General features: G+C 42.8%; 49 protein-coding genes, 1 pseudogene and 1 riboswitch (1 of these 51 running past the window's edge). Of the genes and pseudogenes, 31 read left to right on the top strand and 19 right to left on the bottom strand.

Annotated features, from left to right (window positions below; all coding sequences use genetic code 11):
* Positions 1-836: the end of an EAL domain-containing protein gene (locus tag V7K35_RS07430; protein WP_335077626.1), read on the top strand. The gene continues 2545 nt to the left of window position 1, outside the view; the window shows 836 of its 3381 coding nt (coding positions 2546-3381); the start codon falls outside the window, past its left edge; it ends in the stop codon at positions 834-836.
* Between the two features lie 412 nt (positions 837-1248).
* Here the strand turns inward: V7K35_RS07430 and V7K35_RS07425 are convergent, their stop codons facing one another.
* The 5 genes from V7K35_RS07425 to V7K35_RS07405 form a co-directional block, all read right to left on the bottom strand.
* A complete protein-coding gene (locus tag V7K35_RS07425; protein ID WP_335077625.1) occupies positions 1249-2400 on the bottom strand; it encodes a histidine decarboxylase in 1152 nt (383 codons plus the stop codon).
* Positions 2401-3198: 798 nt separating this feature from the next.
* Complete coding sequence (gene ileS / locus V7K35_RS07420; RefSeq protein ID WP_335077638.1) at positions 3199-6081, bottom strand: isoleucine--tRNA ligase; 2883 nt, start codon at positions 6079-6081, stop codon at positions 3199-3201.
* 291 nt (positions 6082-6372) lie between these two features.
* Positions 6373-6846 (bottom strand): hypothetical protein, encoded by a 474-nt coding sequence (locus V7K35_RS07415; RefSeq protein WP_335077624.1) that lies wholly within the window; start codon positions 6844-6846, stop codon positions 6373-6375.
* 89 nt (positions 6847-6935) lie between these two features.
* Positions 6936-7217 carry a hypothetical protein gene (locus V7K35_RS07410; RefSeq protein WP_335077622.1) on the bottom strand — a complete coding sequence of 94 codons (282 nt, stop codon included), beginning with the start codon at positions 7215-7217 and terminating at the stop codon, positions 6936-6938.
* Positions 7218-7357: 140 nt separating this feature from the next.
* Positions 7358-7738, bottom strand: a complete 381-nt coding sequence (locus V7K35_RS07405; protein WP_335077620.1) for an endonuclease domain-containing protein — start codon at positions 7736-7738, stop codon at positions 7358-7360.
* A 459-nt stretch (positions 7739-8197) separates the two neighbouring features.
* Between V7K35_RS07405 and V7K35_RS07400 the strand changes: the two genes are divergently transcribed.
* The 8 genes from V7K35_RS07400 to V7K35_RS07365 all read left to right on the top strand — a co-directional run bounded on the left by V7K35_RS07400 (position 8198) and on the right by V7K35_RS07365 (position 17143).
* Entirely contained in the window at positions 8198-8566 is a 369-nt protein-coding gene (locus tag V7K35_RS07400; protein ID WP_335077618.1) for a cyclic nucleotide-binding domain-containing protein, read from the top strand.
* Between the two features lie 73 nt (positions 8567-8639).
* The gene (locus tag V7K35_RS07395) at positions 8640-9005 is read left to right on the top strand and encodes a Lin0512 family protein (RefSeq protein WP_193945293.1); all 366 of its coding nucleotides are present in this window, start codon (positions 8640-8642) and stop codon (positions 9003-9005) included.
* A gap of 167 nt (positions 9006-9172) precedes the next feature.
* Positions 9173-11101, top strand: a complete 1929-nt coding sequence (locus V7K35_RS07390; protein WP_335077616.1) for a S9 family peptidase — start codon at positions 9173-9175, stop codon at positions 11099-11101.
* Positions 11102-11538: 437 nt separating this feature from the next.
* Positions 11539-12411 carry an aldo/keto reductase family oxidoreductase gene (locus V7K35_RS07385; protein ID WP_335077614.1) on the top strand — a complete coding sequence of 291 codons (873 nt, stop codon included), beginning with the start codon at positions 11539-11541 and terminating at the stop codon, positions 12409-12411.
* Positions 12412-12509: 98 nt separating this feature from the next.
* On the top strand, positions 12510-13865 hold the full coding sequence (locus V7K35_RS07380; RefSeq protein WP_335077612.1) for an aromatic ring-hydroxylating dioxygenase subunit alpha: 1356 nt from the start codon (positions 12510-12512) through the stop codon (positions 13863-13865).
* Positions 13866-14042: 177 nt separating this feature from the next.
* Complete coding sequence (locus V7K35_RS07375; protein WP_335077610.1) at positions 14043-14381, top strand: hypothetical protein; 339 nt, start codon at positions 14043-14045, stop codon at positions 14379-14381.
* 267 nt (positions 14382-14648) lie between these two features.
* Positions 14649-15833 (top strand): AbrB family transcriptional regulator, encoded by a 1185-nt coding sequence (locus V7K35_RS07370; protein WP_335077608.1) that lies wholly within the window; start codon positions 14649-14651, stop codon positions 15831-15833.
* A 494-nt stretch (positions 15834-16327) separates the two neighbouring features.
* Entirely contained in the window at positions 16328-17143 is an 816-nt protein-coding gene (locus tag V7K35_RS07365) for a DUF1838 domain-containing protein (RefSeq protein WP_335077606.1), read from the top strand.
* Positions 17144-17222: 79 nt separating this feature from the next.
* Here the strand turns inward: V7K35_RS07365 and V7K35_RS07360 are convergent, their stop codons facing one another.
* The 3 genes from V7K35_RS07360 to glsA form a co-directional block, all read right to left on the bottom strand.
* On the bottom strand, positions 17223-17387 hold the full coding sequence (locus V7K35_RS07360) for a hypothetical protein (protein ID WP_335077604.1): 165 nt from the start codon (positions 17385-17387) through the stop codon (positions 17223-17225).
* 75 nt (positions 17388-17462) lie between these two features.
* Entirely contained in the window at positions 17463-17780 is a 318-nt protein-coding gene (locus tag V7K35_RS07355; protein ID WP_335077602.1) for a hypothetical protein, read from the bottom strand.
* A 474-nt stretch (positions 17781-18254) separates the two neighbouring features.
* Entirely contained in the window at positions 18255-19235 is a 981-nt protein-coding gene (glsA, locus tag V7K35_RS07350) for a glutaminase A (protein ID WP_335077600.1), read from the bottom strand.
* Between the two features lie 1223 nt (positions 19236-20458).
* Here glsA and V7K35_RS07345 point away from each other — a divergent pair.
* The 8 genes and pseudogenes from V7K35_RS07345 (at position 20459) to V7K35_RS07310 (ending at position 27927) form a co-directional block, all read left to right on the top strand.
* The gene (locus V7K35_RS07345) at positions 20459-21562 is read left to right on the top strand and encodes a septal ring lytic transglycosylase RlpA family protein (RefSeq protein WP_335077598.1); all 1104 of its coding nucleotides are present in this window, start codon (positions 20459-20461) and stop codon (positions 21560-21562) included.
* Between the two features lie 210 nt (positions 21563-21772).
* The gene (locus V7K35_RS07340; RefSeq protein ID WP_335077596.1) at positions 21773-23380 is read left to right on the top strand and encodes a bifunctional pantoate--beta-alanine ligase/(d)CMP kinase; all 1608 of its coding nucleotides are present in this window, start codon (positions 21773-21775) and stop codon (positions 23378-23380) included.
* A gap of 496 nt (positions 23381-23876) precedes the next feature.
* Positions 23877-24479: a superoxide dismutase gene (locus V7K35_RS07335; RefSeq protein ID WP_334797339.1), complete on the top strand. Its 603-nt coding sequence runs from the start codon at positions 23877-23879 to the stop codon at positions 24477-24479.
* Between the two features lie 369 nt (positions 24480-24848).
* Entirely contained in the window at positions 24849-25184 is a 336-nt protein-coding gene (locus V7K35_RS07330) for a hypothetical protein (protein ID WP_273765021.1), read from the top strand.
* Between the two features lie 165 nt (positions 25185-25349).
* Positions 25350-25577: pseudogene (locus tag V7K35_RS07325) on the top strand (hypothetical protein).
* A 62-nt stretch (positions 25578-25639) separates the two neighbouring features.
* Entirely contained in the window at positions 25640-26776 is a 1137-nt protein-coding gene (locus tag V7K35_RS07320; RefSeq protein ID WP_335077594.1) for an AIR synthase related protein, read from the top strand.
* A complete protein-coding gene (locus tag V7K35_RS07315) occupies positions 26754-26885 on the top strand; it encodes a hypothetical protein (protein ID WP_334797341.1) in 132 nt (43 codons plus the stop codon). The genes V7K35_RS07320 and V7K35_RS07315 overlap by 23 nt, the downstream gene beginning before the upstream one ends.
* A gap of 355 nt (positions 26886-27240) precedes the next feature.
* On the top strand, positions 27241-27927 hold the full coding sequence (locus V7K35_RS07310) for a PHP domain-containing protein (RefSeq protein ID WP_335077592.1): 687 nt from the start codon (positions 27241-27243) through the stop codon (positions 27925-27927).
* Positions 27928-28023: 96 nt separating this feature from the next.
* Here V7K35_RS07310 and V7K35_RS07305 read toward each other — a convergent pair whose 3' ends face one another.
* The 5 genes from V7K35_RS07305 to V7K35_RS07285 form a co-directional block, all read right to left on the bottom strand.
* Positions 28024-28728 carry a precorrin-2 C(20)-methyltransferase gene (locus tag V7K35_RS07305; protein ID WP_335077590.1) on the bottom strand — a complete coding sequence of 235 codons (705 nt, stop codon included), beginning with the start codon at positions 28726-28728 and terminating at the stop codon, positions 28024-28026.
* A 2-nt stretch (positions 28729-28730) separates the two neighbouring features.
* Positions 28731-29357, bottom strand: a complete 627-nt coding sequence (locus V7K35_RS07300; protein ID WP_335077588.1) for a precorrin-8X methylmutase — start codon at positions 29355-29357, stop codon at positions 28731-28733.
* Positions 29358-29412: 55 nt separating this feature from the next.
* Positions 29413-31041 carry a precorrin-3B synthase gene (cobG, locus tag V7K35_RS07295; RefSeq protein ID WP_442939699.1) on the bottom strand — a complete coding sequence of 543 codons (1629 nt, stop codon included), beginning with the start codon at positions 31039-31041 and terminating at the stop codon, positions 29413-29415.
* Position 31042: 1 nt separating this feature from the next.
* A riboswitch (adenosylcobalamin-variant (AdoCbl-variant) riboswitch) is annotated at positions 31043-31135 on the bottom strand.
* A gap of 119 nt (positions 31136-31254) precedes the next feature.
* Positions 31255-31671 carry a hypothetical protein gene (locus V7K35_RS07290; RefSeq protein WP_334792918.1) on the bottom strand — a complete coding sequence of 139 codons (417 nt, stop codon included), beginning with the start codon at positions 31669-31671 and terminating at the stop codon, positions 31255-31257.
* Positions 31672-32004: 333 nt separating this feature from the next.
* Positions 32005-32856: an FAD-binding domain-containing protein gene (locus V7K35_RS07285; RefSeq protein ID WP_335077585.1), complete on the bottom strand. Its 852-nt coding sequence runs from the start codon at positions 32854-32856 to the stop codon at positions 32005-32007.
* Between the two features lie 319 nt (positions 32857-33175).
* Between V7K35_RS07285 and bcp the strand changes: the two genes are divergently transcribed.
* The 4 genes from bcp (at position 33176) to V7K35_RS07265 (ending at position 36401) form a co-directional block, all read left to right on the top strand.
* On the top strand, positions 33176-33655 hold the full coding sequence (gene bcp / locus V7K35_RS07280) for a thioredoxin-dependent thiol peroxidase (protein WP_335077583.1): 480 nt from the start codon (positions 33176-33178) through the stop codon (positions 33653-33655).
* A gap of 173 nt (positions 33656-33828) precedes the next feature.
* Entirely contained in the window at positions 33829-34485 is a 657-nt protein-coding gene (locus V7K35_RS07275; RefSeq protein ID WP_335077581.1) for a type I restriction endonuclease, read from the top strand.
* Between the two features lie 75 nt (positions 34486-34560).
* Positions 34561-35187 (top strand): type I restriction endonuclease, encoded by a 627-nt coding sequence (locus V7K35_RS07270; RefSeq protein ID WP_335077579.1) that lies wholly within the window; start codon positions 34561-34563, stop codon positions 35185-35187.
* A gap of 5 nt (positions 35188-35192) precedes the next feature.
* Entirely contained in the window at positions 35193-36401 is a 1209-nt protein-coding gene (locus tag V7K35_RS07265) for a cysteine desulfurase family protein (protein WP_335077577.1), read from the top strand.
* Here the strand turns inward: V7K35_RS07265 and V7K35_RS07260 are convergent.
* On the bottom strand, positions 36349-37305 hold the full coding sequence (locus V7K35_RS07260; RefSeq protein ID WP_335077575.1) for an aldo/keto reductase: 957 nt from the start codon (positions 37303-37305) through the stop codon (positions 36349-36351). The two genes, V7K35_RS07265 and V7K35_RS07260, sit on opposite strands and share 53 nt — an antisense overlap.
* 309 nt (positions 37306-37614) lie before the next feature.
* On the opposite strand from V7K35_RS07260, the gene V7K35_RS07255 reads away from it, so the two are divergent.
* Together V7K35_RS07255 and V7K35_RS07250 are read left to right on the top strand one after the other, a co-directional pair.
* Entirely contained in the window at positions 37615-38355 is a 741-nt protein-coding gene (locus V7K35_RS07255; RefSeq protein ID WP_335077573.1) for an SDR family oxidoreductase, read from the top strand.
* A 191-nt stretch (positions 38356-38546) separates the two neighbouring features.
* On the top strand, positions 38547-39026 hold the full coding sequence (locus V7K35_RS07250) for a hypothetical protein (protein ID WP_335077571.1): 480 nt from the start codon (positions 38547-38549) through the stop codon (positions 39024-39026).
* Here the strand turns inward: V7K35_RS07250 and V7K35_RS07245 are convergent.
* The 3 genes from V7K35_RS07245 to lepA form a co-directional block, all read right to left on the bottom strand.
* A complete protein-coding gene (locus tag V7K35_RS07245; protein WP_335077569.1) occupies positions 38992-40041 on the bottom strand; it encodes a cyanophycinase in 1050 nt (349 codons plus the stop codon). The two genes, V7K35_RS07250 and V7K35_RS07245, sit on opposite strands and share 35 nt — an antisense overlap.
* A gap of 406 nt (positions 40042-40447) precedes the next feature.
* Positions 40448-41635 (bottom strand): glycosyltransferase family 4 protein, encoded by a 1188-nt coding sequence (locus V7K35_RS07240; protein ID WP_335077567.1) that lies wholly within the window; start codon positions 41633-41635, stop codon positions 40448-40450.
* Positions 41636-42285: 650 nt separating this feature from the next.
* Entirely contained in the window at positions 42286-44097 is a 1812-nt protein-coding gene (gene lepA / locus V7K35_RS07235) for a translation elongation factor 4 (RefSeq protein ID WP_334795531.1), read from the bottom strand.
* Between the two features lie 559 nt (positions 44098-44656).
* On the opposite strand from lepA, the gene V7K35_RS07230 reads away from it, so the two are divergent.
* The 7 genes from V7K35_RS07230 (at position 44657) to V7K35_RS07200 (ending at position 54748) form a co-directional block, all read left to right on the top strand.
* Positions 44657-44893: a hypothetical protein gene (locus tag V7K35_RS07230; RefSeq protein ID WP_334795530.1), complete on the top strand. Its 237-nt coding sequence runs from the start codon at positions 44657-44659 to the stop codon at positions 44891-44893.
* A gap of 167 nt (positions 44894-45060) precedes the next feature.
* Positions 45061-46833, top strand: a complete 1773-nt coding sequence (locus tag V7K35_RS07225) for an ATP-binding protein (RefSeq protein ID WP_335077565.1) — start codon at positions 45061-45063, stop codon at positions 46831-46833.
* A 548-nt stretch (positions 46834-47381) separates the two neighbouring features.
* The gene (locus tag V7K35_RS07220; protein WP_012408256.1) at positions 47382-47612 is read left to right on the top strand and encodes a NifU family protein; all 231 of its coding nucleotides are present in this window, start codon (positions 47382-47384) and stop codon (positions 47610-47612) included.
* A gap of 78 nt (positions 47613-47690) precedes the next feature.
* Positions 47691-49925, top strand: coding sequence for a glycoside hydrolase (locus V7K35_RS07215; RefSeq protein ID WP_335077563.1), 2235 nt, complete (start codon positions 47691-47693; stop codon positions 49923-49925).
* A 433-nt stretch (positions 49926-50358) separates the two neighbouring features.
* Positions 50359-51417 carry a serine/threonine-protein kinase gene (locus V7K35_RS07210; RefSeq protein WP_335077561.1) on the top strand — a complete coding sequence of 353 codons (1059 nt, stop codon included), beginning with the start codon at positions 50359-50361 and terminating at the stop codon, positions 51415-51417.
* A 445-nt stretch (positions 51418-51862) separates the two neighbouring features.
* Positions 51863-53917 (top strand): serine/threonine-protein kinase, encoded by a 2055-nt coding sequence (locus V7K35_RS07205; protein WP_335077559.1) that lies wholly within the window; start codon positions 51863-51865, stop codon positions 53915-53917.
* Positions 53918-54454: 537 nt separating this feature from the next.
* Positions 54455-54748, top strand: coding sequence for a WGxxGxxG family protein (locus tag V7K35_RS07200; RefSeq protein WP_335077557.1), 294 nt, complete (start codon positions 54455-54457; stop codon positions 54746-54748).
* A 131-nt stretch (positions 54749-54879) separates the two neighbouring features.
* On the opposite strand, the gene V7K35_RS07195 is transcribed toward V7K35_RS07200, so the two are convergent.
* Together V7K35_RS07195 and V7K35_RS07190 are read right to left on the bottom strand one after the other, a co-directional pair.
* Positions 54880-56193, bottom strand: a complete 1314-nt coding sequence (locus tag V7K35_RS07195) for a TldD/PmbA family protein (protein ID WP_335077555.1) — start codon at positions 56191-56193, stop codon at positions 54880-54882.
* A 276-nt stretch (positions 56194-56469) separates the two neighbouring features.
* Positions 56470-57330, bottom strand: a complete 861-nt coding sequence (locus V7K35_RS07190; protein ID WP_335077553.1) for a Tab2/Atab2 family RNA-binding protein — start codon at positions 57328-57330, stop codon at positions 56470-56472.
* 144 nt (positions 57331-57474) lie between these two features.
* Here V7K35_RS07190 and V7K35_RS07185 point away from each other — a divergent pair.
* A partial coding sequence (locus V7K35_RS07185; RefSeq protein WP_335077552.1) for a hypothetical protein occupies positions 57475-57671 on the top strand: 197 nt, incomplete at its 3' end.

Below are 57671 nucleotides of genomic sequence, written 5' to 3'. Positions count from 1 at the left end.
TATTTGACCAAAAAATGCACGAGGGTGCATCTTCGCTGTTGAAGTTAGAAACTGCTCTGCGAAGTGCGCTGCTCAAGCCAAAAGAATTTAGCCTTAATTACCAGCCAATTATTTCACTGACAACTGGCAAAATTATTGGATTTGAGGCACTGATACGTTGGCATCATCCAGAACGAGGACTTATTTCCCCTGAAGATTTTATTCCCCTGGCCGAAGAAACTGGAATGATTATTAGTATCGGGCAATGGGTGCTTTATGAAGCGTGCCACCAAATGCACATATGGCATAAACAATTTCCTACCTCACTACCCCTGACAATTAGTGTAAATTTTTCTGCTAAACAAATCACGCAACCTGATGTGTTTAAAGAAGTTAAACATATTTTGCAGGAAACTGGACTAAAGCCATCCAGTTTGAAATTGGAGATTACTGAAACCTTGTTGGTGGATAATTTTGAATTAGCTACCACTGTGTTTTCCCAGTTAACAGCGCTGAATGTCGAGTTGCACATGGATGATTTTGGTACTGGCTTTTCATCCTTGAGTTATCTGCACCGTCTACCAATCAAAACCCTTAAAATTGACCGTTCTTTCATCACTAATATAGGTAGTCGAGGAGAAAATTTAGAAATTGTTCGAGCTATTGTGACATTAGCTCATAATTTAAATATGTCTGTAACAGCAGAAGGGATAGAAACTGTAGAGCAATTAGCACAGTTAAAGGCTTTACAATGTGATTATGGGCAAGGGTATTTTTTCTTACCACCTGTAGAATGTGCAGAAGTAGAAATATTACTTGCTACCAATTTGTGCTACAAAAACTTTTTAAAGACCTGAAATTCTTGGGTTCAAATTCTGTTTAAAGGATGTTTGAAAAGTATTGTTGTTAATCACCTCCTAAACCTAACCCCCCTAGCAAGCCTTCCCTATGTTAGCGTTTACGAACGCAAAAGCATTTCTAAGAGTTACAGCACGAAGTGCAGGAATCGAGGTTTCAAAGCCTTTCAGGAGTGGGGGAGATGAATAGAAGCGGGGTTTATAGGATACTTTACAACTTTTTAAACATCCTTTTAGAAAAATACCTCGTATAATTAGACGATTAATTTCACTTGATAATCTATATTAGACCTCTTGCAAAAGTCAAAAAATCAGGAATGTCATTTTGAGCTTAACCCAGTGGAGAGAAGAATATTACAAGATGTTTAGCTCCGCTCAATATGACAATTTAAGCATTTATGCAAGAGGTCTATTAATGTAGTACTGGCTGTAGCTGGAAATGTTCTGCGTTATTAAGTAACCCTTCTTCTAATAAAAGCTCATTAATAAAAATATCGATTTTATCCCGATCAATATTCTGCATAACTATCATGTGCGCCCAATTTTCAAAAACTGCTAACTGCCACTTTTTAATTAACCTTTGAGAAGGTTTTTGAAACACTACAGTATTGGAAAAATTATTTAACATGCATGGATATTCTCTGATTTGAAGTTGTTGGAAAAGATATTGGGCATTATGAATACAGGTCTTTGCTTCTCTAGCTAATCCATCACAACCTCTTGTTTGCACTGCATACCAGAGAATCAGGGGAGTATGGCCGTTTCTAGAACCCAGAATTGTTGTATCAGTTGAACCAATATATTCAATTATTGTTTCAACTTTTTCTACCCATTTCTTCTTAGTTAAGACTACACCACAAGGTAATGGAGAACCAATGAATTTAGCAGAAATAGCTATACTATCTATGGGTTTTTGAAAGTTAATTTGCGGAGCGCCATCTAAAAACGGTAATATTAATCCTGAGAGTGCAGCATCACAATGAATGTAATAATCTTTAATCTGATTGCGCTCTAAAATTTCTAGAACTTTGTCTAAGTTATCAATCGCACCCTTGACAGTAGTCCCAATATTTAAATTTATGAGCGCTGGATAATTGCGATTCTCGCTAATTAGTTGCTCAAAATGTTTATAATTCATCTCTCCATTAATTTGTGAATTGACAATATTATGTTGGATGCGGAATAATTTGGCTGCTTTGGAAATTGAGTAATGCGAGTCTTGTGACGAGTAAAGAATCCCATTAGGGTAAATTTCTCTTGCTAAAAACATTCCATATAAATTACCTTCAGTTCCGCCAGCAGTAACATAACCCCAAAACTGACTTTCTGGAATCTTATAGAGTTCAGCAAAAAAAGATAATACTTCTTGTTCAAACTTACGAGAATGGAGACCAAAATCTGGCTCGACATATGGATCTCCAGCATTATTTAACAGGAAATTGAAAAATTTTGCGATCGCACTGTAATCACAACTTAAATTATATGGGTAGCCTGCATGAAACTGCGATCGCTGTTCTATTTGCAACAAAAAATCTGCCAACTCTTTAGCAATTCTATCTGACATATCTCTGTATCTCCTATTTGAGTTAATTCACGTTTGAGTCGAAGTTCTAGCCGTTAATATAATGTCTTTATAATTTCTCAACCTCAGTATTAATTAAGTTTTTTCATTAAAAATAAATTAAGTGGTAATACGTATATATTATTCAGTGAAAATACTCATACGATTTGTCTGCTTGTGTTATATCATTCAAAGGCACGATTACCAAGCTAAATCTCAGATTTAGCCATAATGTCAATTTCAATCAAACTCTTAAAGGGTTAGTTTGACATTTAAATATGAACAAAATTACTTTTTGAGATTGCAAATTAGCGAATCTTCTGCTGAAAAGCAAACCACATCTAGTTTGCATATCTAACTAAAATGTCAATAACTATTGTTTGTGGCGTGGGTAGCGTTCGACTGACTTATACTAAGCGTTGCGTTGCACTGAGCGGCTGGTGAGCGCAGTCGAACTATACCGAAGTGTCGAAGTAGCGCTCACGCAGAAGTCTTGACTATCCTAATTATGCAAGTTAAATGTATAACAGCTTACTCATAAAATTTATGATGTTTAAATTTTGGATAATGGAATTGTTGGCGGAGCCTTTCGTAGAGAAGACTCTTGCGTTTTATTATTTAATGCAGGTTTTCAGCCCCCGAATTTAAACACGAGAATAAATCTAAAATCATATGAGATGGTAGTGGATTTACGCGCCCGCTTTACTAGAAATCGTGGCTATAAAAACGAAGTCCGCATATCGCGCTTGTTAGCGCACCACGCGGACTTCATCAGCTAAAAGTGCATTTAGATTTTTGCTTTTAGAACTCTCCGGCTAAAGCTGCAACACACCGTTCACAAATTAGGGGATGTTCTGCTGATTCTCCCACATGAATAGAGTAGTTCCAGCAGCGATCGCATTTTTGCCCATCTGCTTTGTAAACCTGAAAATATATGTCAGCATCATCTCCTTCCTGAGAAATTGGTTCAGATGGCACTTCTACTTGAGAAGCTAAAAATAGATAACGTAACTCATCTACACCATTACTTTTTTCAACTGAACCGTGAGTATTGGGATTTAGAGCTTGTAAACGTTGACGCAATCCCTCATCAAAAACATGCACCACAATTTTCGCTTCTAAAGACGATCCGATTGTCTTTTGCAATCGATATATTTCTAGAATTTTGTTGAGCTGATCACGAATTTTCCGTAATTCTGTCCAAGATTCCCCTAATTCCGGATTACGCCATTTTTCCTCTACCTGCACCCAACCGGCTTCAAACACCGATTTGTAAGGTGTTTTGTAGGGGAGATATTGCCAGATATCTTCGGCGGTGTGGCATAATACTGGAGCGATCGCTCGTGCTAAATTATCTATTGCGATCTTCAGCACTGTTTGACAACTGCGACGGCGGAAAGCATCGGTTGCACTGATGTACAGTCTATCTTTGGCAATATCTAAATAAAAGTTGGATAAATCCACCACGCAGAAATTCTGCACTGTTTGGAAAAAGCGGAAGAATTGGAAACTCTCAAAAGCAACGGTTACTTCCTCAAACACCTCGGTGATGCGGTGCAGCATATAACGGTCAAGTTCTGGCAATTCCTCGAAGGGGACTGCATCTTTTTCCGGGTCAAAATCATGCAAGCTACCCAACAAAAACCGCGCTGTATTGCGAATTTTGCCTCTGACATCATTCAGTTGCTTGATAATGTTTTTACCAATGCGGACATCACCAGAGTAGTCTACCGATGATACCCACAATCTCAATACATCTACACCGTAAGGCGGTTCTACTTTTTGATTTTTCCCGCCTTCAATGATTGTATTTGGGTCAACCACATTTCCTTCTGACTTACTCATCTTCCGCCCTTGTTCGTCCAAAGCAAAGCCGTGAGTTAGCACAGTTTTGTAAGGCGCAATCTCATTTACCGCTACACTGGTGAGCAAGCTTGACTGGAACCAACCGCGATGTTGGTCGGAACCTTCCAAATACATATCAGCGGGATAGCGTAAATCTGGACGCTGGTTGAGGACAGCTGCCCAAGATGAGCCAGAATCAAACCATACATCCATTGTGTCTGTACCTTTGCGGTAAGACTTGCCATTTTGGCGATAGGATTGGGGTAATAACTCCTCAACCGATAATTCCCACCAAGCATCAGAACCTTTTTCAGCGATGATTCCTTGGATGTGGTTGATAATTTCTTCATTCAGTAGTGGTTCTCCCGTGGCTTCATCATAGAAAACGGGAATTGGTACACCCCAACTTCGCTGACGAGAGATACACCAATCGGGACGTTCCGCCACCATTGGCGTGATCCGATTTTCACCTTGGGCTGGAATCCATTTTACAGTGGCGATCGCTTTTAGCGCTTCTTCTCTAAATCCTTCGACGGAAGCAAACCATTGTTCAGTCGCACGGAAAATCGTCGGCTTCTTCGTCCGCCAATCATAGGGATATTTGTGAGGGTATGGTTCTTCCTTCAACAAGGAACCAGCCACCGTTAAGGCATCAATTACCGCCTGATTACCATCACCCAGCACATTTAACCCCGCAAATTGTCCCGCTTCTTCGGTAAAATTGCCATTGTCATCCACTGGTGCAAGGATGGGCAAACCGTAACGCTGACCAACAATGTAGTCTTCTTGACCATGACCGGGTGCAGTATGTACCAACCCAGTACCTGATTCAGTAGTAATGTAATCACCGCCGACAACAATTGGACTTTCACGGTCATATAAGGGATGACGGTAAGTAGTATGTTCTAAATCACTCCCTTTAAATGTGGCTTTTAGAGTTAACTCAACACCCAACGTCGAAGATAAACGTTCCACTAAATCAGCTGCAACGATGAGGTATTTGAAATTACTTTGCGCTTTTGCCTCTGAGTGGGATTCCACCACTGCATAGTTCAAATCTGCATTTACCGCCACAGCCAAATTCGCCGGAATTGTCCAAGGTGTAGTCGTCCAGATAGCTACACCCAAATCTGACAAATATTCCGCCAACAGTGGTTTTACAGCTTCCGCCAAACTTGTAACTGGAAAAGCTGCATAGATACTGCGGGAAACGTGACCTTCTGGATATTCCAACTCAGCTTCAGCCAAAGCGGTTTTAGAACTCGGACTCCAGTGAACCGGCTTCAAACCGCGATAGATGTAGCCTTTTAAGAACATCTGACCAAACACGCCAATTTGAGCCGCTTCATATTCCGGCTTCAGAGTTAGATAAGGGTTATCCCAATCTCCCCAAATACCGTAGCGTTTAAAATTTTGACGCTGGTCATTTATGGTAACTAAAGCAAATTCTTTCGCTTTTAAGCGCAGTTGTAAAGCCGTTAAATTTTGCCGTTCTGCTGATTTCATATTCTGCAAAACTTTCAATTCAATTGGCAATCCGTGACAATCCCAACCAGGGACGTAGCGAACTTTACGCCCTTGTAACATTTGGTAGCGATTAATAATATCTTTGAGAATTTTATTTAAGGCATGACCGATATGGAGTGAGCCATTAGCGTAGGGAGGCCCATCGTGCAGTATAAATAATTCGCCGGGGTTATTTTTGGAAAGGCGATCGTAAATTTTATTTTCTTCCCAAAATTTTTGGATTTCAGGCTCACGCTTGATGGCGTTTGCCCGCATCTCAAAGTTAGTCTTGGGTAGATTTACAGTATCTTTGTAACTTCCTGATTCGGTCACAGTCTCATGCCTAGAATTAGGTGTGTAGGTTTTATCAATTATAGAAGATAGCCTGAAAACCAAAATTTGCTTTTTGAGAGCGAGTTTGATAAACCTCTCCCTACCTTGAATTTTCGTTAATAAAGTTGCAAATAAAAGATAGGATTCCACAAGGGCGTAGCCCGTCGTAGACATTGCTACTATAAAATTCAGATGGATTAAGTGTCAGTTGGGTTTCCTTACGTTAACCCAAGTGACACTTAATGCACAAATTTAGGCTTGACACGGTACTATATTTATGGTCTAAGTGCATTATTGCAGCAAAGGAGTTGTGCTGTGACCGTTAGTTAACGCATTCACAATTTCAGCTTGAGCAGGTTGACTGGCAAGAACCGCTACAATTGGAGCAGCTTTTGAACTATATTGTTTATTTCTTTTTCCATTAGAGCCGCCAGCTTTGGAATACTGTATACTGTTTCTGCCGTAGATAGTTGCAACTCCACTTAGCATTCGTTCAGACATTTCGGAGAGAGCTTTATCCATCTGGGTTACTGTCTTACGCGATTCTTCAAGATTGGACACAAGTGTATTATGAGCTTCTAACGTCGCACGGGTAGCGTTTACAAGGTGGTTGTAGGCTTCAATGGTTAATCCATGTCCTAAATCTAGATTTTCATCAATGGATTTAAGCAAGGCGAGACGAAGTTGGGCTTTGTCAACAGCAGCAGAACCACGAGTTCTTAAAGACATGAGATATCCTCTTCTTAATAATTCCTTTTTCAACATAGTGGAGTATCCTTTTGCCTGAGATGGGTAGTTTTGTGGATTTATTTCATTAAAAGTTCAACGATATAATTACGAGTTTGTCTGTATTTTTACTCATTTTTCATATCGATTTGTTGTTTGAGAATAAGTGCAATCAGCAAATGCGAACCCCGAATCAACAAATGCGAACCCCGAATCAGCAAATGCGAACCCCGAATCAGCAAATGCGAACCCCGAATCAGCAAATGCGAACCCCGAATCAGCAAATGCGAACCCCGAATCAGCAAATGCGAACCCCGAATCAACAAATGCGAACCCCGAATCAGCAAATGCGATCGCCGAATCAACAATTGCGAACCCCGAATCAACAAATGCGAACCCCGAAATAACATAGAAAGGGGAAACTAGAACATCTAATTCCCTCGTCTTTATAAGCTACGGTGTACACACAAGTCGAATTACCCCCCTTAATCCCCCCTTGTAAAGGGGGGAAACAAGAGATTCTAGTTCCCTCCCCTTTATAAGGGGAGGGTTAGGGTGGGGTAACTTCCCTCAACCTACAAATAACTTCGCTAATCTGATCCACCACACCATCAATATCTTGATAAACTTCTTGATTCGTAAATCTTAAAATCCTCGTACCTTTTGATTCCAAAAATGCTTGGCGATCGCGGTCATACTCTGGAACTCCATCTTGATAGTGACTATCACCATCAATTTCTATAGCAAGTCTCAATTCCGAAGAATAAAAATCCACTACAAATCTGTCAATACTGTATTGTCTGCGAAATTTACAGCTTTCAATTTGCTGATTTCTAAGTTTTGCCCAAACTATTTTTTCAGATGGGGGCATATTGTTTCTGAGAGTTTGCCGTTTTTGCTTTTCTGAGGTTTGGTTATACAGTTTTGTCATCAGCATTTTCATATTCCTGGACTGTGCTTATTATTCCCAGGATTACCCCCCTTAATCCCCCCTTATAAAGGGGGGAAACAAGAAATCTATCTAGTTCCCTCCCCTTTATAAGGGGAGGGTTAGGGTGGGGTAATTCGACAGGATTACCCCCCTTAATCCCCCCTTATAAAGGGGGGAAACAAGATTTCCGGTTCCCTCCCCTTTACAAGGGGAGGGTTAGGGTGGGGTAATTCGAGGACTGGTAGTGATTCGATAACTTGTCTATACACCGTAACTCCGACTCAAAAAGGGACGGTTTTGCCTAATAAAATCAGGAGAGGTTTTTAGACGATTAAGGGACTAATCAGAAATTTTGCGGAGATTAAGAGTTAAGTAACAGAAAGTAGTATACTTTTCTGGGTTATCGTATTGCTTATCCAAAGGTTTCGTTTAAAAACAAATAATTTTGGGGTTGCTCTAATGCTAAGTCCTGTGGTAACAGTCAGTATCTTTCAAAAACAATCCGACCCGAAAGTATTTTCAGCAGGTCAAGTCATTTTTGAAGAAGGACAGTCTGGAGATGAAATGTACGGAATTCTGGAAGGAGAGGTAGATATATTAGTCAATGGCAAAGTTGTAGAAACCATTGAGACGGGCGAAGTTTTTGGTATCGGGGTACTTATAGGAGTCCAAAATAGAACTTACACAGCTATTGCCAAGGTGGATAGCAAACTAGGTTTCCTTGATGAGAACGGGTTTCTCTTCGCCGTTCAGGAAACACCCATGTTTGCTCTAAAGGTGATGAAAAGTTACTCAGACCGTTTAAGTCGCTTGCAGCATCTGCTTTAAAGCACCTCAGCTAGCAGAAATTCTAAAACTAATTTAAATAAAGTCAAAGGTGCAAGATTTACTGGAGGTAGCAATGGCGCGTAAACGGTTGATTATCGAGATGGGGATGGGAATAGACCAGCATGGACAAGAACCAACAGTAGCAGCATCTAGGGCGGTAAGGAATGCGATCGCTCACAATGCTTTACCTGGTGTTTGGGAAGTTGCTGGTTTAAGTCACCCCAATGAAATGATTATAGAAGTTCAGGTAGCAGTACCATATCCAGAACAAGTTAGAGAAGAAGAGGTACTAGCTGTCCTACCATTTGGTCGCAAAAGTCTTACCGTAGAATCTGGGGGGATGATAGTTCAAGGGCGGGCGATTCCCGAACTCAACGATAAAAATGACGAAATGTTGATTGCGATCGCTGCTGTTACAGTTCTGATCGAGAATGAGTAGCCGATCGCAGGCGTTATGCTCACAAGTGTACTCAAGCCTGCCAATCGCTTGTAGTCAAGGTTTGGGGCAGCTGCAATCTAGTATTATGAATTAGTACAAGTAGGTGTGCCTGAGTTTTGCCTCTACACACAATCCATAATTCTTGGAAACAGGGAGCAGAATAGAGCGTGATTAAACCAGAGGTAGTATCTTACGGATCTTGGCGATCGCCCATCACAACAGACTTAATTACCGCACGGACAATTGGGTTGGGACAAATTGCTCTCGATGGCGAAGATATTTACTGGAGCGAGCTGCGACCGTCAGAGCAAGGTAGAAATGTCGTAGTCCGCCGGGGTGCAAATGGTGAAATTACTGATATCACACCTACTCCCTTCAACGTGCGTACCCGTGTGCATGAATATGGTGGCAGTTCTTTTCTTGTGGTAGATGGCACTGTTTACTTTTCTAACTTTATTGACCAACGCCTATATCGTCAGGATACCGATACACAGCCGCAAGCCATCACCCCGTCAGCAGCCACACGCTATGCAGATGGTATTTTTGACCGCCAACACAACCGAATTATTTGCGTGTCCGAAGATCACACTGATGCTGCAAATGAGGCGATCAATACTCTAGTCAGCGTGGAACTAGACGGACACAAAATCCAAGTATTAGTATCTGGAAATGACTTTTATGCTTCGCCTCGCCTTAGTCCCGATGGTTTACGATTAGCTTGGCTGACTTGGAACCATCCTAATATGCCTTGGGATAGTACTGAACTATGGGTTGGGGAATTAAAAGCAGATGGTAGTTTAGGAAATACTCAAAAAATTGCTGGCGATTTAGATGAATCTATCTTTCAGCCAGAGTGGTCGCCGGATGGCAAATTGTACTTTGTTTCTGACCGTACAGGTTGGTGGAATATATATCGTTGGCAAGATGAAAATGTAGAAGCGCTAACTCAAATCAAAGCGGAGTTTGGTCAGCCGCAATGGAATTTTGGGATGTCCACTTACGCTTTTGAGTCTGCTAACCGGATTATTTGTACTTATACCCAGCAAGGTATTTGGTATTTAGCTAGCCTTGACACAGTAACCGCTCAACTAGAACTAATAAATACGCCCTACACAGCTATTAGTTCTCTCCACGCCACCTCTAACCAGGTGGTTTTTCGCGGAAGTTCTCCAACTGAGTTGGCAGCTATTATCCGTCTAGATTTGACAACCAAAAAGCTAGAAGTACTACGGCGTTCCAGTGATGTAACTATTGATGCTGGTTATCTTTCTCTCCCTGAAGCCATTGAATACGAAACAGCTGATGGTAAAACAGCACACGCCCTTTTCTACTCACCTCAAAACCTAGATTATACTGCTCCTGCGGGCGAAAAACCGCCTTTGATTGTCAACAGCCACGGTGGCCCCACCGCAGCAACTTCTAGTAGCCTCAGTTTTGGCGTTCAGTATTGGACTAGCCGAGGTATAGCGGTTCTGGATGTAAATTATGGTGGTAGTACAGGTTACGGGCGGGAGTATCGGCAACGACTTGATGGACAGTGGGGAATTGTAGATGTAGATGATTGTGTTTTTGGTGCGCGTTACTTGGTGGAACGGGGAGATGTAGACGGCGATCGCCTGGCAATTTCTGGTGGTAGTGCAGGTGGTTACACAACGCTTTGTGCCTTGACTTTCCGAGATACTTTTAAAGCAGGAGCCAGCTATTATGGTGTCAGCGACTTAGAAGCTTTAGTCCGGGATACACATAAATTTGAATCGCGCTACTTGGATCGCCTGGTTGGCGCTTACCCACAACAGCGTCAGATTTATCAAGAGCGATCGCCAATTAACTTTAGCGATCGTCTAGCCTGTCCAGTGATTTTTTTCCAAGGATTAGAGGATCGAGTGGTTCCGCCCAACCAAACTGAAGCAATGGTTGCAGCCCTGCGAACTAAAGGTGTACCTGTGGCTTATCTTCCTTTTGAGGCTGAAGAACATGGCTTTCGTAAAGCCCCAAACATCAAACGTTCTTTGTCAGCAGAACTCTACTTTTACTCACGAATTTTCGACTTTGAAACTGCTGAATCAATCGAACCTGTAGTCATTGAAAACTTTTAGCTACCTAGCCGTGATCATCAGCGAAAGTGACATCTTGACCGCGCAATAAAAGTGCGAAATAATGGCTCTCGAAAGTATTGCTATCCTTTGATTGTGGCTACCAAAGTAAGAAAGTTCAGCAAGAAATTTCTTACTTTAGACGTTCTCTAAGGAACGTGGATTAAATAAATTAGCTTTGATACCAATTCTCCGTGAGCTTGCACTTAATGATTACTCCTTCTGCCTTGGCGCACTTGGCGGTTCGTTTAATAATTAAGTGCATCTTATCGAACTGCCAAGACGCCAAGAACGCCAAGAATCGTAGAGTGTGCGTAAGTCTTATATTAATGGAGTTCGCTATACTGATTGCTAGAACATGGAGCAGTTGAAGGCGGCCATTACCACTGCAAGTCATTAATTTCTTCATAAACCGATAAACATTTAGGAGGAACAAAAACATGGTTGCTCAAGTGAACCTTGGCGGTAGTTTCACGCTCGCAGGTACTTCTGTAACTCTGAAGCGGATAGGCTATGGCGCGATGCAGCTTGCTGGATCAGGTGTTTGGGGACCGCCGCGTGACGTGGATGCTGCCGTTGCCGTTCTGCGCGAAGCGATCGCACTCGGAATTGATCACATCGACACCAGCGACTTCTACGGTCCGCACATCACCAACCAAATCATTCGACAAGCACTGCATCCTTATCCCGAAAATCTGACGATTGTCACCAAGGTGGGCGCAGTGCGCGGCGCGGACGCATCGTGGAATCCAGCGCAGAGTCCGACCGAGCTTCGCCAAGCGGTACACGACAACCTGAGCAACCTGGGCGTTGACGTGATCGATGTCGTCAACCTGCGCCGATGGGGGGACAAACCGAACGAGGGGTCGATCGCAGAGCAATTCACTGTACTCGCAGAGATGCAGCAGCAGGGATTGATCCGGCACCTGGGACTTAGCAATGTGACGGCGGCGCAGGTCGAGGAAGCGCGGGCGATCGCGCCGGTGGTCTGTGTGCAGAACCAGTACAACCTCGCCCACCGCGACGACGAGGCGCTAGTAGGCGATCTGGCGCTTAAGGGCATCGCCTACGTGCCGTTCTTTCCGCTCGGCGGCTTCAACCCGCTTCAGTCTTCGACGCTGGACACGGTGGTGGCGTCGGTCAAAGCCACTAAGATGCAGATTGCGCTGGCGTGGCTGTTGCAGCGCTCGCCGAACATCTTGCTGATTCCGGGAACCTCATCGGTTGAGCATCTGCATGAGAATCTCAAAGCCGCAGATTTGCAACTTCCACCGCAAATAATTGCCGAGTTGGACGCGATCGGCGGCGCTTAACTATGCCGATCGGACTCGTCTACGGTGCGGCCAGCACCAAAAACTTTGAGATGCTACGCGGTTACGGCGCATAAAATCAAAGAAATCTGGAGAAAATTATGTCATTAGAAACAGAGACACTACAGGCTACACCACCAACTTCTACCTTTGAGACACCTGAAAAGAAGCAAGAATTTAACTGGAGGCAATGCTGGTATCCCGTTAGCTTTGTACAAGACTTGCCAGCCAACCGCCCTTATAGCTTTTCCTTGTACGATGAACCCTTCGTTTTGTTCAAAGACCAAAATGGACAACTTATCTGTTTAACAGATCGTTGTCCCCACCGTGCAGCTAGACTTTCTGATGGACAAATTATTGACGGCAAAATAGAGTGCTTATATCACGGTTGGCAGTTTGGCAGTGATGGTCAATGTCTGCACATTCCCCAATTACCAACAGATGCCAAAATTCCGGTAAATGCTTGCGTATCATCCTTTAAAGTCTTGGAACGTCAAGGGATCATTTGGATGTGGGCAGGGGAAGCCGAAACAGCTATTGATGAGCTAATTCCATCTCTACCAGATTGGGAAAAGCCGGATTGCTTCAGCTTAGACTATGTACGTGATCTACCTTACGACCAAAGCTATTTTATTGAAAACGTTATTGACCCGGCTCATATTCCAATCAGCCATGATCGCATCATGGGAAGTCGAAAAGATGCCCAACCGTTGGAACTAGAAGTCATTGACAGCAACATTCAGGGAATAAAGGGAAGGTGGCGGCAAACACAGACTGCCAATCTGCCTTGGATGTCATTAGATTTCATTGCTCCTAATTTGATTCTCTACAACTCTCGTAATGAACAGCAAGGTAAGTTTGGGGGCGTAGCCTTGTATTCAATTCCATTAAGTAAAGATAGATGTCGGATTCTTGTTAGAAATTATGGTAACTTTTTTAGCCAAAAAATCAAGCTAATGCCTCCCTGGTTAGAACACATTTTGATCCGAAACAAAATTTTAGAAGGTGATTTGCAATTAGTCGTTGAACAAAAGGCCCAAATTGAGCGTTTGGGACAAAATCTCAAAGAAGTATATTTACCACTGAAAACATCTGATCCTCTAGTGGTTGAGTATCGCAAGTGGCTAGATAAATTTGGATCATCTTTGCCGTTTTATCAAGGTTATTCCACTTCAAAAAATCTTGGTAGTAGCGAGTCTGATCAAAAGTTGATCACGTTAGACCGATTCTCACAACATACACTTATTTGTCATTCCTGTAATCAAGCTTATCAAGTGACAAATAGGGTTAAACAAAGTTGTATAGGAGTAGCGATCGCTCTAGCGGCTTTAGCAATACTTGCAGATGATTCTAGAATCAGAATAGCTGCATTATCGCTTTCTATAGCAGCAGTTGTCATGTCCGCTATGGCTCAAAGACTCAAAACTCACTTTGAGCGTTCCTACACTCGTCACTAAAATAACAATTAGGGACTGGGGACTGGAATCGAAATTCTTCCCTTCCCAACACTTAATCCCTAAACTATCATCTTAGTCATAATCAAGTTAGCCGCTCTGCGCTAAAGTAAAAATATTGGGATAAAAATCTCTGGCAGTAAGTTCAATACACCACTAATCTTTACCACTGCGGCGATCATGTCTCAAGAGTATAACGAATCACTCCAAATTCAGGAGATTACCAAACTAAAACCGAAACACTTTGCTGATTTAGTCAGATCAGCACAATTGGTTTTCGACCCCACAGCGGGAGTTTCGGGAAAAAGTATCACAGTTGACTGGGAACAATTCGGAATTCCCCATGATGTAGCAGACAATCTCAAATTACTTGGTCAGCAGTACCAATATGCATCTCCTCACATTCCTGTTGAAGTCATTTGGAGTAAATTAACTCCAGAAACTCGTATTTGGTTCGTTGAAAATAAAGATAGGTTGTGGCAGCTTGAAGAAGCTTTCCCAGCCCTTGACGAAGATTAAACGGCTAAACCATTGAAAGGAATACAAATTATTTGTAGGGGCACAATTGCAATTGTGCCCCTATCTTCTCTCTATAGGCATTTTTGTTTGAATGGAAGACGCGGTAAATTTAGACTTAGAACACTAATTCAGTAATCTTGGAAGAACCTCTCCCCCAACCGTTGTAGAGTTGGGGGCTGGGGGTTAGGTTAAATCGATGCTCTAGTTATTTTGAGCGATCGCATTAGCTTCAGTACATAAGTTAAATTAATAAAAAAGCTTGTATCGATGAATCAAAGTGTAAGTGTTGCTCCCAGCTTGGAAGAACACACTCATGAAAATCCTGTTGTTACCAAACAACAGCTATTAGCAAAGCAACTAATTGTCCTTGTCTTGGAAATACTTCTGGCATTACCTTTGGGTTTACTGCTGGCAAAGTTTCAAATTGGCAGAATTGCCTGGATATTTGGCGGGATTGCCTCTGGTACAGTGGTTCTTCAAGGGTGTCGAATTTTTTATCAATATTCTCCCCAACCTAACCGCACTGCTAGAAAAGTGGGAATGGCACTTGTAGGCTTAACTGTCGGCGCTTCTAGTGCCCACGGTAATCTAGCTAGTGTTGTTTCTGATATTCCGATATTTATTTTTCTTACCTTGTTTCTGCTGCTGAGTGGAAGCTGTATTGGTTATATTTACTCCCGCCTCAGCAAAACCAACTTAATGACAGCAATGCTGGCTACAGTTCCTGGCGGTGTCGGAGTTATGGCAGCGATCGCCGCCGATTACAATAAAAATGTTACCTTGGTTGCCTTAGTTCAAGCGATTCGCGTCACCTCAGTAGTTGTTCTAATTCCCTTCATCGCTAAGACATCAGCTAGTAATTATTATCCGCAAACACTCCCAAGCAACGCTGCTTGGCTCAATTTTGATCCATCTCAACTAGGATTACTTTTGTTAGTACTGCTAATCACTGGATTAGTAGTTTATCCCGCTATATTATTTAAAATTCCTGCTGGCGATTTTTTTGGTGCATTGTTAATTGGTATCGGGTTTAATCCTTTGCTACATTGGCTGCCTTTCGTGGGTGATATTAGCTTTAGTCCGCCGCCTTTAATTAACTTATTGGGTCAAATGCTCCTGGGAATTACTATTGGTGAGTATTGGGGAGACAAACCCAACTTTAAGAAGCAGACTGTCGCTTATGCCTTGATGTCTGTGGGCATGACCCTTGTAGCCGGAGCGATCGCTGCTATACTTGCAATGCAATTAACCTCTTGGGACTGGCTAACTTGTCTCTTAGTCACAGCACCAGGAGGATCAGCAGAAATGATCTTGGTTTCCCTGGCATTGAATCATAATGTTGAAATTGTCACAACTGGTCATTTAGTGCGACTAATTGCGATTAATAGTTCTTTACCTCTTTGGGTGTTTTTGTTTCGCCGTTTGGATGAGCAAGTTTCTGAATCAGTTTAATTGATGAAGGCAGGGGAAGCAGGGGAAGAAAAATAGGCTTATTCTAAGCGTATTGCAAGACCTCTTACAAAAATCCTTGAATCACCCCTCCCCAACCCTCCCCGTATGTGTTAGGGAGGGGGCAAGATTTCAAGTTACCCCTTTATAAGGCTACGGTGTATACACAAGTCTCAAGTAGTTGATAAATCTCGGTTTTACCCCACCCTAACCCTCCCCTTATAAAGGGGAGCCACTGCGTTGGGCGGGCAATGCCCGACTTGAAGCATGTGGCGTGAGGGAACAACATTTTTTCTGTTTCCCCCCTTTATAAGGGGGGATTAAGGGGGGTAATAGGACTTGTGTATACACGGTAGCTTTATAAGGGGGGTCTATTCGACTTATGCAAGAGGTCTAATAGTAGAGACGCGATTAATCGCGTCTCCCAACTCTCAAAGATGCAACTTGAATGCTGATTAGCTTATTCTTTTGTTATCCAGATACTAAGGATGCTTTAAATGGTTGCCCAAATCCAAGAACTTGAAGCCCAGCACTGGGTTAAAACTCGTTCTTCCCTCGACCCTAGCGAATCCACTTTCCTGATTTGGAAAGGTAAAATTTACGCCTTTGTCCCCGGTGAGAAAAGACAACTCCTGTTTAAGATGCTGGGATTGAGTGTTAGCCGATGTATTCCCACGGCAGAAGGTAGCTGGGATTTTACTTCTAGAGAACTGACTTACTACCTCAACCCAAAAACAGATGAGGTTTTGCCCAAATGGGAAAATCCTTGGACAGGCGAGACAGTTCCGGTGATTCACGTTGCGAATAATCCAGTGCAAGGTAGATTCGATGGAAATTTTCCTGCACAAGTAGATGGTGATAGCACAACCTTCGTTTTTGATATATTTCCCTATTACCCCAATCCCTTAGCAGACGATCCCAAATTTGCCGAATACAGCCCAAATCCAATTTATCAAGCAGCCGAATTGTTTAAATTAACTGTGCCAACCGCAGATTTATTCAACACAGCCCTCCCCTCAGTTTCTCAACTCAAACTGAGTTGGGATCGGATTGGTCAATGGCTTCCCTGGATGAAAATGGGCGATCGCCCCGGTAATCTGATCTATAGTGCTGTTGGCAGTAAGGTTAATGGTTTAACAGAACTGCCCCTACTGCTGCAAGACGAAATTAATAACCGTATTCCTCTATATAAAAAAGCCCCAAAAGCATTGATAGATGGAGAAGATATGACTTCCTGGTTATACTTCCAAAAGCACTTTCAAGCTTACTTGGCTGGTGAAATCTTCCCGCTTCCCCAAGCAGAAGAATTGTAAACTAACCTCAAAGCAAAATCAAACTCTTGCCAGGAGATAGCTGATGGTGATCCCAAAAGCATCAAGTCTAAAATTAGAGCTAAGTTAACCGAACCAAGCTAGAGATTGCTTCTACTAACGTCCTTGGTTCAATTGGCTTGGTGATGTGCTTGTAGAAATCCGCTTTTAGTGCCTGTTGATGATTTATCTCCCTGGCGTAGGCAGTCAGGGCGATCGGTTTTATCTGTTCGCCTTGTGCCAACAAGGTTCTGACCTGTAATCAACTCAATAATACATCCAGCTAAAAGCGGATAAATTTAATATCCAATTAATATCTTATTTAAGCTGGCGGCTGTTTCTTTTGAAATTCTTCTATTGCTTTGATATGAGCTTCATTTACCTTTACATGCTCGGTTACTGCTTCTGAATACAACTCTGTTGAAGGATCTTCTGTTAGTCTGTCCGCCGAATCTTGAAATTTCTGCGCCTGCTCGTGCAAGGTTTCTACAGCCGCTTTGATACGTTCTTTTTGTTCCGGCTCTATTTGGTCATTTGTTTCTAAACTCTTACCCAACTCTTGTAGATCTTTACTATGCTCAACTGATTTTTGAGCATGTTTCTGTACTGTCTCTATAGTCTGCTTTGAAACTTCATGCATAATGTTAATCCCGACTATCCCTTTAAAATAATTATAAAATAGAAGCCATCTCGCCTATTTGTAACAGTACTATGTTGATTGCTTGAAACATATTAGACCTCTTGCAAAAATCCTTGAATTACCCCTCCCCAACCCTCCCCGATATATTGGGGAGGGGGCAAGATTTCAAGTTTCCCCCCAATATATCGGGGGGATTAAGGGGGGTCTATTCGACTTATGCAAGAGGTCTATTAACCTCATCTATGTTGATAACCGTAGTTTTTGCCCTCACCCTAAGTCCCTCTCCCTACTGTGAGAGGGACTTTTTTCCGGCTCCCCTTCTCCCAATATTGGGAGAAGCGGCAGGGGGATGAGGGTTTTTTCTTTTCATACGGAAAGAACTACAGTTTTCAAGGTGGACGCGGTTTACTTGCCATAACGCACACCCGATACAGTGTTTTTAACTGCTCTGGTGTCCGTTCCATTGTAATCTCGTTATTTATAGTAATCTTTTCTTTGACACTCAAATAGATGTAGCCCTAAGCGTTGGGAAAGTTCTTCACATACCTTGACACCCCGGACACTGTTACCACGCACATCCAGCAGCGGCGAAAAAACTCCAATCCCCATTTGATTGGGTACAACGGCGATAATCCCACCACTAATACCGCTTTTCGCCGGAATACCAATTTTATAAGCCCACTCACCTGCAAAGTTGTACATTCCACAGGTATACATAACACTCAGAATATCTTTGATGTAATGCTTATTTACCGCCTGTTCTTTTGTAATCGGGTTTATACCTCTGTTAGCAAGGGTAGCCGCCATCTTTGCTAAGTCTTGGCAATTCACCATCACAGCACACTGCTGAAAATAAAGATCCAAAGCTTCTTCAATATTTCGGTCAATCATCCCAAAGTTCAACATCAGATGCGCCATTGCGCGGTTGCGATGCCCTGTACTCCGTTCTGAGGTAAAAACTGAAATGTCAACGAATACATCGCGGTTAATATATCGGCGGAACATTTCTAGCATTCGGTTGAGGCGTTCGGTTGGGCCGAAACCTCTGATTAAGCTGGTGGTAGCGATCGCTCCAGCATTTACCATTGGATTATAAGGTCGCTTTGATTGCTCATCCAAAATAATCGCGTTGAATGCATCCCCTGTCGGTTCCACGCCAACTCTAGTCAAAACGTAATCCAGTCCATGATCTTCTAAAGCAAGTCCATAAGCAAACACCTTGGAAATTGACTGAATGGTAAAGAGTTGGTCGTAGTCCCCAACTTTGTAAACCTGACCATCTACTGTCACAATGCAAATGCTGAACAAGTCCGGGTTCACCTTTGCTAGTTCTGGAATATATTTCGCTACTGCACCCTCCCGCAGTAACTTGTACTGGGAATGCAACTCGTTGAGAACAGTTAATAATGGGGATGGATCTATTTCTAAATCTCCTTGATTTGCTTGGCTTGTCATCAGGCTGATAGCATTTCCCAAATTACCTAGTATATAGGAATCTTATTTGATTTTTGAATAAGCTCCGGACATCGTAAAGTGTCGAAATCAAAGGTAGTGTGTCTAATAAATGCGATCGCAACCTTAATTAAAAAATTGCAATTATAATCTTGCCAAAAAAAGATAACTTTAAGATTTTACAACTAACCCTTTTAAGGTGAGCAGATGTACTATCAACGTTTTTACGGCATTTCAGGCATCAGATGGAATTATATAGAGAAATTCTGCATTAAACTTCTCTCTTTTGGGACTGTAAATTAAGCGATGCCTACGCTTTAGCTAAAATACCAAAATTGGATTAGAACATCATTTATTTCATAGTACAAACGTTCACCTTGAAAGGGCACAGCCCCACATCTTTACAGTTGAAAAGACAGCTTGCTCTCAAAAATCATTTTTGAGCAACTACTTAGAACAAAAAATGACTCTTGTTTTTTTTAATACCTTATAAATTTTATTTTCAAGCGATCGCCAAGATTTACTAATTTTTTCATGATTAATCACAAAAAATATTAAGTTGAGTATCCTCTTTTTTTTATACTCAGCAACACTGTTACAATAAGTTACATTTATTACTAATTTTAATCTAGTCATAAATAATAAAAGTCATGATTAATGTCAGTAGAAAAAACCTTGAAAAAAGATATTAAACTCAAACTAATTTGGATAATTATTTCAGATGTAACTCCTATCACGACTTATTCATAGGTAAATCTAAATATTTCATTAATTAAGCGCTTTTGAGTATTTATGCTGATGCCATTTCATTAAATTTATCATATTGGGATTGGCTCGTAAATAGTTGATAGGGATGTTTTCTATAATACAGTGGTAGTTGCGAGCCTTTAGAAGCGATGTGAATGGGGTATCGTCACTTTGGTGTGCAATAAATGTAAAGTTTTGTTAAGAAATTTTTGACTTGCATTAAAAAGCGTTACATAGTCAAAGTCACCATTTTAAAAAGGTTTCGCCCTCAAAATTGGAATTTAAATTGAATCAAGTTGCCAATTATTACGCTAAAACCCTGATCCCCAAGCCAAAAGGTTCATGCTAGTCTGTTGCAGTTAGAAATAAAAAGTGAAAACGGAACGAGTTCGAGTTATCAGGAGGGAAGTCACTCTCACTAGTGAAAAATCCCGCGAGTTATAAAACTTAAGTTCTACAGTCGCTTTAAAAATGGACGCATGAATCAACGACATTTGTGGATTATTGTTACCCTGTTTATGGGTGTTTTGGGCATACCCTCAATCGGTTGCACTCAACCCATCAAGGGAAATGTGCTAGCTTCCCAAAAATCGCCTGCCCCTGATGTGGTAAAGGTGGGAGAGTACCAATCCAGAGCAGGGAAACAAACCTTGGATGCTGTGATTACACAAATTCATCCTCACAACATTGGAGGACGTAAGGCAGCAACCCTTTTTATCCGAAATATACCAGTTCTCACCTTTTTGAGTTCTCTACCAGATACGAGCGTTGAAACTAGAAAAGTTGGGGCAATTGGAGATAATGGGGGCGTACAATCGTACGCCCTTATTGCTAGCAATTCATCAAAGACGGTGAGTACTGGGAACTTAACGGGTGTGACTAACCAGATTAGCTCTGTTGACAATGATCCGGTTCAGATAGCTGGTGTAATGGCAGCTAAGATCAACCAGTTGAACCGAGAAAATGTGGACGGGAGTAAGATTACCGTAAGTTGGAAAGCAGGGGGCGAATCTACTGCCAACCAAGCGCAAAACAAAAGCGCTTCCCTCCAGCAAGATGGCGATCGCTATGTAATCAAAATTAATGACGAAGAATTGGTCGAAATCAACGAAGGTACGCGATTAGCAGGTAGTACCAACAATTTGGCGGAAGATGCATTACAAGCAACCAATCGCCTGCGGAGGCTACTAGGCAATGCATCTCCCTTAAAAGAAATTACGAATTTACCAGTGCGTCTACCAGTATCAATACCTAAATTGCCAAAACAGATTGCCGTCGGCCCAGTACGAATCTCTTTCGGAGGCATAGCTTCCTATTACGGCTATGATGGTTCTGGTAATCGTACTGCTAGCGGTCAGAGGTTCAATCCAGAAGAAATGACTGCCGCCCATCGCAGCTTGCCCTTTGGTACGCAAGTTCGTGTAACTAACACCTACAATGGTCGTTCTGTAGTGGTGCGGATTAATGACAGAGGCCCGTTCATTCGCGGGCGAATCATTGACCTTTCTGCTGGTGCGGCTCGGATTTTGGGAATGATGGGCAGTGGCGTGGCACAAGTGCATATTGAAGTCTTAGAGAAATAATCAAGTGCTAAGTGACTTCGGCGTGAGCGCTCAGTCAAGTGCTGAATAGGGAATCTCACTTCTTTACTCAAAGCCGGAACTCAGAACTCGCAACTGTTTTGCCCAATCCCCAGTTCCGAATCACTTAATTCCCCTAGTTCAAGCATCTCTTCCCTCTATTTCAGATATAAACTAGCGGGGGAGGGATCGATAAGAACTAGGGGTATTTTTGTGCGCCTGCTGACAACAGTCGCAGCTTTACGCTGCTATTTAACTAAACGCTGCTCAGAAAACAAGCTAATGGCAGTTACTGAGGATCTGAGACTAGATGAGATGACTAACTGGTATCAGACGGCAGTCGGTCTGGTGCCAACTATGGGGAATTTGCATCAAGGTCATTTAAGCTTGATCCAACGGGCGCGGCAAGAAAATTCTACGGTGATTGTTAGTATTTTCGTCAATCCCCTGCAATTTGCTCCCAATGAGGATTATCAACACTACCCTCGCACTTTAGAGCAAGACCAACAATTTTGTGAACAAGCTGGGGTAGATGCCATTTTTGCACCAACTCCGGAAGAAATGGCAGTTCCTCACAAAAGTATACAAGAATCAAAGGTTACACAAGTTATCCCCCCATCTGCTATGATAACAGGCTTGTGTGGTCGTTCTCGGCTAGGTCACTTTCAGGGTGTCGCTACGATTGTGACCAAACTTTTCAACTTGGTACAGCCTGACCGTGCCTACTTTGGTCAAAAGGATGGTCAGCAACTGGCAATTATTAAACGCTTAGTAGCTGATTTAAATTTGCCAGTAGAAATTGTTGCTTGTCCAACAGTACGGGAAGCGTCGGGTCTTGCCTTCAGTTCTCGTAATCAATATTTGACTGCAACGGCAAAAGAGCAAGCAGCGGTGTTATATCGCGGCTTGCGACGAGCTGAAGCTGCATTCATTGCAGGCGATCGCAATAGCAACAAGTTGATAGCAGTGGTACAGCAAGAAGTGGCAATGGTCAGCACGGTCTCAGTGGAATATATTGAATTGGTTGAACCGACTACGTTGATGTCTTTAGAAAAAGTTCAGGAGGAAGGAATGTTGGCGATCGCAGCTCGTCTTGGTTCTACACGTTTGATTGACAATACGATATTGCGCGATCGTCAACCCATCATCGCCATTGATGGCCCAGCCGGTGCTGGAAAATCTACAGTGGCGCGTCAAGTGGCAGCAAACCTAAGTTTAGTGTATTTAGATACAGGAGCTATGTACCGTGCTGTCACTTGGTTAGTATTGCAAAAGGGGATTGCCATTGACGATGAGTGTGCGATCGCCGAATTAACTAGCCAGTGTAAAATTGAACTTACTCCTACCCAGGATTTAGAATCGACAGTGCGGGTTCGGATTAACGGTATCGATGTTACCCAGGCAATTCGCACGATTGAGGTAACATCTCTTGTATCGGCGATCGCGGCACAAAGCGCTGTCCGTCAAGCATTGGTTAAACAACAGCAGAACTGGGGTAAAAGAGGTGGTTTAGTAGCTGAAGGTCGGGATATCGGTACTCACGTGTTCCCTGATGCCGAAGTTAAAATCTTCTTAACCGCTTCTGTAAGTGAACGCGCCCGTCGCCGCCAGCAAGACTTTAACAAACAAGGTCAACCCGAAGTGAGTTTAAAGCAGCTAGAACACGACATTGCCGAACGTGACTGGAAAGATAGTACACGCAAAGTTTCTCCTTTGCAAAAAGCAACGGATGCGATCGAAGTTCAAACCGATGGTTTAGACGTCTCTGAAGTCACCGCACAAATTGTTAACTATTACCAGCAGCGTTTATCTCAGTGGTAATCACCCCTATTTGCTGTTAGTTTTTAGTTTCAAAGGGTGGTGGGTGAGTGATTATTCACTTACCATCCTCAACATTGCACCCAAAAACAAAATATTAGATAATTTTACTATTGGCTCTATTCACTGAAAATCAAGCTTTATATTAAATTTTTTAGATTATTTAAATATTAAATCATCTTGCTTTCGACTGATTTCTTACATCATAATTAATCCTACTAAAGATAGAAGTATGAAAGCTTTAATTGCTAAATGCTAATTAATTATCGGTCTTTAATGATGAAATATTAGCCATTTTTATTTGTAATCATTAACTAATAGCGATTTGACTTATCACAAAAGTACTTTGTTTTCATCTTCACTTTGGTAGTAGAATGACGATGTTAAGTTTTATGTTCCATAATGAAAGACATAAAACTCTTAAAAACAAAAGCTGCTAATTTCTTAAGCTTCTGCAATAGCTTTAAACTGGAAACCGATAAAGAGAGGATTTCACACAATGGTATTTGTACAAGAACCACTACCCTTTGACAAAAATGCTCTAGAGCCTTATGGTATGAAAGCTGAGACTTTCGAGTATCACTATGGCAAGCATCACAAAGCTTATGTAGACAACCTGAACAAGCTCACTGAAGGTACTGAACTTGCCGATAAGTCTCTGGAAGAAGTGATCAAAACTTCCTTTAAAGACTCCTCTAAGGCGGGAATCTTTAACAACGCAGCTCAAGTTTGGAACCACACCTTCTTCTGGAATTCTTTGAAACCCGCAGGTGGCGGCGCACCCACTGGTGAAATTGCAGCCAAGATTGATAAAGACTTTGGTAGCTTTGACAAATTCAAGGAAGAATTCTCTAATGCAGCCACAACTCAATTCGGCAGCGGATGGTCTTGGCTGATTGATGATGGTGGTACGCTGAAGGTGATTAAGACACCAAATGCAGAAAATCCACTAGCTCATGGACAGAAGGCACTCCTAACCTTGGATGTTTGGGAACACGCTTACTACATTGATTACAAAAACGCTCGTCCAGCGTTTATCAAGAATTTCCTAGAACAGTTGGTGAACTGGGACTTTGTTGCTGAAAATTTGGCTAAAGCTTAATGAATTGCCAGTTTTGAACTGGCTGCGATGTCTTTTGGCAAGCTGCTTCTCTACGAGAGGCTGCGCCAATACGTCTATGTGGCTTGTGCCAGATATGTAAAGTAGAAACAATCAGTTAATTGACCAATCTTGTTAGCAGTCACGAACTAGTCTCGTGGCTGTTTTTGGTTGACTATTGAGGGGATGGGGCAAGATTTTAAGTTTCCCCCCTTTATAAGGGGGGATTAAGGGGGGTCTATTCGACTTATGCAAGAGGTCCATTAATTATGACCGGGATAATACTGTTGGTTTTGTGTCATGAATCGTAAAATAGCATTTGGATCGTAACTAAGCTAAAAATTTTGAAAACTGGACTTAGGAGTAAAAACAATGGTGCAAGCTGTACAACAAGAACTGACACTAGAAAAGGTAAATAAAGCTATTGAGGCAATCCTCAATGTTTTGGATGTTCCCGAACCCGGAAATGATTTACACGCCAAGGCTTTATCTGCCTTTGTAAATGGTGATTACCAAACTGTAAAGCGGTTAGCCTCGACCAATTTATCTGATTGTTATGTTAAGGCACTGGGTTATTTAGGTGGGGCTTTGAAGCTAACGCCAAACACTGACACAATTCTGGCAGAGTCGGCACGGGCAGCAGCTGACTTTGCACGAGAGAGAACATTACGTGAACTTGGAGATGCGTTGGCGAAAGCCTTGTCGTAGACATCGCATCTGCACTCAACTAATAATTTTTCTTAGAGGATGTTTTAAAAGTCCTCGCCACTTAATAGTTCAGATGAACTATAAATTACAAATAAAAAGGGAGATGAAAATTGTCTACGAAAGTTGATACCCTGATCAGATATAGATTTTATTAAATTCGAGCAAATGTCAAATAATGATCTAACGGGCAGTAGTAAAGAACTAGCACAATACATCGAAGCAACGAATAGCATCTCTAAACCTTGGCTATTGGTATAACTGCGCCTCAAAAAATTGCAAGAGCGTCGAGCCACCCTTACAAACGATGTCTATACCAAAGAATTAGAAGATATTTACCAAGACTTGATGAATTTGGGGGAATGGTGGCGTGGTATTGAAGATGAGGTATTTTAAAGTCAGGAGTTATGAGTTTTCCTAACTCCTAACTCTTAACTCTTAACTTAAAACGCAACCTGATGCCTCAAGCTCTCGATCAAGTCGATTACGATACTCTCGATGCCGCAAAGCGACGCTTCATTGATGCCGCAAAACGCACACTTGGCTTTGCAAGTACTTATGGGATCGTGCCCGCATCGGGTCTCGGAGCAAGCGCTAACACTTTCAACTTTAACCTCGCTCCGTTTCTGGAGGCAGGGACTAGAGAACTTTCTATGACACTTGTCCCCGAAGGACTAGGCACCGCAGACGATACCCGCCCTGACGACCTCTGTGAGGAAGAGCTTCGACGATTCTGGTGGAACATTGGTATCAAGATTATCTCATGTCTGACGAACGACGCCGCAACCTCAGGTATGCAGACTATACTTCTCGGTCTCTATCTGCCGTCAAGCACTCCTGAAACAATCTTCACCCCCGCCTTCCTTGATGGGTTTCTTGATGGAGTGGTCGAGGGGTGTAAACGAGTGGGCTGCGTGTACCTCTCAGGGGAAACTCCTCAACTCAAAACCAAGATGATTCCAGGTCGGCTCGACATTGCAGGCTCCGTTTTTGGAGTTATGCCGCCTGGTGTCGCTCCCATTGATAGCTCGCGTCTGGATGCCGGAAATACAATTGTTCTTGTCGAGAGTTCGGGCCCCCATGAGAACGGCTTTACCCCAATGCGAAAGCTTGCTGAGTCTCTACCTGATGGCTATAGAACAAAACTCCCCAGTGGGCAGGAGTTCTGGGAAGCGATGAATGCCGCGTCGTATCTCTACACACCACTTGTACAGGGGGTACTTGCCGAGGGAATTCGCCCCACCGCGATGGAGAATATCACTGGACATGGATGGCAGAAGCTGATGCGATCGGTGAAGCCGTTACGGTACGTGATCGAAACGATGCTCCCAGTGCCGGAGATATTTACGTTTGTCGAGGGTCATCTTGAGGGCGGGGCAGAGACGATGCTTTCCGTGTTCAATTATGGAGCCGGATTTGCATTCTATACAGAGTCGCAGCAGGATGCAGAGAGGATCGTCATTCTCGCAAGAGAACATAAGCTAACGGCTGTGATTGCCGGAAGGGTTGAAGCGTCCCTTGCCCGTGAGGTGGTGGTAGAACCCCTTGGAGTCACCTTGAAGGGAGAGTCTTTTGGGATTGCGCGGGGGGTATAATCAGCCGCAAGCGATCGCTAGTTTTCTTAGAGCTATTGTAGACTCTACTTATACGATGCCTGCGGCGGGCTACGCCTACACTAAAGTCATGACTGGATTATCTAATTAAGTGTAAATATTGAAATAAATAGTATTTTTTTACACTATTGTTAAATTTGCATGTCAGGCTGATTAGAGAAAATTATTCTAATAAGTCTTTAAAACTAAGTCATTCAGCACAAATAGGATAAGCGGATTTGTAAAATTTATATGTAATATTATCTACTACTTAGCTATAAAGTACCTTAGATTACCCACTAACACTGAGGTTAAGATTTGCTAACCTAGTCTTAACATATTGAAAAATTTGCTGAGAAAGCTGAGAAAGTAGCCACCAACACTAATTATATAGTGTTGGAGATTTCTCATCTATAAATGGGGCGTTTTAGTGTGTTAAGAAAATATACTTTTATTCAGAGGGGGTTATGGCTGTAAATTTGGCCCAAACTACTGCTTCTGCGGAACTTTTGAAGCAAGTATTCCAAAACATTGATGCACAGAGTTGTCCAAGGTTATTCAACTTTCATATGCACACTGTCTACTCGGATGGCAGGTTGCAGCCGAGTGGATTGATGGAGCAGGCGATCGCTATTGGGCTAAAAGGGTTAGCCATCACCGATCATCATGGTATTATCGGCTATCAAGCGGCCCTTGCTTGGTTAGAAGACTGGAAGTGGAATAATCCTGGTACAAGCACTCCTTACCTGTGGAGTGGCGTGGAAATCAATGCCAACCTTTTGGATATAGAAGTCCACATTTTGGCTTATGCTTTTGGAGCAGAACACCCTAGTATGAAACCCTATCTCCAGAGAAGGGCGACTACAGGCAAAGAATATCAGGCAAGTAACGTGATTGCTGCTATTCATGAAGCTGGAGGATTGGCAGTTCTGGCTCATCCAGTTCGTTACAAGCGATCGCATTTTGACTTAATTCCCGCTGCATCCCAAAAGGGTATCGATGGCGTAGAAACTTTCTACGCCTACAATAACCCTAACCCCTGGAAACCCAGCACTTTGGAATCAGAACAAGTGCAAAAGTTGGCTGATGAATACTTTCTTTTCAATACTTGTGGTACTGATACCCACGGTTTGAGTCTGCTACAACGTTTGTGAAAATGAATCCATTTTTTAGACTCTCCTGGTTGAATCTGCCAGGAGGTTATTCTATTTGGGATTTTCGATTAGTCAAGCCGACTATTCATCAAAGGACTATAGTCGATTCTTGGTGGGAATCACAATCATCGAGAAATAGGGGACTTTGGCTGGATCAACTTCATCCAGAGGTATGATGCGTTGCTGTAACGTTGATGCCCGCTCAATATATCTTGCCCGTGATGCTAACCCTAATTTATGTAGGATATCCCGCACTTTGGTAAAGTGGCGACCTAGTTTCATAATTGCTGCTGCATCAGTCATCAGCAGATGTGTAGTCAGTTCTTCTGCTGGCAATGGGGCGGGTAGGACTGTGAGAATATCGGTGTAGTAGGTGAAAGGTACACCTAAGGCTACCGGACAAGCCATCAGCGAGGAAACTCCGGGGACAACTTCTGTTTGGTATTGGTCAGATAACCGCGTGAACAGGTACATGAACGAGCCATAGAAAAATGGATCACCTTCACACAGCACCACGACATCTCGACCTGCTGCTAAATGGTCGGCGATTGGTTGAATTTCTTGATCATAAATAGACTTTGCCTTTTCTGGCTCTAAGGCGCGGGGGAGGTGAAATAGCACCTCGATTTGATTGCCAGGAAGATACTGCGCCACGATCGCTCTAGCGATACTCTCTTTATCTATTGCTGATTGATAGGCTACCACGGGAGCCGCACGTAATAATCGCAGTGCCTTCAGAGTCAATAGTTCTGGATCGCCTGGCCCGACACCAATTCCATAGAGACGACCTTTGGTTTTCATATTCATTCTTCCTCCGTTGCCAAGGCGTTAACTGCTGCTGCGGCGATCGCACTCCCACCGCGCCGACCATGTAAGGTTAAAAATGGTACATTCTTACTGTCTGCTGCCAGTGCTGCTTTCGATTCGGCTGCACCGACAAACCCAACAGGAAAGCCTAAGATAATAGCAGGTTTTTCAGCTACTTCATCAAGCATTTCTAAGAGTCTAAATAGTGCTGTAGGTGCATTGCCAATTGCGATCACTGATCCATCGAGGTGCGATCGCCATAATTCTAAAGCTGCCGCCGACCTTGTAGTACCCATCCGCTGGGCAATTTCTGGCACTTCCGGCTCGTTCAGCGTACAAATAACTTGATTGTTTGCAGATAACCGCCGCCTGGTAACGCCATCGGCAACCATCCGGCAATCGCATAGAATCGGCGCTCCTGCTGCCAGTGCTGCCCTTGCGGATTGTACTGCTGTTGGTGAATATCCCAAGTCAGTGACGATATCCGTCATTCCACAGGCATGGATGAGACGTACAGCAACTTTTGCTACATCCGTTGGTAGCACATCTAGGTTCGCTTCTGACCGGATGATTGCAAAAGAATTACGGTAAATTTCGTTGGCATCTCGGATGTAGTCGGGCATTCGATTTGGGATTTTAAATTTTGGATTTTGGATTGACAAATGAAAATTGAAAGGCTCAGATTGCCGACTTCTCTAAAAGGTTGGGAATCTTGTTATTCACAAATGATTTAGGAATAATATTAAATAACTGGTGTAATTGGGCGATCGCATATCGATTAGCAAATTCCCCAAAGGACTCATTAGAATTTAGACGTTGAATTTTATATACATATAGCATCCGCTCTATTAATGCAGGTAGTTCGGTAAAAGTCACATATTGATATAGTTCACGTCCGAATTTCTGTTCACTCTCACCAACATAAATGTGATAGCCCTCCACAGTTCCATTGTCTGTCTGAATGCTGACACCGAGCAGAGTAATATCACTCTTGCTATGCTGGGCGCAAGATTTTTCGCAGCCACTAAAGTGGATATTAACTGGGCAATCCAGAGGAACACGATCAAGATATTTTGCCAATGCCAACGCATGACTTTTGGTGTCCGTGGCAGAAGCGGCGCAACCCTTCTTACCAGAACAGGCAACTAATGCACTCTTGATGTTGGTTGCAGAAGAATCTAATTCTAATAAAGCAATTTCTCGCTGCACATCGCCAACCCATTGCTGAGGAATATCTGTTAGCAGTAAATTTTGCCAGGGGGTTAACCGAAGAGTGCCGCTACCATATTTTGCTGCTAAATCTGCCAAACCCCGTATTTGCATACTCTCCAATCGTCCCAGAGGTAAGACGATACCAATGTAAAATAAGCCTTTCTGACGTTGGGGATGGATGCCAATATGCTGATACTCAGCATTTGAACGCTCCCCCAACCCCTCTCCTGCGAGGAGAGGGGAGAATTCCTCCCCTTTGCTTATTAGGGAAAGGGGTTGGGGGGTTAGGTCTTTTCTTGTTTTACTGTACAAAAGAGGGAAAGGTAGACGCTGCTGAACTTCTTGGAGATAATTTTCACAACCCAACGTATTCAATAACTCTAAGAGACGTAGCCGCCGCTTACTCGTAGTATGACTATGAGCTAGATAAACATCTGCCAAAGCTGCCAAGACGGGCAAACATTTTTCTGGTGGTAATAAAATCCCCATATCGCTAGGCGGTTGACCTTTTGTGCCTACACTGAGATAGAGACGGAAGTAAACATTACCATCAATTAAAACAGCCGCAAATAGGATATCATTCAAGCGATCGCTCACCCGAATTATTCCACCACCATCAAAGCAAACGCTAAATTTTGCCGACAGTCCCGAAAGCGCCGAATGTGCAGCAATATAATTATCCCAAGCTTGGACAAAAGGGCGAGTGTCAATTAATTCCTGTAGGTCGATACCAGCAGTTGGACTGGTCATAATATTACGGATGTGGTCTACAACAGTGTTGCCAGAACCCAATCCCATATCCTGTAAAAGCTTCAGAACTTCAGCACTTATCCCTGTGCGAATCTCACGGATTTGGAGGTTTGCTCGATTAGTCACATCCACATAGTTGCCCCCGTGCTGTTCTGCTATGTGTGCGATCGCACGGCACTGCTGACTACTAATAATTCCACCTGGTATTCTAATCCGAGATAATATACCATCTGCGGCGGGTGTAGGATAAAACAAGCCAGGACAAGTGGCAAATCCAGAAAGCAAACTTGGAACTCCTTCCCTGTGCAGCGCAGGGAGTAGATGGTGAGCGTGTCTTGAGGACATCTTGAGAGTTGGCATTCTGACTTGGGTGATCCCATCACAGCTGCGGCACAGTCCCGGAATTTCACCGGAGTTTCCCAACTCTAAGTTTTAGTAATTTAGCACGAGATGGTAGTCAGAAAATTTAATGCTTCATAAGTTTGATTTTGCGATCGCAAAATATTGCATCTGTTGGTAGAAGAAGCGATCGCTAGACATTATAATTTTATAATTGGGCTATTCAAAAACATAATTTTGAGCCACTTTCCAATAGCGTGAGAACCGTTTCAGGTCAATATAGCCGTCATACTCAAAAAATGGCTCTACCTTTAGCACTTCCACTGCTATAGAACCCTCCATTTGATTGCAGATATCATCAAACCGGGAACTGGGACTGTTGGCTGTGACGACTAAATTCGCATCATGTTCTTGAGCAAAAGCTAAGATTTCTTGTGCCATATCACCACGACGGATAACAACGGGTAACTCTAACAAGCATTCGTAGATGAAAGCAAGGCGTTTGAGACTCAGTTGCCATTCTTTTATCAAAGCCTCGTCCCAAACCCAGATAGCTGGGGCATCGGAGTATTTTTGCAGTACAGGGTTGTATGGACTGAGGCAATCTCCATGTACCCAAACAATTGGTTTACTCATTAGATTTTGGTTTTGTTTCTTGTTAAAAGGCAATAAATTTTAGTACAGTATTTCATTAATTCGTAGCGAATTAAATTTAGCAATAGCAATGCTAATGTGTCCCTCTACAATGCCAATGTGTCCCTCTGCAATGCTAATGTGTCCCTCTGCAATGCCAATGTGTCCCTCTACAATGCCAATGTGTCCCTCTGCAATGCTAATGTGTCCCTCTACAATGCCAATGCGTCCCTCTACAATGCTAATGTGTTCCTTTACAATGCCAATGTGTCCCTCTACAATGCCAATGCGTCCCTCTGCATTTAATAAACGTTAGGATTTTATGCAAAACTGTACCTAGCGCCGCTTCTTCCCACGCTGCCAACTTTGACTATTGGCTTGTTGACTAAATTCCCCTTTAGGAAAAAGTCGCTGTTCTAATTCTTCATAACTACCTTCAAAATCACAATGACCGTAAAGCGGACATTTCTGGCAATAAACGCTTTTGGTATAGCGTTCTAAGTTTTCACGGTTGAAAAAATACGGTTTATGACTAAAGGTGCTGGCAACCCACTGCCATGACATATTATTACTAGCAGGATCTCCATCTAAAAGATGTTCGAGAAACCACTTGGCTCCTGCTTGCCAACGAATACGCCGCCAATGGACAATATAAGCCGCTAGCCACATCCGGGCGTGGTTATGTAGATAGCCAGTTTCTTTTAAGTCACGGCTAAAGCTGTCGATACAAACTCTACCTGTGGTTTCTTGTCTGATATCTTGCGGCAATTCCGGTGCATATTCAGCCACAGTGTAACCAGTTTTGTACTCTTCCTGGTCTTTCCAGATTCCATCCCCTAACTTGACATACAACCGTTGCCAGTAGTCGCGCCAACCTAACTCGTTAATTAGTTTCGTAGCATCATTTTCCTGCTGTACTTGTTCAAAGACATAATCTCGAATTTCTCGCAAACTCAAAACACCATAGCGGATATAAGGCGAAAGTCGCGTCACAGCACCCGTGAAAAAATTACGTGTTTGCGCGTAGCTTAGTGGGTCGATTTTTTGCAGCGCTTCTTCTGCCGCTTTACGTCCTCCTAGAGTTTCGCTAATGTGGTTATCGCGTTCTGCTGCATCTGCGAATTGTTCGCGGAGGTAGGCTACCAACTCATCGCGGTTGGTAAATTCGCGTTGCATATCTTTAGACATATGAACTTTGAAGGGTAGGAATAAATAAACAAAAATACCTGTAGGCTAAATCATTATTATCGCGGATAAACACAAGCGATCGCTCTCAACCTTATGAGAGAACTTTTTTCATGGTAAGCAAATATAAATGGGTACATAGGCTAGCAAGAACCGCAGGCATCGCTTTGATAGCAATTTTCTCCAGGTTATCAGTAAGTAAAGCTAAGATATCAGATAAATCTGTCACTTTTCGAGACGATGAGCCTGTGCATCAATAGTACAATTCTAAAGCGATGTCTACGACGGGCTATTCGACGTTGCAATCTTTCACACTCTAATCATGAGCAACATTCCCCAAGTCGGACAACCAGCGCCAGATTTCTCCACTCCTGACCAAAATGGCAATTCAGTTACTCTCGACGACTTCAGCAGTCAGTGGATTGTCTTCTACTTCTACCCCAAAGATGATACACCGGGCTGTACCACCGAAGCGAAAGATTTCACCGAGTTGTATCAAGACTTCAGCGCACTGGGAGCGAAAATCTTAGGCGTAAGTCCAGATTCGGGTAAATCCCATTGTAAATTTATCAGCAAATATAACTTGTCAATCACCCTTTTAAGTGACCCAGAACATCTTCTGATAGAAGCCTACGGCGCTTGGCGATTGAAAAAATTTATGGGTAAAGAATATATGGGTGTTGCTCGCTCAACCTTTCTAATTTCACCTGATAAAATTATTGTCTATGCTTGGCCTAATGTAAAAACCAAAGGTCATGCTCAGGCAGTTTTAACTAAATTACGGGAATTAGCAGCCACGTAACGCAATTGGTTGGATGCAAGTAGAGTTACAGCAATGCTACGTGAATTATATTTATAGTAATAAAGCAGGATGTGAGCAGCCTGTTTGAGCAAAGTCTAGTGAAAGGGCGCTCTATAAACTGCCAGCGCGATGATTGAAGTAAGGAATTAGACTTCTCGTAATTTGAAATAAATATGATTCAAGTCATCCAAGCCCAAAATGTCACTCTTGCCTATTTAAAGCAAAAATTTGCTCTACACAAGTCTGAAGATGAGCAATTCTTTACAGAGTGGTTTGATTACATCCCGGAAATTTCCGAATTAGAAAAGCAATACTTAGACAGAGTTAAAAATAACTATCTCAATGTACTTGAAAATGCTCCTCTTTTAGAAGAAGCAGTAAAAATGGTGGTATTGTCTCCCCTGCTAGATTTAGCTGGTTTTTATCGTCATCCATTTTATATTGCTACAGAAGAAAGTGTAGAAATTAATGAAGAAATTATTATTCATAATGAAGCAAACGCCGAAGAGACTAAAGAAATTATCAAAGGTAAAATTGATGTCCTAGTTCTCCAAGATCAGCTATGGTTACTGATAATTGAATCGAAGAGGTCTAATTTTTCTTTGGCAAAAGCGATTCCTCAAGCACTGACTTATATGCTGGCAAATCCTCAGCCTGAGCATCCTGCATATTCTTTGGTAATAAATGGAGAAGATTTACAATTTATGAAACTGATAAAACAAGATAAACCAATGTATGCTTTATCTGATAGATTCACTTTATATAGACGCGAAAATGAATTATATAAAGTTTTGAATATCTTGAAGAATTTAGGTAAAGTGTTAAGCTAATTATCTTTGATATTCCTTTTTAGGTTAATACTGGAACAGTGTCATAATAGTTATACTACATATTTTAAATGAATTATGGTTCAATTTATCCAAGCGCAAAATGTCGGGCTTGCTTATCTGGAAGAAAGATTCAGTCTACAACTAACTGAAGATGAGGCATTCTTCACAGAATGGTTTGAGAATTTACCGGAAATTACAGATTTAGAAAAGCAAGATTTAGACAGAGTAAAACTTCATTTTCTCCGTTTAATCAAGCGTCCTCCTTTGTCAGAGGAAACGGTAAAATTAGTAATTTTATCTCCTTTACTCAATTTAGCTGGATTTTATGATGAGCCTTTTTATATGAGAGGCGAGCAATCAATAGAAATTTCCGCAGAAGATGAAGAAGAAGTTATTAGAGGTAGAATTGATTTTCTAGTTATTCAAGAACAATTATGGTTGTTAGTAATTGAATCTAAAAGGTCTAGCTTTTCTCTTTTAGAAGCCATACCTCAAGCACTTGTTTATATGTTGGCTAATCCTAATCAAGACAAACCTACTTTTGGATTGGTAACCAATGGTAGTCATTTCATTTTTGTAAAACTGACTAAACAAAATATACCAAAGTATGCCTTGTCTGATGAATTTACACTTTTTAAACGAAAAACTGAACTGTATCAGGTTCTAAGTATATTAAAAAAATTGAGTCAAATTTTGAGTTAATAATTATGTCTCTTCGTCCTATATACCTTGATTGCCATGCTACTACACCCGTAGATGAACGGGTATTAGCAGCAATGCTCCCTTACTTCACAGAACACTTTGGCAACCCATCCAGTATTAGCCATATTTATGGTTGGGAAGCAGAAGCTGCCGTCAAACAAACGCGAGAGATTTTAGCAGCAGCAATCAACGCCACACCAGAAGAAATTGTTTTTACAAGTGGTGCAACAGAAGCGAATAATTTAGCTATTAAAGGTGTTGCCGAAGCTTATTTTAAAAAAGGTCAGCATATTATTACTGTTGCCACTGAACATAGTGCAGTTATTGATCCTTGTAATTATTTAAAAAGTCTCGGTTTTGAAATTACTATTCTCCCTGTCCAAAAAGATGGATTGATTGATTTAAGTAAGTTAAAAAAAGCTTTCCGTCCTGAGACGATTTTGGTGTCGGTGATGGCTGCAAATAACGAAATTGGCGTGTTACAGCCTTTGGCAGAAATTGGGGAAATGTGCCATGAGCGCAATATCATTTTCCACACCGATGCAGCCCAAGCTATTGGTAAAATTCCCCTAGATGTGCAAGCGATGAAAATTGACTTAATGTCGTTAACAGCACACAAAGTATATGGCCCAAAGGGCATTGGGGCGCTGTACGTCCGTAGGCGCAACCCCAGAGTGCAACTGGCTCCCCAGCAGCACGGCGGCGGACATGAACGGGGGATGCGTTCTGGAACATTGTATCCACCGCAAATAGTCGGCTTTGGGAAAGCTGTAGAAATCGCTTTGAGAGAACAAGCAACAGAAACTCAACGCCTCACCCAGTTAAGCCAAAGCTTGTGGGAACAGCTTTCCCAAGTTGAAGGAATTCATCTTAACGGACATCCACAAGAGCGATTGGCGGGAAACTTGAATATCAGCGTTGAGGGAGTGGATGGAGCCGCACTTTTGCTAGGATTGCAGCCAGTAATGGCAGTTTCTTCTGGTTCTGCTTGCTCATCGGCAACCACTGCACCCTCCCATGTTCTCACAGCACTGGGACATTCCCAACAGCTAGCTTATGCCTCAGTGCGGTTGGGTATTGGACGATTTAATACCCAAGAGGAAATTGATATTGTGGCAAAACATGCGATCGCTACTATTCAAAGTTTACGCAATACCTCTTTTATGGATTCTCCCGTAAGAAAGCGTCAATCTGATCTAACTCCTGCTGATTGAGGCGAAATTCTCCAGCCCCGATGATTCCTTCCACCTGCTTGGGATTGCGTCCGCCAACGATCGCCCCTGTCAAAGCCGGATTGTTTAAAGTCCAAGCGATCGCCACCTCACCGGGGGAGCGATCATATTGCTTACCAATATGCTGCAACACCTCCACCAACTTCAGGTTACGAGATAGACGTGGCTCCTGAAATTCACTATTCTTTTTACGCCAATCATCATCTGGGAAATTAGCAACCCGCTCAGGTGTCATCTTTCCTGTAAGCAAGCCAGATTGCATCGGTGAATAAACAATCACACCGATGTTGTTTTCCTTACAAAAAGGTAGAATCTCCTTTCCAACATCGCGCTTAACCAGTGAATAAGGCGGTTGCAATGAGGTAACTGGTGCAATCTCCTGGGCACGTTTCAACTGTTCTACATTGAAGTTTGAGACCCCGATATTGCGAACTTTACCCTCATCCTTGAGCTTGGCCAAAGTCGTCCAGCCTTCTTCAATTTCTGAGTCAGGGTTAGGCCAGTGAATCTGGTAGAGGTCGATAGTTTCAATGTCGAGTCGGCGCAGACTAGCTTCAACCTCCCGCCGCAGAGAATCCGCCTTTAGGCTATTACCAATTTTGCCCTTTTCATCCCAGATCATTGAGCATTTAGTGAAAATGTAGGGACGATTAGATCGACCTTTGAGCGCCTTAGCAACAACCTCCTCCGAATGCCCCAGACCATAGACAGCTGCGGTGTCAATCCAATTAACGCCCAGGTCGAGAGCGTGATTGATCGCTGCGATCGATTCCTGGTCATCCTGCTCTCCCCAACCAAAAGCCCATCCACCTCCACCGATCGCCCAGGCTCCAAAGCCGATTGGGGTAATGTTAAGCTCCGAATTCCCAAGCTGTTTGGTTTGCATATCTACTTTCTCCAATTTTTGAGTCAATTGCTAGTTTATGTTGCAAATATCTTCTCAACCGCTATCTCAGGTGTGAATGACTATTGGTGCAAACACGATAGGCAATCACTACTTCTGTAGGATTACTAAATCCTGAATGTTGTGTTGTTCCTTACTTCTTGTACACTATTACACTGTGGTAGAAAACAAGGGGCATCCCCTTGTTTTGTCTGGTTAAATTGAGATGCTAGCTGGATTTACGCGCCCGCTGTACTAGACTTGCTCGAAGATAGTAACATTTGTCAGTGTTTATCAAAATAGAGAAGTAATATGTCAGAAGATTTAAAAGGCAAAGTTGCGCTGATTACAGGTGCAAACAAAGGTATCGGGTTTGAGATTGCCCGCCAATTGGGTTCTAGAGGTGCAACTGTTCTTGTTGGTGCAAGAGATATCGGACGTGGTGAAGAAGCAGCGAATAAACTTCGTTCAAATCAAATCGATGCCCGATCAATTCAGCTTGATGTCATCGACCAAAAAACAATCGACTCTACGGCTGAAAAAATCGAGAGCGAATTCGGGAAACTTGACATCCTTGTGAACAATGCTGGGATACTAAGTGATGGCGATCGCCTTCCACCTAGTCAAGTTGATATTGAAACACTGCGACACACTTACGAGACAAATGTATTTGGAGTGTTTGCAGTTACAAAAACGCTCTTGCCACTCTTAAAGAAGTCAAAAGCAGGGCGAATAGTGAATCTATCAAGTGGCTTAGGTTCTCTGACTCTAAACTCTGACCCAAATAGTGAGTTTGCTGATTCTAGGTATCTTGCTTATAACTCATCAAAGACAGCATTGAATGCGATCACAGTTCTGTTGGCTGCTGAACTTAAAGATACCGTGATTAAAGTCAATGCTGCTAATCCTGGTTACACAGCAACTGACATTAATCAATACCAAGGGCACCGCACTGTTGAGCAGGGAGCGATCGCAGCAGTGAGACTTGCGACTCTCCCTGATGATGGTTCTAGCGGAGGGTTTTTTGATGAAAATGGTGTGGTTCCCTGGTAGAAAGTAACTACGGTGTATACACAAGTCTGAAATAGCTTGAAATATGGGTTTAGACTCTCGTATCACCCCACCCTAACCCTCCCCTTATAAAGGGGAGGGAATTAGATTTTCGGTTTCCCCCCAATATATCGGGGGGATTAAGGGGGGTAATACGACTTGTGTATACACGATAGGGTAGAAAGTAAGGGGGCATGGGGCATGGGGCAGGAGTTAAAAAACTCGTTAACGAGTGTTTTAACTGGATGAATCCACCTTTTATCTCCGTTAACGAGTGTTTGAACTGGATGAATCCACCTTTTATCTCGGTTAACGAGTGTTTGAACTGGATGAATCCACCTTTTATCTCCGTTAACGAGTCTTTGAACTGGATGAATCCACCTTTTATCTCCGTTAACGAGTGTTTGAACTGGATGAATCCACCTTTTATCTCGGTTAACGAGTCTTTGAACTGGATGAATCCACCTTTTATCTCCGTTAACGAGTCTTTGAACTGGATGAATCCACCTTTTATCTCGGTTAACGAGTCTTTGAACTGGATGAATCCACCTTTTATACTCGTTAACGAGTGTTTGAACTGGATGAATCCACCTCAGAATTCCGTTTATCCACATTATCCCCTTGTCCCCCACTCCCTACTCAATAGGGATTTGAATCAATCCGTCCCCTTTTGACACTCCTGAGATAGTAGCCAGAAGTTGGTCTGTTTTTAAGATTAAAGGTGTCCCCCCTGCGAACTTTCCAAATTTTGTAATTGGAAAAGGTCAAAGGCGTTCGGGATTGGCATACTTCCGGTACATGATTACCAAGTACAAAGTACACCGCACCCCTACCCATAACTTTCACTAAACCGTTTTTATCCACAAGAACCGATGTACTTTCACTAACCCCTATGCCCAAAACACTGCTAGATACACCGTCCTTAATTTGACGGGCAATAAAAGTCATAATTCGACCCATTCTTTCCCGTCTGTCGAAGTGCGTATCTACGATAGTTCCCTTTAAATCGCTCCAATTGAAAAAGTTGTAAGTAAAAGTGATGTCTCGGTAAGGATCTTCGAGTGCGTCTCTAGTTTCAATGCCTTTTTCGGAAGAAGCACAAGCATCATAGACACAATCACTTTGGATCATCGCCCCCGCACTGGTGCCACCAACACCACCACCCTTAAGGTAAACTGACTTAACGGCAGCCTCAAGCTTGGTATCTTTCCAGTTGCGGATATATTCACATTGGTCGCCACCAGCAAAGAAAATCACATCAGCATTTCTGACTTTTTCATAAATCTCAGCTTTGTTTGCTTCTTGCCTATTGCTAATCACAAGAGTTTCCACAAACTTTACGCCCCTCATGGCATAAATTAGCCGATTGTAATCGTGATTACCATTAGTGCGGATAACTACAACATTAACTTTAGTGGCGGAGTCACTACCTCCCCTGACTTCGTTAATCATCCACTGGATGGCATCATCGACATCGGGACCACCCCCACCTAAGCTCAAAACCGGACCCGCTAATGAAGAACGGACATCAAAATCAAAAGAGGGGGAGGGGTGGACATCAACAGTGTCACCCAGAAAGTAGCGTTTCCAGTTTTCGATAAAACGGGTTATAAGGAAGGTTCCCATATTCAACAACTTGATTCCTGTACTTTTCAAGCGCCTTGCTATGCTTGGGAATGCCTTTGTCATACTAAGCTACTGGAGCAAACTGCAATTATTGCTAGGCTGTTACGCATTTTAATTGCTTATTTATTCGTGATCGTCTTTGATCATTAGTCCTTAATCACTTGTATTTACAATTTGCCCTTGGGCAAAGGACTAATGAGAGTTTTAACGAAATAAATCTGCAATTTAAACGCGCACTAGCTTAACTCTGGCACTACAGAGGGTAGAATTTCCAGCGTACAGGGCTTGTACTGTTTTTTAACGCCATGAGAACCCAGAGTAATCATTAATTCTCTGTCCTACTCTGCGAAAATATCTAGATTGCTTGTGTCCTTTATAGTCCAATACCCTTGGGTGAAAATTTCAAAGAAAATTTACATTGGATTTAAATCCCCGACTTCTTCAAGAAGTCGGGGATCTAACAAGTCGCTTACCAGACAATTTGCGATCGCTCCAAGGCAACTTGCTGATATACTTCTTCAGTTTGCTTGGCTAATTTCAGCCAGCTAAAACGCCGCTCTAAATCCTTATAAGCATTATCTACCAGCCATTGCCGATAACCTGGATTTTTCAACACTTCCAAAATTCCCCAAGCTAAAGAATCGGGATTATTCGCCCAAGTAACAATGCCTGTTTTGGTATGTTGCACCACTTCCGGGAAGCCACCAGTATCAGAAACTACTACAGGAACACGAGAAGCAAAGCTTTCTAAAGCCACAATCCCAAAAGGTTCGTAAAGGCTGGGAAATACTGCACAGTCAGCGACAGTTTGAAATCTATCTAAGTATCTATCAGAGAGAAAACCTGTAAAATAGCAATGATGCCAAATTCCCAAATCCCAGGCTTGGCGCTTGAGATGGTCAGTATTGCCGCCACCAACGATGATAAGTTTAACGTTACCTCCCATTTGGGAAAGGATCTTAGGTATGGCATTAAGCAATACAGGTACACCCTTTTCATAGGTCATGCGACCGAGGTAGTAAACGATTTTCTCATCGTCTGTGGCGAATTGGCGGCGAAAATTCACAGCATGAAAATCTACGTGATGCTGTTTCTTTTCGGCTCGGATTCCGTTATAAATGACATCGATTTTGTCCCAAGGACTGTGTAGTACTCGTTCTATTTCTTGGCGCATATAGTCGCTACAAACAATAATCCGCCAAGCGTTGAAAGCCAACAAGTTTTCTTTGCCATTAATATAGCCTTGAATGTCGGTGTTAATACCGTTATAGCGCCCGTATTCTGTAGCGTGAATTGTGGCAATTAGTGGTATTTTGAAATTATGCTTGAGAGCGATCGCAGCATCTCCTACTAACCAATCATGGGCATGAATTAAATCAAACGATCCCTCCTCTAAAATCAACTTACCACCGTGATCTCCCATACTCAGGTTAAGATTGACTACCCAGTGGAAAAAGTCGTTACTATGTGCCACTGGCACCCGATGCACCTTTACGCCCTCAACTACCTCATACATTGACGCCTGACCAAACTCTGCTGTAATCAGGTGGACTTCATGCCCTAGCTTTACTAGTTCCGGGTACAACTCCGCTACATGCCGCGCAATTCCCCCAACAATCCTCGGCGGAAACTCCCAACTCAGTACTAGTATCTTCATCTGCTAAACTCCCCCCACGCTTTACAAATATCTAAAAAACTACATTTATCTAAAAATACAAGGATACCGAATGCAGTGAGTATGTTTACTAAAATTTTTAGATGTTTTTAACAGTGATTTTGTTAAAGCTTATCAAAGGTTATCAACTGTATGCTAGGGATAGTAAGCAAGGTCAGGGTAAGCGCATCTTGTCCATAAATCCTCAAAGATGATCAATAAGTAAGCATTATTGATCATCTTTTAGGCATTAGCTTACAAATACGTTGCTAGGGGCATAGCATTGCCATGCCCCTACGATAAATTTATCTGTATCAGGGTTTTCGTGAATCGGTATAACTCCTTTTCCCAATTTTTCGTTTGAAGCGTCTGAACTTGAATCTAAGTTTGTTTTAATGAATTTGACGAAATTGATGGCAAAACAATTTGGGATTTGAGCTATAGGATCGAAGTAAAAACAACTTCACCAGATGATATTCCTGAATGCGACTATTCATTTGAGCAGTTCGAGCAATGGCGCAAGACTGGAGAATCTATGTATCGGGCTTTGACTCCCCCAACCCTAATAGGGAAGGGGGTTAGGGCTGTTTTATGTTTTTTCAGGTTGAGGTGTAATCGCAGCCAATTGTCTCTGAGGATTAAGCACTTTTAAATTAGCTTTGATCCAAGCGCAATACTGCCATAAAGGCTTCCTGGGGTACGTCCACTGTACCTACAGATTTCATTCGCTTTTTACCTTTTGCTTGCTTCTGTAATAGTTTCTTCTTCCGGCTGATGTCACCACCGTAGCACTTGGCTAGCACATCTTTCCGCAAGGCGGGGATGTGTTCGCTGGCGATAACTTTACTGCCAATAGATGCCTGAATTGGCACTTTAAATTGATGGCGGGGAATTAGTTCCTTGAGTTTTTCTGCCATTGAGCGTCCGACATTGTAAGCTTTATCCCGGTGTACAATCATCGCCAAGGAATCCACGGGATCGCCGTTAATCATGATATCCAGCTTCACCAGAGGATTTTCACGGTAGCCAATAAGGTGATATTCCATGCTGGCATAACCGCGCGATCGCGACTTCATCTGGTCAAAAAAGTCAGTCACAACTTCCGCCAAGGGGAGTTCATAAGTGAGGGTGGTTCGTCCTTGGGTGAGATATTTCATATCCTTGAAAATGCCACGGCGATTTTGCGACAACTCCATCAAGCTGCCGACATAGGTTTCCGGGGTAATCATCTCTACTTTGACGTAGGGTTCTTCAATTTTTTCGCGATCGTTGGGAGAAGGTAGACGGCTGGGATTATCGATGTACAGTTCCTCCCCTTTCAGGGTGATCACCTTATAAACCACCGAGGGGGCTGTAATGATTAAATCGAGATTATACTCTCGCTCTAGCCGTTCCTGGACAATTTCCATGTGCAGCAAGCCCAAAAACCCGCAACGGAAACCAAACCCCATCGCGCTAGAAGTTTCTGGTTCGTAGTGCAGCGCCGCATCATTGAGTTCCAGCTTTTCTAAGGCTTCCCGCAAGTCTTCAAATTGATCAGCATCAATGGGGAACATCCCACAATAAACCATCGGGTTGGCTTCTGCGTAACCTGGTAAAGGTGACTCCGCTTTCGCCTTACTTAGAGTAATTGTGTCTCCTACCCGGGCATCAGCTACAGCTCTAATTGCCGCTCCTAAATAGCCGACTTCCCCAGCGTGCAGTTCTTCAACTTGCTTTTGAGTAGGAGAAAGGACGCCTAACTCATCAATTTCAAATTCTTTACCAGATGCCATTAAATGGATGCGATCGCCTTTTTTCACGGTGCCATCCATCACCCGGAAATACACAATTACTCCCCGGTAACTGTCGTAATAGCTATCAAATATTAACGCCCGTAAGCGTTCATTTATCGTATTGGGTGGTGGCGGTATCCGCTCAACAACTGCTTCTAGAATCTGATCAATACCAATTCCTTCTTTAGCAGAGGCTAGAATCGCACCACTGCAATCTAGACCGATAATTTCTTCAATTTCCCCAATTACCCGTTCTGGTTCAGCCCCTGGCAAATCAATTTTATTCAAAACCGGGATAATTTCCAGGTTGTTCTCTAACGCTAAATATACATTCGCCAAAGTTTGCGCTTCCACACCTTGGGACGCATCTACTACCAATAGCGCTCCTTCACAAGCCACAAGAGAGCGGGAAACTTCATAAGAGAAATCCACATGCCCCGGAGTATCAATCAAGTTCAGAACATACTGCTGACCATCCTTGGCTGTGTAATTCATCCGGGCAGCTTGCAGCTTAATTGTAATCCCGCGCTCCCGTTCCAGATCCATATTGTCGAGAAACTGTTCCTTCATCTGTCGGTCTCCAACAGTGCCAGTAGCTTGCAGCAAGCGATCGGCAAGGGTTGATTTCCCGTGGTCGATGTGAGCAATAATACAAAAATTGCGAATGCGAACTGCGGGAACGTCAGTCATATACTATCTTTGCCTTAGCAGCAACCAAAGTTAAAAGAGCAATTTACTTAATGTATTTTAATGCTTTCTTAGCCAAGACGCTCCTAGCTTTTAATGGGTATTGGGGACTGGGCATTAGGGGCTGGGGACTGGGGAAGAGTTATTTCAAACCAATCCCCAATACCCAATTCCCAGTCCCCTCTTCACCCCATCTTTAAGTTTCGATCTAAATAGGTGGACTTTTAAGAATATTATGAAAGTCTATTTGTCACTGCTAGTAATCATCAGCTAGGAGCGTACAATAAATGTAAATAAGTACATGTAGGGATCATGCAGGGATCGTGGGTAATTACCACCCGTAATTGCCCGGAATCACTGATTTCTCGGCAAAACTTCTAGAGCCATTGTCTAGTCAGTTATATGAAAAATGCGATTTGAAAGTTAAAGCTGTTACTTTGGTGCTATTTCAGGGAACTATCTAACTGTGCCCTTGAAGATTTTTCAACGAATTAGCCCAAATTAATGAATATAACTACTTTACAAAACTTTAGACAAAACCAATTCAGAATATATCAAATCTATGAATATGCAAGAGAAAACTACCGAAGCGGAAAACACACGAGCCGATAAGGTAGAAATTGCTGTCCGCCTAGACTCCGAGTTACTAAAGCAAATTCAGCATCTCACCAATGATCCAAGTAAAGTCATTGAGGTGGCGATTCGCCAGTGGTTACGGGGTGAAATCCTTAGGGATGACGAACTGACGCGCACCCCTGTGCGTACCCCTGTTCCTCCTCGGGGTGAATGGAACGATTGACGTGAATCAGCTGTCAATGCAAGTTAAAAAAATGAAGTTTGCCAATCTAGATTTCAAAACACTAAGAAATACCCAATAAAACCAAAAAGCTGTAAAAATTTCTGCATAAATTTGAGCAGCTTTAGTAAAATTACGGTCGGATACCCTTTGTCTATCCAACTCAATTAATGACTATTACTGCCAATTCCCAATTGCCGAATGTATTTTCCCAAAATCTGGAATCTATCACCAGTAAGACTGATGGCTCATTACCAACTCTAGGAGCCGAGTTGGTGTATACGCAAGATGGGGCAGGGTGCTATCTGACCTTTTGTTGGCAGCACAGCGAACTCCTGGGGTTAAATACTGAAATAGTTGACGATCTCAACCAGACCCAAACCTTTGCCCCAGTGGATAAGGTTACTTATTTGGAACGATTGCAGCGAATTTTGACAAGTTTGATGCCAGAAAGATTTCAGTGTTGGTTTAGCTACCACCAGAAATTATTTGAATTGGACTTAGTGATTAGTCCGATTATGCCGAGTTTGGGAACGACTGCCACTACAGTTTTAGTGATGGGACGGTTAGTGCAAGCGACACTAAACAAAAAACAAGTGCGTGTGGCACCAAAAACGCCTACACAAATAGAGTTGGCTTTACGTTCACAGCAACACCAAAAATTGGTAAATCGCATTACCAGAAATATTCGCCGGACATTGGATTTCGATATTATTTGGCAGCAAACAGTTGACAGTTTGGGGAAAGCACTGCGGCTAGAGCGCTGCATTATTTGTCGTCCTTACCAACCTTGTAGCTTAAAAGTGAAAGTGATGGCTGAGTATCATCAGCCAGAACTCAACTCAATCATACTAGGCTCAGAAGAAATAGATATAGCTTCTGAGCCTGCCTTTGCTCAGGCTTTGACAACCCTAGAACCGGTTGTGATAGAAGTGCCTGGATACACATCTGGGCGGCAGAAAACTTTGGTGATTGCGACTTGCTATCAAGACCAAGCCAATGGATTGGTTGCCTTGACTTGGCAGGATGAATGCTACACACTAACAGAATCGGAATTAGAACTGGCAAAAGAAGCAGCAGATCAATTGGGAACTGCGATCGCACACGCTACTTTATATAAAGAATTAGAAGCAGCGCGTCAAAAAGCCGAAGAAGCTTCCCGCCTCAAAAGCGAGTTTCTGGCTAATGTATCCCATGAAATTCGTACCCCCCTCAACGGGATGATCGGCTTTTTGAAGCTGATTTTAGAAGGGATGGCAGATGACCCAGAAGAACAAAACCAATTTTTGGCAGAAGCTCATCAATTATCGATACATCTGCTGAATATCATCAACGATATTTTGGACATTGCCAAAATTGAAGCGGGCAAAATGGACTTAGTTTACGCTCCAGTCAAGCTAGATGAGCTATTCAGTGATGTAGAAAGTTTCATGCGTCCCCAAGCAGAAATGAGAAACCTCAGCCTCAGGATGCAAATGCCTGCTACCTCTGATGAAATCATTGTCCTAAGCAACTACCAACGATTGCTACAAGTTATGCTCAATTTGCTAGGTAACGCCATCAAATTTACCCATGAAGGTGGTGTCACTGTCAGTGCCGATTTAGTACTCAAAAAAGCGAAGCCAAACTTTCAAGGTCAGGAATTTCCTGGCATGGTGAGAGTCCGTGTGGCAGACACTGGCATCGGTGTTTCTTTGGACAAACAAGATAAACTGTTTCAATTATTCTCTCAGGTGGATGGCTCCCGCACTCGCCAGTACGGCGGTACAGGTTTAGGACTGGCAATATCCCAGAAGCTAGTGGAGGCAATGGGCGGCGAAGTACATTTTTATAGTCTGGGCGAAGGACTTGGTTCAACAGTGACATTTACAGTGCCACTATATCAACAGCCAGTCATGGTTTCATCTAGTGATAGCGACTCAACAAACAGTGATGAGTACTGAGTTAAGAGTTAGGATACTTGGCAATACTGGGTTTTAAGTTTTAAATATTATTATTTAATAACAAAATTGGGGATTAGAGATTGGAAGGAATTCCGTCCATAGTCCACAAAAAATTGTATAATTATGGACTTGGTTGAGGAAAAAACACAACAAACGCCTAAATGTTGGCTTTTGATTTGCTCTACTCAATTTGCGAAAAATAATATTTTTGACCCCTTTTTATGGTGACGTATAGTTAAAAGCATTAAATCCTGCGTTCGTTGGACTGCAAAGCAGAATCTAAAGGCTAGAGTAAAGTAAGCAGGCTCATAGCAACGTAATTACTGTCTTCTTTATCAGGCGCCCTCTCTAAGCAGCCTCAACTCTTGGAGAGGCTGCGCCCTAAGCGTAGCTATGCCGCAGGCTTTACGAGTCCGCTTAGAGAGTGTCATTAGTAATTACGAATTACGAATTGTTAATGCCCAATGACGCCACTTGCCTCAACCGGGGGAACTCCGGCAACGCAGTGGCTCCCCAATGCCCATCATTAACTTAGCAGGTCTAAAACTATGGAACTCACAATTGACAACGTTGAAACAGTCTTAGATGAAATGCGCCCTTATCTGATGTCTGATGGCGGCAACGTGGAACTCGTGGAACTCGATGGGCCTGTTGTAAAACTGCGGTTGCAAGGTGCTTGCGGTTCTTGCCCTAGTTCTGCAATGACCCTGAGAATGGGTATTGAGCGCCGCCTCAAGGAAATGATTCCCGAAATTGCAGAAATTGAGCAAGTGGTGTAAAAGTTAGGAGTTAGGAGTTAGGAGTTATGAGTTTTACAGCATCTCCTAACTCCTCATTCTTAACTCCTAACTATTCTTATGTCCCATCCTCTTTACATCGCTTTTATCTGGCATCAACATCAGCCGCTGTACAAATCTCCTGGCAGCGGCGTTTCGCTATCTTCGAGTCAGCAGTACCGTCTACCTTGGGTACGTTTGCATGGGACTAAAGATTATTTGGATTTGGTATTGCTTTTAGAGCGGTATCCTAAGTTACACCAAACGGTAAATTTAGTTCCATCGCTGATATTGCAACTTGAAGATTATATTGCTGGTACTGCTTTTGACCCTTACCTCACAGCCTGCTTGACACCGGATGAACAACTCACCCAGCAACAGCGGGAATTCATTATCCAACACTTTTTTGATGCCAATCACCATACGCTGATTGATCCCCATCCCCGCTATGCCGAGTTGTACCAGCAAAGGCAGGAGAAGGGGCAAGCTTGGTGTTTGGCAAATTGGGAATTGCCAGATTATGGTGATTTGCTAGCTTGGCACAATTTGGCTTGGATCGATCCGCTCTTTTGGGATGATCCAGAAATTGCTGCTTGGTTAAAACAGGGACGGAATTTTACTTTAAGCGATCGCCAGCGCATTTATTCCAAACAGCGAGAAATCCTCAGCCGCATTATCCCCCAACATCGGAAAATGCAGGAGGCGGGGCAGCTAGAAGTTACCACCACGCCTTACACTCATCCGATTTTGCCCTTACTAGCTGATACCAACTCTGGTCGGGTAGCTGTGCCCAATATGATACTACCTGAGCAGCGATTTCAGTGGGCAGAAGATATTCCCCGCCACTTGCGGAAAGCTTGGAACATTTATAAAGACCGCTTTGGACAGATACCTCGTGGTTTGTGGCCTTCGGAACAGTCAGTAAGTCCACAGATACTTCCAGACATTATTAACCAAGGGTTTAAGTGGATATGCTCAGATGAAGCCGTCTTAGGGTGGACACTGAAAAACCTTTTTCATCGGGATGGGGCGGGGAATGTGCAGCAACCAGAACTGTTGTACCAACCGTATCGCCTGCAAACCGCAGAGGGCGATTTGTCAATTGTGTTTCGTGACCACAGATTATCAGATTTGATTGGCTTTACCTACAGTGCGATGCCAGCAAAACAGGCAGCAGCGGACTTAGTGGGACATTTACAAGCGATCGCTAAAATGCAAAGAGATAGTCAAAGTGAACAACCTTGGCTAGTTACCATCGCTTTAGATGGGGAAAATTGCTGGGAATTTTATCCCCAAGACGGCAAACCCTTCCTTGAAGCTTTGTATCAAACTTTGAGCGATCAACCCCACCTCAAACTTGTCACCGTCTCTGAATTTCTGGAAGAATTCCCAGCCACAGCCACTATTCCCGGAGGGCAACTACATAGCGGTTCTTGGGTGGATGGCAGCTTCACCACTTGGATCGGCGATCCTGCTAAAAATCGTGCTTGGGATTACTTGACAGAAGCTAGAAAGCTGTTGGCAAGTCATCCTGAAGCGACGGAAGAAAACAACCCACAAGCGTGGGAAGCATTATATGCCGCAGAGGGTTCTGACTGGTTTTGGTGGTTTGGTGCAGGACACTCTTCAAATCAAGATGCCATCTTTGACCAGTTATTTCGAGAACACTTGTTTGGCATTTACAAGGCATTAAATGAACCTGTACCGCCCTATCTCAAGCAACCAGTGGAAATCCACGAAGCACAGGGAAACCACACCCCACAAGGGTTTATTCATCCCGTCATCGATGGTAAGGGTGATGAACAAGATTGGGACAAAGCTGGACGCATAGAAATCGGTGGGGCGCGGGGGACGATGCACAATAGCAGTGTCATCCAGCGACTTTGGTATGGGGTAGATCACCTCAATTTTTATTTGCGCCTGGACTTTAAAAGTGGCGCAGCACCAGGGCAGGATTTGCCAACAGAGTTGAATCTGCTGTGGTTTTATCCAGAAAAAACAATGGTCAACAGCCCAGTTCCCTTGGCAGATTTACCAGATGCAGCCCCACTTAATTACCTTTTCCACCATCTTTTGGAAATTAACTTGTTGACACAATCGATTCAGTTTCGGGAAGCTGGAGACAATTGTCAATGGCATCCCCGTTTCAGCCGCGCTCAAGTAGCAATAAATAGTTGTTTAGAGTTGGCAGTGCCGTGGGCAGACTTGCAAGTTCCGCCAGATTATCCGTTGCGCCTGATTCTGGTGCTTGCGGATGAAGGGCATTTTTCCAACTATTTACCAGAAAATGCTTTGATTCCCATTGAAGTGCCTTAGAACTCACTATCTTGGTGTCACAAAATACTTATACCAATTCTTTGTGAAACTGCACAAAATCAGGCTTGGTAAGACTTGGGGCAAAATTCCCTTGTTCTATGTAACCTCACAGGTAATCAGTATTAGTCCAGTGGGCGTGTAAATCTAGCTACCATCTCAATTAACAAGACTTGGGGCTTAACAAGGGGCAAAATCCCCTTGTTAAAGGTCGGCAAAGTTGCGCCCCTAAAGTCGATTCATGTGTTGCAAAGATTTTTGGAAAACATATTTAATTCTTTCTTGTCAATCCGTAAGTTCTACAAAAATTTATTTTTGCTTTTTGAATTTTTAACAGAAAAGTAATGATGATTTAGCGAAGATGCAGTAATTTTACTGTCATCAACAAATATTTATCGTAAAATTAGAGACATATGATAGTAAATATTCTATACTAATGAATCGCTTTTATCAGAAAATAACAAATTCTCAAGAGAGCATTTCACAGCAAACTCACCTTGGTCAGATGTGTGGTTCCAAGAAGCTATTTCGCGATCGCTATGAAATATTGCAAATTTTGGGTAGAGGTGGTTTTGGCATTACCTTTTTAGCTAAAAATACCGTATTACCTGGGAAGCCCCTGTGTGTTATTAAACAGCTTTGTCCGAAAGTGACTAATCCGCAAAGTTGGGAAAGGGCATGTATGCGCTTTGAAAAAGAGGCAAGAACTTTGGGTCAACTCGGTAGTCATTCGCAAATTCCCATGTTATTAGACTACTTTCAGGCGAATGGAGAGTTTTTTTTAATTCAAGAATACGTACCGGGTTCTACTTTGGCACGAGAAGTGCGGCAAACTGGGCCCAAAGGTGAAACCTCAGTTAAACATTTTTTACAAGAATTATTACCAGTATTACAGTATCTTCATCAACATCGTGTAATTCATCGGGATATTAAGCCCCAAAATTTATTGCGGTGTGAGGATGATGGGCGGGTAGTGCTGATTGATTTTGGTGCGGTGAAAGAGCAATTAGTTGATGTTTGTGAAAACTCAATCAATCAAGCTGCACACACAAATTTTATTGGGACTAGGGGATTTGCACCACCAGAACAGTTTTCTCTACATCCAGTTTATGCCAGTGATATTTATGCACTGGGTATAACTTGTATTTATATGTTGACTGCTAAAAGTCCTTTAGAATTTGAGTACGACGCGAATTCTGGTGAGATATGCTGGCAAAAAGAGGTAAATATTAGCGACAGTTTCGCTCATATTTTAGGAAAAATGGTGAAAGTTACGTTAAATGATCGGTTTAAGACTGCCAATGAAGTGATGAAAGCTTTAAGTAATAAAAGCTATTTGCCTACTTTGGCTAACTGTCTAACTACCCAAAAATCAAATAATAAAAGTATTACACAATACGAAAATTCATCCGAAACTCCTGATCCTGACGTATATATACCACCTGCTGCCAGAACTGCTAGTGCTATTCGGAAATGGAGAGCAAAGCTCAAGTAAACAAGGTGACAGAATTACGTTGAAGCTTTATTTGCCTTAGGTATCAAATAAATAATTAATCATGAGCAATTTAAAATATTAAAAACAAATCTAGTAAGCATTTTGACTTGATTTGATAGTCAGTAATGGTTAATTAATCAGGGTTTCACTTAATACTTAGTCACTTGTCGCTTGCCAATATACAAGCAAAATTACTAGGGCTAACATTTCAGAAAAAATTTCTATTCAGATTATTATATAATCGAAAGAATAATTAATCTTATGGCTCTCGTAGTTTTCCACAGATAAGGAAGACTGACCACTATTTACAAACGCTAACGATATAAGTAATTCCCCAATCCCCAGACAGGGTTTTCTACCACAAGTAAGCGAGAGTCAATTTTCTTAAGGGAAATGTTAGGGGCAAACTTAGCCTAAGTTGTCATGCAGTCGCGCCTGTCAGATCATGATCTGCTGCTTAAATCCCGATTGCCCAAATCCCCTGAATCCTAATGGAAAGAAGTTTTGCCAAAGTTGTAGCACCCCATTGGTGTCACTTTTAAGAAATCGCTTCCGTGTCATCCGAGTCCTTTCAGATGAGGGGGGATTTGGCAGAACCTATCTATCAGAAGACGTAGATAAACTCAATGAACGCTGTGTTATCAAGCAATTAGCTCCAAAATTCCAAGGAACTTGGTCGCAAAAAAAGGCGATGGAGTTGTTTGCAGAAGAAGCGCAGCGACTACAAGACCTTGGGGAACATCCCCAAATTCCGACTTTGCTAGCTTACTTTGAGCAAGATGGCTGTCTATACTTAGTGCAGCAGTTTATCAATGGGGAGAATTTGTTAAAGGAGTTGCAACAGCGCAAGGCATATAAAGCTAGCGAAATTCAATCTATTTTGCTAGATTTACTGCCCATCCTCAAATTTATCCACGATCGCAAAGTCATTCATCGGGATATCAAGCCAGAAAATATTATCCGCCATAAAAGTGATGGGCGATTAAGTCTGATTGATTTTGGTTCCTCAAAGCAATTCACCGCGAGAGTGCAGCAGAAATCTGGCACATCAATTGGTTCGCATGGTTATTCTCCCCTAGAACAGATTAGAGACGGTAAAGCTTTTCCCGCCAGTGACTTATTCGGTTTAGGGGCTACCTGCTTTCATCTGCTAACGGGAAATTCCCCCTTTCAGTTGTGGATGGAATCTGGGTACGCTTGGGTGAGTAATTGGCGGCAATATTTGCGGAGTCCATTAAATCCAGAGTTGGATTTTGTAATCGACAAGCTTTTGAAAAAAGACATCCAGCAACGTTACCAGTCAGCCGATGAAGTCCTCAGAGACTTGACTCCAAAACAACTACTTGCACTACCACCTGCCGGGAAATCCTCTGGAAAAATACCACCAACTAAAGCCCCATATTTACCAAAAAGTTATTTATTTCTGAGAATTTTGATTTTGGTAAGTGCTTTGATTCTGTTGTTCGGATTTCAAAAATCTTGGTATAAAGATTTTCACCGGATTCAGACTAGTTTAGTCTCTAGGCTTCAGCACAATAGCCCTGGCAAAGATGAAGCGCTTTTAGGTCAACCACCAAAGATTACCTTGGCAAAAGTTTCCTTAGCTAACACCCTCCAAGGACATGGAAACTCGGTTTTATCTGTCGCCATCAGCCCCGATGGCAAAACCATTGCCAGCAGTGGCGGCGATCGCACCATCAAACTTTGGAATCTAGCAACCGGAAAAGCAATCTCTTTACTCAACGGGCATTCTCAGCAGGTAAATGTCGTAGTCATCAGCCCAGATGGCAAAACTCTGGTTAGTGGTAGTGATGATAAAACCATCAAAATCTGGAATCTGACAACGCGAAAGCAAATTCGCACTTTGCAGGGGCATTCTGACTCAATTCATGCCCTGGCCATCAGTGCTGATAGCGAGACTCTAGTTACTGGCAGTGATGACAACACCATCAAAATCTGGGATTTGGCAACAGGAGAGCAAATTCGGACACTGGCAGGGCATACATTTTGGGTGCGCTCAGTAGCCATCAGCCCCGATGGTGTGATTCTTGCCAGTGGTAGTTTTGACAAAACTATCAAAATCTGGAATCTAACAAAGGGATACCCAATCCGCACACTAGAAGGAAATTCTCAAACAGTAACAACCGTAGCAATTAGCCCAGATGGGAGAACTTTAGCCAGTGCTAGCCGCGATGTCTACGACGGGCTACGCCTACGCACCATCAAACTTTGGAATCTACCTACGGGAAAAGAAATTCGCACACTGGTGGGACATAGCAACACTGTCACATCCGTAGCCTTCAGTGCCGATGGTAAAATTCTTGCTAGTGGTAGCCGCGATCGCACCATCAAACTCTGGAATCCAGCCACAGGAGAGGAAATTCTCACATTGGCAGGGCACACCAACACTGTGACATCCGTCGCCTTCAGTCCTGATGGCAAGACCCTTGTCAGTGGTAGTGAAGACAATACTATTAAGATTTGGCGGTTGTCTCAGTGAGGAGGAATCATCCTGAATTGCATTTGGATTCATAGATATACATTTTTGTCAAATTAAAATAAAACACGCAATTTGCCATCGTTTTAAATCACCCAACCCCCAAGATCGCAAAATGTCTGTTTAAAAACATATTTCTGGTGGCAGCAAAATTATCAAAGCGCCAAATTTGGATAACCAATTTTTTAATTATTAAGCCCACCCCTGACCAAAATCACTGGATTTTTAAACCAGAGGCGATCGCTACGGAAATATTGCTTTCACTTCTCGGCATCTGTCATCCCTGAAGACGTAATTTTTAGTTTTAAAAAGAAATATTTTCCCTTCTGGAATCGAGCTAGCTTGAATGCGATCGCTAACTACACTATTGCCTAATTTGCCATGCATCAAAATCTATATGTATACCAAAATGCTTATTTGGCTGATCACAAATGCAACTTTAAGCAGATTTATATTTGCAGCTAAAGATTGATGCTAACGCTGTCAAAACTTAATAAACTTTAATTATTATTTAGAGAAATTTAACTGAGGAATGTGATCGTGAAACGCTTTAATGTTTCTAAAATTCTGGGAAGTAGTGTTCTAGCTTTAAGTTTGGCTACGTTGCCCACAGTTCTACCTGCTTCTGCTCAGACAACAACCACTCCTGATGCTAGTGTTACAAATACTACTACAGATAGCACTGCTACTGACGGAAATCATCGGGATGGTGATTGGGGTTTACTGGGCTTGCTCGGTTTATTTGGTTTATTTGGTCGCAAGAGCCGCAGAGGCGATGATATTGTAGGTGATTCTAATGTGGTAGGCTCCTCTGGCTCCCGTTCTAACTTTTAATAAGAAGTTGCATTGTAATTTTGCGTAAGTTCTAAAGATAATTATGGGTAAAGCCTGCATTGGCAGGCTTTGTTTATGTGTTTACATTTTTTTGTATACATATAATTGGTAAAAAATGGAAGATTCAGTATTCAATTGCTTCTCCCCGTGGTGGATAGCCCTTCTACTATCAGAGATGGAGTGTAACAAGAACCATTCCAATCAGCATCGTTGCCCAGTGTAACCAATTGCTTCAGAGCTGTGTAGACATTACCTGCAACCATCGTATCTTTAACGCGCCCAATTACGTGACCATTTTGTACGCGGTAGCCTAAATCAACATTGATCGAAAAATCTCCAGAAATACTGCCGCCATCACCCAGCATTTGATCCACTATTAAACCATCATCTAGTTGTTGAATTAAATCTGGTAGTGATGTCGAACCTGGCTGGATGAGAAAATTAAATAAACCAGGAGTGGGATAGCTACCTAAACCAGGGCGAAAACCATTTCCAGTGGTGTCAGTACCCAGTTGGCCTCCGGTGGTGCGATCGCTATAGAAATGCTGCAAAATCCCGTTTTGAATAAATACTAAAGATTGAGTCGGAGTGCCTTCATCATCGAAAGGACAACTGTAAGGGCCTGCTTTCGGGTCTTGGTAGAGGGTGAGGCTGGGTACAACTACTTGCTTGCCCAAACGTTCTGCCCAAGGCGAAGCTACTTCTAAAACTCGCTTACCATTCAAAGCTTCTTGCACAGTACTCCAAAGCATATCGGCGGCTTTAGAAGTGAACAAAACCGGGACGCGACCAGTAGGAGGTGAGACATTTTCTCTGGCCCAAATTAACCTCTGTAAAATTTGATTAGCTAATCTCTCAGGGTGGAGTTCGCCCCGCTTAGTTTCACCATCGGAAACACTTAAAAAATCATCGCCACGCACCCATTCTGCTGATATGTAGCAGTTGAGAGTAGTGTCAGTGTAATGACAATCTAAACCTTTGGTATTGATTAGTCTAGTGGTTTCAACATCACATTCCCAGTCACCATTGCACACAACATCGGCATAGGCATCGCGGATGAGGGCGATCGCTTCTTTGCCCCAGTCTACCAAAATCTCTATCGGCACACTTTCCCCTATATCTGGGTAGGAGGGCTGAACGTTAGAGCCTAATTCTATTGTTTCTGGTTGATTTAGTTGACTTAGTGCCAGAGCTTTTTCCACCATCACTTCAGCAAGGACAGAACCGTAAGCCACCGTAAGTCCCGGACGCCCGTTTCGCCAAAGCCGCAATGCTGTGCCTTCAGATTGGTTGGTTTCTAGCTGTTTGAGTCGGTTTGCCTCAAAAAACACGGGACGAGAAAGCGATCGCGACTGATACACCTCAGCAGCTTCGGCTCCAGATTTTATCGCTAGTTCCAGCAACTGTTCGGCTAGTGTATCTTGTGACAAATTTTCAGAAACCATGACCCTTAGTGCATTGTGGATTTTGAATTGCATATCAACGCTGTCTCAAGAAAAGTGCGATGTCTACGACGGGCTATTCGGCGTCGCACTTTTTGCTGATGGACGCAGATAACTATCAAAAAATCATCAGCGTGTCTTTGCAGTTGCGATTTGGAAGTGCAGATCAACGCTGATGGACGCAGTTAATTATCCCAAATCATCGCCATGTCTTAACGGATTTTAGCGATCGCCATTTTCAGTCATTAATCATTAGTCATTTCTGCCCAATGTCCTTTTTCAGAGGTTAACCTCTTGCAACAGCCAAAAACCAGCAAAAGATTCTGCTTTGGGATCAGACTGGACACCGAGGAAATGTACCCCGTTAGCTTTTTGCTTGGCTTGTTCAAAACCTTTCGCTTCTGCTAAGATTTGAGGTTTTTTGATATTTGCCACAATCCAGCTTTCAGTTACACCAGTTTCTAAAAGCAATCTCGCCTCTTCGCTGTTGTCAAATTTTAAGAAAGCCAACTCCAAACCAGACATCCAGCCTGCCAAGGGCAACGCTCTAGATGAGAAAATCAAAATACCAGGAATACGGGCTTCGGGTGGAACTTGCGCCAACTCTAGGGGGAAAGCTTCACCAAAGCCAATTTCCCACTCTGGCATATCTGCAAAATCCGCAGCATCTAAGGTAACAAATACCCACTGCTGTCCTTCCAAAGCATCTGGTAAACGTTGCGGCAAAGGTTTTTCTAAACGGACTGAGGGATTAGTCCCCCCTTGATAGCCTGATTCTTGAGGATACACTTCTTCCATCCGTTGTTCTAACCATTGATTGAGAACCAAAGTACGGCGGCTAGGCTGGGCGGGAATGCCCAAGTCAAGGCATGCTTTAGTAATCATGTTATTCATTTGGCGGCGGAAAAAGCGGATTTTAATTGGTGCTTTTCCAGCTTGATTAATAGCCTCCTGTAATGCTGTCCGCAACCAGCCTGAATTTACCTGAGTACTGGGACAATATTGAGCATAGCGAAACAAAGAATCTGCTTTTGTGCTGATATCCAAGGGGCTTTCGCAGACTAAGACTTCCCAAATTTTTTTCTGATTAGCGTCCAATATCGGACGGGAGTAAAAATCGATTTCCCAAATACTGCCCATGTTTTGCGGTAAAAATCTGGCTGTTATGTTTTCCTGATATTTTGATCATACGAGTGTTAGGGCAGCATTGGGCATTGGGCATTAGGCATTAGGCATTAGGAATGCAGATTTTGAGTATCTGAGATAGATGAACGGAGTTCCGAGGTGGATGAACGGAGTTCCGAGGTGGATGAACGGAGTTTTGAGGTGGATGAACGGAGTTCTGAGGTGGATGAACGGAGTTCCGAGGTAGATGAACGGAGTTCCGAGGTGGATGAACGGAGTTCTGAGGTGGATGAACGGAGTTCCGAGGTAGATGAACGGAGTTCCGAGGTGGATGAACGGAGTTCTGAGGTGGATGA

The sequence above is a fragment of the Nostoc sp. genome (genome assembly GCF_036917275.1).
Lineage (GTDB): Bacteria > Cyanobacteriota > Cyanobacteriia > Cyanobacteriales > Nostocaceae > Nostoc.
This window is presented reverse-complemented; position numbering and strand designations above follow the sequence as displayed.

Coding starts and splice junctions, on each gene's coding strand:
- V7K35_RS07395 (WP_193945293.1), top strand. CDS start 8,640: ATGGCGCGTAAACGGTTGATTATCGAGATGGGGATGGGAATAGACCAG.
- V7K35_RS07190 (WP_335077553.1), bottom strand. CDS start 57,330: ATGGGCAGTATTTGGGAAATCGATTTTTACTCCCGTCCGATATTGGAC.
- V7K35_RS07255 (WP_335077573.1), top strand. CDS start 37,615: ATGTCAGAAGATTTAAAAGGCAAAGTTGCGCTGATTACAGGTGCAAAC.
- V7K35_RS07300 (WP_335077588.1), bottom strand. CDS start 29,357: ATGCCCGACTACATCCGAGATGCCAACGAAATTTACCGTAATTCTTTT.
- V7K35_RS07345 (WP_335077598.1), top strand. CDS start 20,459: ATGAATCAACGACATTTGTGGATTATTGTTACCCTGTTTATGGGTGTT.
- V7K35_RS07305 (WP_335077590.1), bottom strand. CDS start 28,728: ATGAAAACCAAAGGTCGTCTCTATGGAATTGGTGTCGGGCCAGGCGAT.
- V7K35_RS07260 (WP_335077575.1), bottom strand. CDS start 37,305: ATGCAAACCAAACAGCTTGGGAATTCGGAGCTTAACATTACCCCAATC.
- V7K35_RS07265 (WP_335077577.1), top strand. CDS start 35,193: ATGTCTCTTCGTCCTATATACCTTGATTGCCATGCTACTACACCCGTA.
- V7K35_RS07240 (WP_335077567.1), bottom strand. CDS start 41,635: ATGAAGATACTAGTACTGAGTTGGGAGTTTCCGCCGAGGATTGTTGGG.
- lepA (WP_334795531.1), bottom strand. CDS start 44,097: ATGACTGACGTTCCCGCAGTTCGCATTCGCAATTTTTGTATTATTGCT.
- V7K35_RS07355 (WP_335077602.1), bottom strand. CDS start 17,780: ATGCATGAAGTTTCAAAGCAGACTATAGAGACAGTACAGAAACATGCT.
- V7K35_RS07330 (WP_273765021.1), top strand. CDS start 24,849: ATGGTGCAAGCTGTACAACAAGAACTGACACTAGAAAAGGTAAATAAA.
- V7K35_RS07250 (WP_335077571.1), top strand. CDS start 38,547: ATGGGGCATGGGGCAGGAGTTAAAAAACTCGTTAACGAGTGTTTTAAC.
- V7K35_RS07385 (WP_335077614.1), top strand. CDS start 11,539: ATGGTTGCTCAAGTGAACCTTGGCGGTAGTTTCACGCTCGCAGGTACT.
- V7K35_RS07270 (WP_335077579.1), top strand. CDS start 34,561: ATGGTTCAATTTATCCAAGCGCAAAATGTCGGGCTTGCTTATCTGGAA.
- V7K35_RS07230 (WP_334795530.1), top strand. CDS start 44,657: ATGAATATGCAAGAGAAAACTACCGAAGCGGAAAACACACGAGCCGAT.
- V7K35_RS07215 (WP_335077563.1), top strand. CDS start 47,691: ATGTCCCATCCTCTTTACATCGCTTTTATCTGGCATCAACATCAGCCG.
- V7K35_RS07400 (WP_335077618.1), top strand. CDS start 8,198: ATGCTAAGTCCTGTGGTAACAGTCAGTATCTTTCAAAAACAATCCGAC.
- V7K35_RS07205 (WP_335077559.1), top strand. CDS start 51,863: ATGATCTGCTGCTTAAATCCCGATTGCCCAAATCCCCTGAATCCTAAT.
- V7K35_RS07380 (WP_335077612.1), top strand. CDS start 12,510: ATGTCATTAGAAACAGAGACACTACAGGCTACACCACCAACTTCTACC.
- V7K35_RS07245 (WP_335077569.1), bottom strand. CDS start 40,041: ATGACAAAGGCATTCCCAAGCATAGCAAGGCGCTTGAAAAGTACAGGA.
- glsA (WP_335077600.1), bottom strand. CDS start 19,235: ATGACAAGCCAAGCAAATCAAGGAGATTTAGAAATAGATCCATCCCCA.
- V7K35_RS07365 (WP_335077606.1), top strand. CDS start 16,328: ATGGTTGCCCAAATCCAAGAACTTGAAGCCCAGCACTGGGTTAAAACT.
- V7K35_RS07290 (WP_334792918.1), bottom strand. CDS start 31,671: ATGAGTAAACCAATTGTTTGGGTACATGGAGATTGCCTCAGTCCATAC.
- V7K35_RS07285 (WP_335077585.1), bottom strand. CDS start 32,856: ATGTCTAAAGATATGCAACGCGAATTTACCAACCGCGATGAGTTGGTA.
- V7K35_RS07370 (WP_335077608.1), top strand. CDS start 14,649: ATGAATCAAAGTGTAAGTGTTGCTCCCAGCTTGGAAGAACACACTCAT.
- V7K35_RS07275 (WP_335077581.1), top strand. CDS start 33,829: ATGATTCAAGTCATCCAAGCCCAAAATGTCACTCTTGCCTATTTAAAG.
- V7K35_RS07320 (WP_335077594.1), top strand. CDS start 25,640: ATGCCTCAAGCTCTCGATCAAGTCGATTACGATACTCTCGATGCCGCA.
- V7K35_RS07410 (WP_335077622.1), bottom strand. CDS start 7,217: ATGTTATTTCGGGGTTCGCATTTGTTGATTCGGGGTTCGCAATTGTTG.
- V7K35_RS07195 (WP_335077555.1), bottom strand. CDS start 56,193: ATGGTTTCTGAAAATTTGTCACAAGATACACTAGCCGAACAGTTGCTG.
- V7K35_RS07375 (WP_335077610.1), top strand. CDS start 14,043: ATGTCTCAAGAGTATAACGAATCACTCCAAATTCAGGAGATTACCAAA.
- cobG (WP_442939699.1), bottom strand. CDS start 31,041: ATGTCCTCAAGACACGCTCACCATCTACTCCCTGCGCTGCACAGGGAA.
- V7K35_RS07310 (WP_335077592.1), top strand. CDS start 27,241: ATGGCTGTAAATTTGGCCCAAACTACTGCTTCTGCGGAACTTTTGAAG.
- V7K35_RS07210 (WP_335077561.1), top strand. CDS start 50,359: ATGAATCGCTTTTATCAGAAAATAACAAATTCTCAAGAGAGCATTTCA.
- V7K35_RS07415 (WP_335077624.1), bottom strand. CDS start 6,846: ATGTTGAAAAAGGAATTATTAAGAAGAGGATATCTCATGTCTTTAAGA.
- V7K35_RS07335 (WP_334797339.1), top strand. CDS start 23,877: ATGGTATTTGTACAAGAACCACTACCCTTTGACAAAAATGCTCTAGAG.
- V7K35_RS07225 (WP_335077565.1), top strand. CDS start 45,061: ATGACTATTACTGCCAATTCCCAATTGCCGAATGTATTTTCCCAAAAT.
- V7K35_RS07220 (WP_012408256.1), top strand. CDS start 47,382: ATGGAACTCACAATTGACAACGTTGAAACAGTCTTAGATGAAATGCGC.
- V7K35_RS07405 (WP_335077620.1), bottom strand. CDS start 7,738: ATGACAAAACTGTATAACCAAACCTCAGAAAAGCAAAAACGGCAAACT.
- V7K35_RS07425 (WP_335077625.1), bottom strand. CDS start 2,400: ATGTCAGATAGAATTGCTAAAGAGTTGGCAGATTTTTTGTTGCAAATA.
- bcp (WP_335077583.1), top strand. CDS start 33,176: ATGAGCAACATTCCCCAAGTCGGACAACCAGCGCCAGATTTCTCCACT.